We start from the raw sequence: 57,671 nt of genomic DNA on the forward strand, positions 1-57,671 counted from the left end.
GGATCGTCGCCCTGGTCGTCGTCCTCGTGCTCGCCGTCGCGGGCGGGATCGGCTACCTCTGGTCCGCCGGTCTCCTCCCCGGCTCGTCCGACGACGACGCCAAGGGCGCGACCGCCCCCAGCGCCAGCCCGGCCCCCCGCAGCCCGACCCGTACGGCCGCCAGGGCCAGGGCCAGGGCCCGCAGGGCGCGTACGGACAGCAGCAGGGTGCCCCGTACGGCCAGCAGGGGCAGCAGGGACAGCAGCAGGGCCAGCACGGCCAGCACGGACAGCAGGGCCCGCAGGGCGGCCAGTACCGGCAGAACCAGCCCCCGCAGCCCTACCCCCCGCAGCGCCCCGCGCCCCAGCAGTACCCGCCGCAGCCCCCGCCGCAGCAGTACGCGCCGCCGCCGCCCGCCCCCCAGCAGTACGCGGCGCCCCCGCAGCAGCAGTACACCCCGCCCCAGCCGCCGCCCCAGGCCCCCGCGCCCCGCGAGCCGCGCCCACCGCGTCAGCGCGGCGCCAACCCGGTGCACATCCCCGGTCTCGGCTGCCTCAAGGGCTGTCTGATCATGATCGTCCTGTTCGTGGTCGTCGGCTGGCTCGTCTGGGAGCTGACCCCGCTCCAGGACTGGGTCGCCCAGGGCAAGGGGTACTGGGAGGCCATCGGCGACGGCATCTCCTCCATCGCCGACTGGGCCTCCAAGCTCGTCGACAGCACCGGCTCCGTCACCACCAACGGCGGCTGAGACCGTCACAGTGCCGATTTATCGACTTCCGAGGGGTGATTTCCCCTCGGAAGTCGAGTCCGGCGGCCGGGGACGCGTACGTTGGGCGTGAACCGCAGCCGCTGAGGGAGCAGTCTTGGCACGGAACATCGGCAGCCGCTACACCACCCACCAGATCCTGGGCCGGGGCAGCGCCGGAACGGTGTGGCTCGGCGAGGGACCCGAAGGACCCGTCGCCGTCAAACTCCTGCGCGAGGACCTTGCCTCCGACCAGGAACTCGTCGGCCGCTTCGTCCAGGAACGCACCGCCCTGCTCGGCCTCGACCACCCCCATGTGGTCAAGGTCCGCGACCTCGTCGTCGACGGCAACGACCTGGCCCTCGTCATGGACCTGGTCCGCGGCACCGACCTGCGCACCCGCCTCGACCGGGAGCGACGGCTCGCCCCCGAGGCGGCCGTCGCCATCGTCGCCGACGTCGCCGACGCCCTCGCCGCCGCGCACGCCGCCGGGATCGTCCACCGGGACGTCAAGCCCGAGAACATCCTGCTCGACATGGAGGGACCCCTCGGCCCCGGCGGCGCCCACCCCGCCCTCCTCACCGACTTCGGCGTCGCCAAGCTGATCGACACCCCCGGCCGTACCAAGGCCACCCGGATCATCGGCACCCCCGACTACCTCGCCCCCGAGATCGTCGAGGGCCTCCCGCCGCGCGCCGCCGTCGACATCTACGCCCTCGCGACCGTCCTCTACGAGCTGCTCGCAGGCTTCACCCCGTTCGGCGGCGGCCACCCCGGCGCCGTCCTGCGCCGCCATGTCACCGAGACCGTCGTCCCGCTCCCCGGCATCCCCGAGGAGCTGTGGCAGCTGGTCGTGCAGTGCCTGGCCAAGGCCCCCGCCTCCCGGCTGCGCGCCTCGGAGCTGGCCGCCCGCCTCAAGGACGTCCTGCCGACGCTCAAGGGCATCCCGCCGCTCGACGTGGACGAGCCCGGCGCGGAACCGGCGGCGGAGCCGTACGAGGAGGACGCCTACGCCACCGCCGGGGGCGCCGAAGCCGCGCCGCGCCGCTCCGCCGTCCCGCTCGTCCCCGGCTCGTCCGCCGACTCCCACCGCGACACCCACACCTCCATGCGGGTCCCCGCCCCCGACGAGCTGTCCGGCGGCCCCCTCGGCACCGCCCGCGCGCCCCGCCCCGCCGGTGCCCGGCGCCCCGGCTCGGCCCGCCACAAGTCGGGCACCGTCCGCAAGCGCCGGATCACCTTCGCGGTGGCGACGGTCGTGGTCGTGGGCGCCCTCGGCGTCGGCGGTTACCTCGCGGTCTCCGGGGGCGGGGACACCCCGCCGCAGGACACCCGGCGGTCCTCCCTGCCGTAGGGACGCCGACAAGGGCGTCGTCGGGACGCTTCCGACCGCCCCGACGGCCAAAGGTTCGGCTCCCGGCCCGGAGCCGTTACGCTGGACGCGTGGCAGTCGTCGATGTATCCGAAGAGCTGAAGTCCCTCTCCTCGACCATGGGGTCGATCGAGGCCGTCCTGGACCTCGAGAAGCTGAGGGCCGACATCGCCGTGCTCGAAGAGCAGGCCGCGGCCCCGTCCCTGTGGGACGACCCGGAGGCGGCGCAGAAGATCACGAGCAAGCTTTCGCACCTCCAGGCCGAGGTCCGCAAGGCCGAGACGCTGCGCGGGCGCATCGACGACCTCGGGGTGCTCTTCGAGCTCGCCGAGGAGATGGACGACCCGGACACCCTCGCCGAGGCCGAGACGGAGCTGGTCTCCGTCCGCAAGGCCCTCGACGAGATGGAGGTCCGCACCCTCCTCTCCGGCGAGTACGACGAGCGCGAGGCCCTGGTCAACATCCGGGCCGAGGCCGGCGGCGTCGACGCATCCGACTTCGCCGAGCGGCTCCAGCGCATGTACCTGCGCTGGGCCGAGCGCCACGGCTACTCGACGGAGATCTACGAGACCTCGTACGCCGAAGAGGCCGGCATCAAGTCGACCACCTTCGTGGTGAAGGCGCCGTACGCCTACGGCACGCTCTCGGTCGAGCAGGGCACCCACCGGCTCGTCCGCATCTCGCCCTTCGACAACCAGGGGCGTCGCCAGACCTCCTTCGCCGGTGTCGAGATCCTGCCGGTCGTCGAGTCCTCCGACCACGTGGAGATCGAGGAGTCCGACCTGCGCGTGGACGTCTACCGCGCGTCGGGCCCCGGCGGCCAGGGCGTCAACACGACCGACTCGGCCGTGCGCATCACGCACCTTCCGACCGGCATCGTGGTCTCCTGCCAGAACGAGCGCTCGCAGATCCAGAACAAGGCCAGTGCGATGAACGTGCTCCAGGCCAAGCTTCTGGAGCGGCAGCGCCAGGAGGAGCGGGCCCGGATGGACGCCCTCAAGGACAGCGGCAGCTCCTGGGGCAACCAGATGCGTTCGTACGTCCTGCACCCGTACCAGATGGTCAAGGACCTGCGCACCGAGTTCGAGGTCGGCAACCCGCAGTCCGTCCTCGACGGCGAGATCGACGGCTTCCTCGAAGCGGGCATCCGCTGGCGCAAGCAGCAGGAGAAGTAAGCCGCACGACGGCTCGTGTCCGGCCCCGCACCCTTTCCGGTGCGGGGCCGGTTCCTTTCCCTCCCGGTGCTTCCGCACCGCCACCGATTCGCTGACGCAAGCGAAAGAGGGGGCGAGAGGGAGCTTTGTCGACAAGGTAACCGGCCCCGCGCACCCGGTAGTTCACGGTCTACGTCACAGTTGCATCCCCGTATGCGGGGCAGGTGGTGACCTATCGGGCATCGCACGCGCAACGACCTTGACGCCTTATCCGAAAGTAGGAAGGGTGGCCCATCGGCATGCGCTTTTCCGGGGCGCGTGCGCACGGGGGCCGGTCCAGCAGAGAGCCGCCCCTGACCCGTGCCCCGAGCGCTGCCCCATGACGAGATGAGCTACTGGGGGTAGCAGCCAGATGACCAAGCAGATGCGGATCCGTATCGCGCGCATCGCGGCCGGCGCGGTGATCGCGGCCGGTGCGTCGCTCACCGCGGCCGGTGCCGCACAGGCCGTGGGTGCCTTCGGCGACTCGCCGGAGCCGACGGAGACCTGCATGCCCGGCGGAGCCGGTTGCGAGACGCCGGAGCCGACGCCGACGAAGCCGACGACGGAGCCCACCACCGAGCCGACGACGGAGCCGACCAAGGAGCCGACGACCGAGCCCACGACGGAACCGACGACGGAGCCCACCAAGGAGCCGACCAAGGAGCCGACGACGGAGCCGACGACGGAGCCCACCACCGAGCCGACGACCGAGCCCACCACCGGCCCGACCACCGGCCCCACCACCGAGCCCACCAAGGAGCCGGGCACCAGCGGCACCACCGGCCCCACCACCGGTCCGGGCACCGGCCCCACCACCGAGCCCGGTCCCGGCACGACGGACTCTCCGGCCACCGACGACGGTGACGACTCCGCCGGACCCGGCACCTGCACCGTCGACCTCGACGGCGCCGAGTGCGTCGACTCCGGCAACGGCAACACCGGCACCAACGACGCCGGCTCGCAGCCCGTGCAGCAGGGTGAGGCCAAGGAGGAGCTGGCCGAGACCGGCGCCGCCGAGACCTCGTTCCTGGTCATCGGCGCCGCGACGATGATCGCCGGTGGCATCGGCTTCCGTATGCTGCCGCGCCTGGTCGGCGGCGGACGCGCCGCCGTCTGACCCGACGCGCCGGGCCCCGCACGCGTACGCGAGGCGCCCAGGGCATGAGGAAGGGCCGGGGAAGACTCTCCCCGGCCCTTCCTTCACGTCCGGCGGCTCATGGCGTCCGGGTGGGGTCCCTGAAGACCGCTCCTAGGCCGTACGGACCACGGCGAGCAGCGCGATCGCGGCCAGCAGTGCGATCGCCAGCGTCAGCAGCATCGCGGGCGACGGACCCTGCGGGGTCAGCCGCTCCCGGTTCGCGCGGCAGACGGGGCAACGGCCCTCGGCGACCGGGGCCGCGCAGTTGGCGCACACCAGTCGGTCGTAGGTCATGCGCTCTCCTCCTCCCGCACTGGACTACACACCAGGGCAACGCCCGGTGGGGTCCGGACGTTCCCCCTACCACTGTGCCAGCTCGACGGCGTTTCGGCGCGTCCCGCCCGGTCGCCCCGGTCCCGGCCGTCGGGGCGAAAAGGATAAACCGCGCAAGGCCGGTCCGCGACTGCGCGGGCCTTCCCCGTTCGCGTAAGGTCACGCACACCTACTCCCGGCCGACCGTGGTGCATTCGTGATCCGATTCGACAACGTCTCCAAGTCCTATCCGAAGCAGAACCGCCCCGCGCTCCGGGATGTATCCCTGGAGATCGAGAAGGGGGAGTTCGTCTTCCTCGTCGGTTCCTCAGGCTCCGGAAAATCGACATTCCTGCGGCTGCTCCTGCGAGAGGAGCGCGCCAGCCAGGGTCAGGTGCACGTCCTCGGCAAGGACCTGGCCCGGCTGTCCAACTGGAAGGTGCCGCACATGCGGCGTCAGCTCGGCACCGTCTTCCAGGATTTCCGCCTGCTGCCCAACAAGACCGTCGCGCAGAACGTGGCCTTCGCCCAGGAGGTCATCGGCAAGCCGCGCGGCGAGATCCGCAAGGCCGTGCCACAGGTGCTCGACCTGGTCGGTCTCGGCGGCAAGGAGGACCGCATGCCGGGCGAGCTGTCCGGCGGTGAGCAGCAGCGCGTCGCCATCGCCCGCGCCTTCGTCAACCGTCCGATGCTGCTGATCGCCGACGAGCCCACCGGCAACCTCGACCCGCAGACCTCCGTCGGCATCATGAAGCTGCTCGACCGCATCAACAGGACAGGGACCACCGTCGTCATGGCGACCCACGACCAGAACATCGTCGACCAGATGCGCAAGCGCGTCATCGAACTGGAGAAGGGCCGGCTCGTGCGCGACCAGGCCCGCGGTGTCTACGGATACCAGCACTGAGCAGGTAGGGGACAGATCACCATGCGCGCTCGGTTCGTGCTCTCCGAGATCGGCGTCGGGCTCCGGCGCAATCTCACGATGACCTTCGCCGTCATCGTCTCCGTGGCCCTCTCGCTCGCCCTGTTCGGCGGTGCCCTGCTCATGCGCGAGCAGGTCGGCACGATGAAGGACTACTGGTACGACAAGGTCAACGTCTCCATCTTCCTCTGCAACAAGGCGGACGCGGCCACGGCGGCCAAGTGCGCCAAGGGCGCGGTCACCGCGCAGCAGAAGCAGCAGATCGAGGCCGATCTGAAGAAGATGGACATCGTCGAGACCGTCCAGCACGAGACGGCCGACCAGGCGTTCAAGCACTACAAGGAGCAGTACGGCGACACCGCCATCGCCTCCGTGGTGACGCCGGACCAGATGCAGGAGTCCTTCCGGGTCAAGCTCAAGGACCCGGAGAAGTACCAGGTCGTGGCCACCGCGTTCGCGGGTCGGGACGGCGTGGAGTCGGTCCAGGACCAGCGGAGCATCCTTCAGAACCTCTTCGACCTGATGAACGGCATGAACGTCGCCGCGCTCGGCGTCATGGGTCTGATGCTGATCATCGCGTTGATGCTGATCGTCAACACGGTGCGCGTCTCGGCGTTCAGCCGCCGCCGGGAGACCGGCATCATGCGGCTCGTCGGCGCGTCCAGTTTCTACATCCAGATGCCGTTCATCATGGAGGCGGCCTTCGCGGGGCTGCTCGGCGGCGGAGTCGCCTGTGTGCTGCTGCTCATGGGCCGGTACTTCCTCATCGACCACGGCATCGCGCTCGCCGACAAGATGCAGCTGGTCAACTTCATCGGCTGGGACGCCGTCCTCGCCAAGCTGCCGCTGGTCGTCGCCATCGGCCTGCTCATGCCGGCCGTGGCCGCGTTCATAGCGCTGCGCAAGTACCTGAAGGTGTGAGAAGCCCCCGCCGGGGGTGAGGGACGCCGTGGGGGGACAACGCCCCTGCGGCGTCTTTCGTTTGTCCTAGAGTGGGCGCCGTGTCGGACGGCCGGGACCTCTTCCGTATCCGGCCCCGCGGAGTGCTCCGGGGGGCCGTTCTGACGTTGGTCTTCACCGGTGTCCTCGCCACCGCCGCCGCCACCGGGGCGCTGCCGCGGCAGCACTCCGCCGCCGGTTCGGCGGAGGCCGCCGGGCGCGCGGGGGACGGCGGGACCGTCGACAGCGCGGCGCTGAGCCGGGCCGCCGCCGCCGCGATCGCCGACGGGAAGTCGGGCAAGAAGGCGGCCGAGGAGTTCGTCAGCCGCAGCGGCGACCGCTGGGGCGCGGTGTACGACAAGAAGGAGTACGCCGAGTTCGAGCAGGCCCTCGACGGCGCCTACACGGGAGTGGGGCTCTCCGCCGGGCGGACCGAGGGCGGGCGGGTCCGGGTGACCCGGGTGCGCGCCGGAGGGCCCGCAGAGAAGGCCGGGCTGCGGGTCGGCGACCGGCTGGTCTCGGTCGACGGGCGGCCGGTGGACGGGCTCTCGGTCTCGGAGGTGGTCTCGCTGCTGCGGGGCGGGGGCGTGGCGGGTTCGCCGGTGGTCCTGGGCGTGGAGCGGGACCGGGCCGGCTGGACGCGGACGCTGCGCCGGGCCAGGGTCGCGACGGAGCCGGTCACGGTGGACCGGCTGGACGACGGCACCCTGCTGATCCGGGTCGCCGCCTTCACCAAGGGCTCGGGGACGCGGGTGCGGGACGCGGTGCGGGAGGCTCCGGCGGGCGCCGGTGTCCTGCTCGACCTGCGGGGCAACGCGGGCGGTCTGGTGTCGGAGGCGGCGGAGGCGGCCTCGGCGTTCCTCGACGGCGGTCTGGTGGCCACGTACGACGTGGAGGGCGAGCAGCGGGCGGTGTACGCGGAGGGCGGCGGCGACACCGGGCGGCCCCTGGTGGCGCTGATCGACGGGGGCACGATGAGCGCCGCCGAGCTGCTGACCGGCGCGCTCCAGGACCGGGGCCGGGCGGTCACCGTCGGGTCGCCCACCTTCGGCAAGGGGTCGGTGCAGATGCCGAGCGCGCTGCCGGACGGCTCGGTGGCCGAGCTGACCGTGGGGCACTACCGCACGCCGTCCGGGCGGGCGGTGGACGGGCAGGGCATCGTCCCGGACCTGATGGCGGAGGAGAAGGCGGAGGAGCGGGCGAGAACGGTATTGAGTGGCCTCGGAGGGGGCTCGTAGTGCGAAAATGACCGCACTATGGCCAAGGGACTCGTGAACGTGCAGGGCAAGCCTGCCAAGAAGACTCAGGACAAGGCGCCCGAGCGCAAGCTGATCGCGCAGAACAAGAAGGCGCGCCACGACTATCACATCATCACGACCTATGAGTGCGGTCTGGTGCTCATGGGCACGGAGGTGAAGTCGCTCCGGATGGGCCGTGCCTCGCTCGTCGACGGCTTCGTGCAGATCGACAACCACGAGGCGTGGCTGCACAACATCCATGTGCCCGAGTACATGCAGGGCAGCTGGACCAACCACTCGGCGAAGCGGAAGAGGAAGCTGCTGCTGCACCGGGAGGAGATCGACAAGCTGGAGGCGAAGGCGCAGGAGACGGGTCACACGATCGTGCCCCTCGCGCTGTACTTCCTGAACGGCCGGGTCAAGGTCGAGATCGCGCTCGCGAAGGGCAAGAAGGAGTTCGACAAGCGCCAGACCCTGCGGGAGAAGCAGGACACCCGGGAGACCAGCCGGGCCATCGCGGCGGCCAAGCGGAGGCAGCGGGCGGCCAAGATCGGCTAGCCGTCGGGCCGCGCTTAATGTGCTGGCGGCGGCGCCCGTCGGTCACGTACCATGGGCATCGCACCTCACAGCGGGTGCGACCTTTGAAAAATCAACATGGGGATGATCGGTTTCGACAGCGGATGTCGAGGCAGAGGAAGCGTGTCGAGGAAGCGGCAATGATCTCGTAAACCATATGTCGCAACCAATAATCGCCAACACCAAGAGCGATAACTCCCGCTTCGCCCTCGCTGCCTAATTTTAGGTAACGACAAGAAGCCTCTGTGAGGAGCGTCAGCCCGGGGATGGTCCCGACCCGGATCCTGGCGTCATCAAGGGATCTAAACCTCTTACCCCGGTCACGGGGGTAGGAGGGAAATCAAACAGTGACTGAGCCCGTCGGAGACTTGTCCGCGTGATCTCCGGGGCTGAGAAACTCGTAGCGGACTGCGCACGGAGAAGCTCTGTTTCCGCACCGTTGGACGCGGGTTCGATTCCCGCCATCTCCACCGAGAGCCCGAGGGGGCCACCCCTCGGACACCTCACCCCATGTGGGCGAAGGCCCGGCAGTCATCAGACCGCCGGGCCTTCGTCATGCCCGGACGGTCCCGACTGCCCGGACAGTCCCGGACGGCCCGGCTGCCCGGACGATCCCGGACGGCTTCGGGACGGCCCCGGCTGGCCTGACGGCCCGGGGCGGCTCCGGGCTCAGACGGGCTCCGGGCTCCGGTCGTGCCCGGTGCCCCGGCCGCCCACCCCGGTCGCCGCGCAGAGGGCGAGCGCGAGGGCCGCCGCCGCAGCGGGGACCAGGAAGCCGAAGGCGGCGAAGGGCGCGTGGTCGGCGGTCCAGCCGCCGATCGCGGAACCGGCCGCGATCCCGCCGAGCAGGGCGGTCACGGCGAGCGTCATGCCCTCGTTCAGCTGGGACGGCGGGGTCATCCGCTGGACCAGGCCCATGCCCGTCACCATCGTCGGCGCGGTCGCCATGCCCGCCACGAGCAGCCCGCCCGCGAGCGCGAGCAGGGAGCCGGTCGAAGCCGCCAGGAACGGCACCGTCATGAGCACGCTCATCGCGGCCAGACAGGTCCGCAGCCGAACGGTCCTGCGGGCCCGCCCGTAGAGCAGTCCCGCCGCACAGGATCCGGCCGCCTGGAGCGCCAGTACGGGCCCGGCGACGGGACCGTCGACGAAGGCGAGCGCCCCCACCTCCATCGACCCGAAGACCGCCCCGGTGGCCAGGAACACCACGAGCAGCGGGGCCATCCCCGGCCTCCGCAGGGGCGAGCCCGCGGCCGTGCGCGGGGCCACCGGGGGCTCCGTGGCGCGCTGCGCGGTGAAGAGCAGCATCCCGCCGAGGAAGAGGACGGCCGCGGTGAGGGTGCCCGCCTCGGGGAAGAGCGCCGAGCAGAGGAACGCGGCGATCACCGGGCCCAGCATGTAGCACAGCTCGTCCGCCGCCTGCTCGAAGGCGTTCGCGGTGTGCAGTTCGTCCGGCCGGCCCGACAGCAGATGGGCCCAGCGGGCCCGGGACATGCCCCCGGTGTTCGGGGCGGTGGCGGTGAGCGCGGTCGTCACGAACAGGGCCCACACCGGGGCCCCGCCGTGCACGCAGAGCAGCAGCACCAGATGGCCGAGGGCCGCGTAGGCGGTGGCCGGGACGGCGACCCTTGCCTGCCCGTACCGGTCGACGAGCCGGGCGATCCAGGGGGCGGTGACCGCTCCCGCCGCCATGCCGGTGGCGGTCACGGCCCCGGCGAGCGCGTACGAGTCGTACGCCGCCGCGATCATGATCACGGCGCTGACGCCGAACATGCCGACGGGAAGCCGGGCGATCAGATTCCCCGCGGTGAAGGCCTTGGCCCCGGGCCGCGCGAAGAGCCGGAGGTAGGGGTTACGGGGGAGGGGCACGGGGACGGGCCCGGCGGCGTCCGGGGGCGTCCCGTCCGGGGGTGACGTGGAGGGCGTCGCCTCGGGGTCCGGGAAGGCGGGGCCTGCGACGGGTCCCGTTCCGGGGTCCGGGAAGGTGGGGCCTGCGATGGGCTCCGTCCCGGGGGGCGGGAAGGCGGGGCTTCCGGCAGGCTTCGGCTCGGGGGGCGGAGGGGCTTCGTGGTAGCGGGGGGCGAGGGCCGGGCCCGCCGGGGTCGGGATGAGGTCCGGTTGCGGCATGGGTCAAGCCTCGGGGCGACCCGCCCGGCCGGTCCAACACCTGTTCGGTGGCCATTCACGCACCTGTGTTGTTGAATGCGCCGGTGGCCCTCCCGACCGGTTCCCCCGCCCCGCGCGACCTCGACCCCCGGCTGCTCCGCGCCTTCACCGCCGTCGCCGAGGAACTGCACTTCACCCGCGCCGCCGCCCGCCTCTACCTCGCCCAGCAGGCCCTGAGCCGGGACATCCGGCGCCTGGAGGCCGAGCTGGGCGCCGAGTTGTTCACCCGGACCACCCGGCAGGTCGCCCTCAGCCCGGACGGCGAGCGTCTCCTTCCGTACGCGCGCCGGGTGCTCGCCGCCCACGACGAGCTGACCGAGGCCTTCCGGGCGCCGCTCAGGCCCCTCCTCGTCGACCTCAACAGCCCCGGCCTCGCCCAGGAACGCGTCCTCGCCCGCGCCCGCGAACTCGCCCCGGAACAGGAGCTGATGGCCCGCTACGAGAGCGGACTCACCGGAGCCGTACGGGAGATCGCCGCCGGGCGCCTCGACGCCTCCTTCGGACGGTACGGAGGACTCGCCCCCGCCCTGCGGGCCCGGCTGGACACGCAGTTCACCCGGTACGAGCGGCTGGCCGTGATCCTGCCCCGGGACCATCCGATGGCCGGGCTGCCCCGGGTGCCGCTCGCGGCGCTCGCGGGGGAGCGGATCTACGCGGGCGCGGGCAACGACCGCACGCCCGAGTGGACCGACCTGGCCGCCCGGCTCTTCGCGGGGCGCGGGATCGAGGTCGCCCCGCCCGCGCCGCTCGCGGTCGGCAAGGAGGAGTTCCGCCGCATCATGGCCAAGCACCGCCACCCGGTGCTCGCCTCCGTCGACTTCCCCGCCATGCCCGACTGTGTGCTGCGGCCCCTGGTGGACCCCGTACCGCTGTCGCCGGTGAGTCTGGTGTGGCGCAAGGGGCTGCGGCATCCCGGGCTCGACGCGCTGCGGACCGCCGCCGCCGAGGTCGGCGCCCGGGAGGGCTGGCGGACCCGCCCGCCCGGCTCCTGGCTCCCGGCGGACGAACCGGGCCTCCCGCCCGGCTGAACGGGCCTCCCGACCGGCCTCCCGACCGGCCTCCCGACCGGGCCCGGCCCGGGGCCGTACCGGTGCCTTCCGGAGGCCGTACCCGTACCCGTACCTGCTCCGGAGGCCGTACCCGTACCCGCCCCGAAGGCCGTACTCGTACCCGTACCCGCATCAAGCCCGGATCCGTACCCGCTCCGAAGGCGCCCCTGTTTCGCTCCGGAGGCCGGTCCTGCATCCTCCCGGAGGGCTCACACGTGCTCCGCCCTCCCCGTGAGAGCAAGGTTCCGTCATCGTCATCTCGTGGAACCGGGGCGAAACGCCGCCTCCCCTAGCGTCGTGTCCCGGTGGACCGGGGCTGTGGACGCCCCAGGACCCGACACCCGCGGAGGTACGACATGGGCGGCGGCCGGTGGATCGAGCGGTGGGAGCCGGAGGACGAGACCTTCTGGCGCGAGACGGGGAAACGGACCGCCCGGCGGAACCTGCTCGTCTCGGTCTTCTCCGAACACATCGGCTTCTCCGTCTGGAGCCTCTGGTCCGTCATGGTCCTCTTCATGGGACCCGAGTACGGCGTCGATCCGGCCGGGAAGTTCTTCCTGATCGGGACCACCACCCTGGTCGGCGCCCTCGTCCGGATCCCGTACACCTTCGCCGTGGCCCGCTTCGGCGGACGGAACTGGACGGTCCTCAGCGCCCTGCTGCTCCTGCTGCCGACCGGCTTCGCGTACGCGGTCATGGAGCCGGGTACCCCGTACCCCGTCTTCGTCCTGGTGGCCGCGCTCACCGGGGTCGGCGGCGGCGGCTTCGCCTCCTCCACGGCCAACGTCAACGCCTTCTTCCCGCAAGCCGAGAAGGGCTGGGCCCTCGGGCTCAACGCGGGCGGCGGCAACATCGGCGTCCCCGTCGTCCAACTCGTCGGCCTCCTCGTCATCGGCACGGCGGGAGCGGCCCACCCGAGGATCGTGCTCGGTCTCTACCTGCCCCTGATCGTCGCCGCCGCCCTGTGCGCCGCGCTCTTCATGGACAACCTCGCCCCCGTCAGGAACGACACCGGGGCCGCCCGCGAGGCCCTGCGCGACCGGCACACCTGGCTCATGTCCTTCCTGTACGTCGGCAGCTTCGGCTCCTTCATCGGCTTCGCCTTCGCCTTCGGTCTGGTGCTCCAGTCCCAGTTCGGCCGCACCCCGCTCCAGGCCGCCTCGCTCACCTTCGCGGGACCCCTGCTCGGCTCCCTGCTCCGGCCGCTCGGCGGCCTCCTCGCCGACCGGCACGGCGGCGCCCGCGTCACCCTCGGCAGCTTCGCCGGGATGACGGTGGCGACCATGGTGGTCATCCACGCCGCCACGAACGACTCCCTCCCCCTCTTCCTCGCCGGATTCGCCGGGCTCTTCGTCCTCAGCGGCCTCGGCAACGGCTCCACGTACAAGCTGATCCCGGCGGTCTTCCTCGCCCAGGGCCGGCGCAAGGGGCTCACCGGCACGGCGGCCGAGGCCTACGGGCGACGGCTCTCCGGCGCCGCCATGGGGCTCGCAGGAGCGCTCGGCGCGCTCGGCGGACTCGGCGTCGACCTCGCCTTCCGCGAGTCCTTCGGGACCACCGGAACCGGCACGGACGCCTTCGTCGCCTTCCTCGTCTGCTACGCGCTCTGCATGGGCGTCACCTGGGCCGTATACCTTCGCCGCCCCCGCACCGCGCCCCTGGACTGCGCTTCCGTCCGGTAGCGGCCCCGGCGCGTGGCGCGGACCGTAACGGCCGGGAAATACCGGTGAACCCCGTCCGTCACGCGCACCCGGCAGGCTCGCGTCTCATGGACGAGCCAGAACCCGCCCCCCTCACCGGTTTCACGGTCGGCGTCACCGCGGCCCGCCGCGCGGACGAACTCCTCGCGCTGCTGCGCAGACGCGGCGCCGCCGTCGTCCACGGGCCCGCCCTGCGGATCGTCCCCCTCGCCGACGACACCGAACTCCTCGCCGCCACCCGGGAACTCCTCGCCCACGCCCCGGACCTCACCGTCGCCACCACGGCGATCGGCTTCCGGGGCTGGATCGAGGCGGCCGAGGGCTGGGGGATCGGAGCGGAACTCCTCGGCGTGCTGCGCGGCGCCCCCCTCCTCGCCCGGGGCCCCAAGGTCAAGGGAGCCGTACGGGCCGCCGGGCTCACCGAGGACTGGTCGCCCGCGTCGGAGTCCATGGCCGAGGTCCTCGACCGGCTCCTCGGCGAGGGCGTCACGGGCCGCCGCATCGCGCTCCAGCTGCACGGGGAACCACTGCCCGGCTTCGTCGAGGCGCTGACCGCCGCCGGAGCGCAGGTCGTCGCCGTCCCCGTCTACCGCTGGATGCCCCCCGAGGACACCGGCCCCCTCGACCGGCTCCTCGACGCGGCCCTCACCGGCGCCCTGGACGCCGTCACCTTCACCAGCGCCCCCGCCGCCGTCTCGCTGCTCGCCCGCGCCGAGGGCCGGGGCGCGAAGGACGCGCTCGTCGCCGCCCTGCGCCGGGACGTGCTCGCGGTGTGCGTCGGCCCGGCGACGGCGCTGCCCTTGCAGAGCGAGGGCATCGACACCCATCAGCCGGAACGTTTCCGCCTCGGCCCGCTCGTGCAGCTCCTCTGCCGCGAACTGCCCGCCCGCGCCCAGGTCCTGCCGGTGGCCGGGCACCGGGTGGAGGTGCGCGGCCACGCCGTCCTCGTCGACGGCGTCCCCCGCCCCGTCCCGCCCACCGGGATGGCCCTCATGGGGCTCCTCACCCGCCGCCCCGGCTGGGTGGTCTCCCGCGCCGACCTGCTGCGCGCCCTGCCCGGCGCGGGCCGCGACGAGCACGCCGTGGAGACCGCGATGGCCCGGCTCCGCACCGCCCTCGGCACCCCGAAACTCATCCAGACCGTGGTCAAACGCGGCTACCGGCTCTCCTTCGACCCGACGGCGGACAGGGCCTGCGAGGGATGAGCCCTCCCGGGGCTCCCGCCCGCCGGACCCGGGCCCCACCGGGCCCCGCGCTGTACCGTTCACGGATGATCGCCGAAGGAGTCCTCATACGGCCCGCAGTCCCCGGGGACGCGGCCGCGCTCGCCGCCGCGCTGCTGCGCAACCGGGCCCACATGAAGAGCCGTGAGCCCTACCGCCCCGAGTCGTACTACACGCCCGAGGCGCAGGCGGAGCGGATCGCGGACGGCGGGGCGCGCTGGTTCGCCGTCGTGGGCGAGCGGGTGGTGGGCGCCGCCATCCTCTCCGGGATCGTCCTCGGCCCGCTCCGCAGCGCCTCCCTCGGCTACTGGGTCGACGAGGAACACACCGGGCGCGGTCTCGCCACCGCGCTCACCGAGGAAGTCTGCCGCGCCGCCCGCGAGGAACTGGGCCTGCACCGCGTCGAGGCGGGCACCCTCCTGGACAACCACGCCTCCCAACGGGTCCTCGCCAAGTGCGGGTTCGAACGCATCGGCACCGCGCCCCGCTGCCTGCACATCGACGGAGCCTGGCGCGACCACCACCTCTTCCAGCGCATCCTGCACGACGACCCGCCGCCCGGCATTCCCGCCGCCACGACCCCTTCCGGGGATCTCGCCTGACACGGCGCCTTTCCGTGGCGTACGCTCGACGGCTGCCCAGTGCACATCAGAAGGGGGCCTTAGGTGGCCGCGCAGGAAGCCGTGGACACGGTCAGGGACCGTGAGATCGGTGTCGAACAGGAACATCTGGATCACGTCTACCGCCGACTGGAGGAGAAGATCCACGAGGCGGAGTTCCTGATGAACGACGCCGCCCAGAAGGGCCACGTCGGCACGCCAGGCGCCCTCGCCGAGCGGGACGCGCAGGTCTTCCGGGCCGGCATCCACCTCAACCGGCTCAACAACGAGTTCGAGGACTTCCTCTTCGGCCGGATCGACCTGCTCCACGGCAAGGACGGAAAGAAGGGCCCCGACGGCGCCTTCACCTCCGTGGAGCCCGCCGAGGACGCCGTACGCGCCGACAACACGGCCGAGATCGGCGAAACCCTCCACATCGGCCGCATCGGCGTCCTCGACTCCGACTACGCGCCGCTGGTCATCGACTGGCGCGCGCCCGCCGCCGCGCCCTTCTACCGCTCCACCCCGGTCGACCCCGGCCGGGTCGTGCGCCGCCGGGTCATCCGCTCCAAGGGCCGCCGGGTCCTCGGCGTCGAGGACGACCTGATGCGCCCCGAGCTGCGGGCCACCCTCGACGGGCGGGAACTGCCGGTCATCGGCGACGGCGCCCTGATGGCCGCCCTCGGCCAGGCCCGCAGCCACACCATGCGGGACATCGTCTCCTCCATCCAGGCGGAGCAGGACCTCGTCATCCGCGCGCCCGCCGCCTCCGTCACCTACGTGGAGGGCGGCCCCGGCACCGGCAAGACCGCCGTGGCCCTGCACCGGGCCGCCTACCTCCTCTACCAGGACCGGCGGCGGTACGCGGGCGGCATCCTGATCGTCTCCCCGACCCCGCTCCTCGTCTCGTACACCGAGGGCGTCCTGCCCTCCCTCGGCGAGGAGGGGCAGGTCGCCATCCGTGCCGTCGGCTCCCTCGTCGACGGCGTCGAGGCCACCGCCTACGACGAGCCCGCCGTCGCCCGGATCAAGGGCTCCTCGCGGATGCTCGCCGTGCTGCGCAAGGCCGCGAGGGGCGCCCTGGAGACCCCCGCGCCCCGGGCCCAGCGGGAACTCGGCGAGGACGAGCAGGCCCCGGCGGGCACCCCCACCCGGCTGCGGGTGGTCGCCTTCGGCCGCCGTCTGGAACTCGAAGCCGACGAGCTGCGGCGCATCCGCCACAACGTCCTCGGCGGCACCGCCCCCGTCAACCTGCTCCGCCCGCGCGCCCGCCGTCTCCTCCTCGACGCGCTGTACGCCAAGTCGGGGGCGGTCGGCCGGCACAGCGACCCGGAACTCGCCGCCGAGCTGCGCTCCTCCTTCGACGAGGACGTCACCACCGAGGACTCCTTCCTCGGCTTCCTCGACGCCTGGTGGCCCGAGCTGACCCCGCGGGCGGTCCTCGACGCGATGGCCGACGAGCGGCGGCTGAGCCGCTGGGCCCGCCGGATCCTCAACCCTGGCGAGGTGCGGCGGCTCGCCCGCTCGCTGCGCCGCCGGGAGCCGTCCGTCCACGACGTGGCCCTCCTGGACGAGCTGGGCACCCTCCTGGGCGCCCCGGTGCGGCCCAGGAAGCGCAGGGAGTACGACCCGCTCGACCAGCTCACCGGCCTGGAGGAGCTGATGCCGGTCCGCGAGGAGACCCAGCGGGAGCGGGCCGAGCGGCTCGCGGCCGAGCGCACCGAGTACGCGCACGTCATCGTCGACGAGGCGCAGGACCTCACGCCCATGCAGTGGCGGATGGTCGGCAGGCGCGGCCGGCACGCCACCTGGACGGTGGTCGGCGACCCCGCGCAGTCCTCCTGGTCGGACCCGGACGAGGCGGCGGCGGCACGGGACGAGGCGCTCGGCTCCCGGCCGCGCCGCCGCTTCGAGCTGACCGTGAACTACCGCAACCCGGCGGAGATCGCGGACCTGGCAGCCAAGGTCCTCGCCCTGGCCATGCCGGGCAAGGAGTCGCCGCGCGCGGTCCGCTCGACGGGCGTCGAGCCCCGCTTCGTCGCGGTGCCGGAGAAGCCCCGCGAGTCCGGGACGCCCGGGACGCCCGATCAGGCCGCCACGGGCGGTCTGGCCGAGATCGTACGGTCCGAGGCGCGGCTGCTCCTGGAGCGGGTCGAGGGCACCGTCGGCGTGGTCGTCGCCATGCGGCGGCGCGAGGAGGCGGCCCGCTGGCTCGCGGCGCTGGGCGACCGGGTGGTGGCGCTGGGCTCCCTTGAGGCGAAGGGCCTGGAGTACGACGCCACGGTGGTCGTCTCGCCCGCCGAGATCGCGGACGAGTCCCCGGCCGGACTGCGGGTGCTCTACGTGGCCCTGACCCGGGCGACGCAGCAGCTCACGGTGGTCGCGGCGGCGGCGGACATGCCGGACGCCGACGGGGTCCCCGACCTGCTCAGGGAGTAGCGCCGGGCCGGTGGCGAGGGCCCCGGGGAAGAGGCCCCGGGACCATGGCGCGGGTCCGGGGCGAACGGTCCCGGGCCCCCGGCGCAGGTCCGGGGGAGTGGCCTCGGGACTGATTTCCGGTCAACCTGTGGCGCTGGAATCACTGGGCAGGGTGGTTTGTTAGCCTTGTCGTGGCACCGGCTCGATCCAAGCCCCCGGGCCCAACCTTCGTCCCTCAGAGGGACCACTTGCCGCGAGGCGAGCATGGCGGGTCGGTGCCACTCAGCGTCATCTTCACGCACGGGCGTGAAAGTCGAGGTCCTCGTCACCCAAGGTGGCGGGGACCTCTTCTGTTTGCCCCGGATCTCTCGTATGGTGGAAAATACTTTCCGAAAACTAAATGACCGCATTACCTGCTACCGGCGGGTAGGTGCGACCATCGGAGGGCGCAGCCAGGCAACCAGCCGGGGCGGCGTAGCAATGAAGCTCAGGGAAAGCAGAGGAACTCGGCCATGGCAACGGCGCCCAGCGTCTCGTACTCGATGACGGTCCGGCTGGAGGTTCCCGCGAGCGGAACCGCGGTCTCCCAGCTCACCACGGCGGTGGAGTCCCACGGCGGCTCGGTCACCGGCCTCGACGTGACCGCCTCAGGCCACGAGAAGCTCCGCATCGACGTCACCATCGCCGCGACCTCCACCGCGCACGCGGACGAGATCGTCGCGCAGCTGCGGACCATCGAGGGCGTCGTCCTCGGCAAGGTCTCCGACCGTACGTTCCTGATGCACCTCGGCGGCAAGATCGAGATGGCGTCCAAGCACCCCATCCGCAACCGTGACGACCTCTCCATGATCTACACCCCGGGTGTCGCCCGGGTGTGCATGGCGATCGCCGAGAACCCCGAGGACGCCCGCCGCCTCACCATCAAGCGCAACTCCGTCGCGGTGGTCACCGACGGCTCCGCCGTCCTCGGCCTGGGCAACATCGGCCCGATGGCCTCCCTGCCCGTCATGGAGGGCAAGGCGGCCCTCTTCAAGCGCTTCGCGGGCATCGACGCCTGGCCGATCTGCCTGGACACCCAGGACACCGACGAGATCGTGGCGATCGTCAAGGCCATCGCCCCCGGCTTCGCGGGCATCAACCTGGAGGACATCTCCGCGCCCCGCTGCTTCGAGATCGAGGCCCGGCTCCGCGAGGCCCTCGACATCCCCGTCTTCCACGACGACCAGCACGGCACGGCCATCGTCGTCCTCGCCGCCCTCACCAACGCGCTCCGCGTGGTGAACAAGGACGTCGGCGACGTACGGGTCGTCATGTCCGGTGCGGGCGCCGCCGGTACGGCCATTCTCAAGCTGCTCCTCGCCGCCGGGGTGAAGCACGCGGTGGTCGCCGACATCCACGGTGTCGTGCACGCCGGGCGCGAGGACCTGGTGGACGCCCCGGCCGACTCGCCGCTGCGCTGGATCGCCGACAACACCAACCCCGAGGGCGTCACCGGCACCCTCAAGCAGGCCGTCGTCGGCGCGGACGTCTTCATCGGCGTCTCGGCCCCGAACCTGCTCGGCGCCGAGGACGTCGCCGCCATGGCGGAGGGCTCGATCGTGTTCGCGCTCGCGAACCCGGACCCGGAGGTCGACCCGGCCGCCGCACGTCAGACGGCCGCCGTCGTCGCCACCGGCCGTTCCGACTTCCCGAACCAGATCAACAACGTGCTGGTCTTCCCCGGCGTCTTCCGCGGTCTGCTCGACGCGCAGTCCCGCACGGTCAACACGGAGATGATGCTGGCCGCCGCCGCGGCCCTCGCCGGCGTCGTCACCGAGGACGAGCTGAACCCGAACTACATCATCCCGTCCGTCTTCAACGACAAGGTCGCGGGTGCGGTCGCCGGAGCGGTCCGCACGGCGGCGAAGGCCGGGGCGACGGCTCCGGCGGCCGGAGAGCGCTGACGGCGCGTCGCGATTCGCGGAGTCGTAAACCCGCCTTTAGGGTTGCTTTTCGGCTCCGCGTCGTGTGCGCGGGGTCGACAGTACGTCACCACCACGGGGCAAGGGCGCTTTTCGTGTGACCCCCGGGGGTGCCGGATTGGCGTTCCCGCCGCTGGTGGGGGCAGGATGCGTGTTTGGGCGCGAGGGTCTGGCATTCAGACCCGGGTCCGGGGACTGTCCGAAGGCCCTGGCAGCATCGGCTTCGCTGTACCCATTCACGCGGCTTCCGCCGCGTGGCACGCCTCACAGGCAAGAAGAACACGGGAGTAACAACATGAACCGCAGTGAGCTGGTGGCCGCCCTGGCCGACCGCGCCGAGGTGACCCGCAAGGACGCCGACGCCGTGCTGGCCGCTCTCGCCGAGACCGTCGGCGAGGTCGTCGCCAAGGGCGACGAGAAGGTCACCATCCCCGGCTTCCTGACCTTCGAGCGCACCCACCGTGCCGCTCGCACCGCTCGTAACCCGCAGACCGGCGACCCGATCAACATCCCGGCCGGCTACAGCGTGAAGGTCTCCGCGGGCTCGAAGCTCAAGGAAGCCGCCAAGGGCAAGTAAGGCAGCCCAGAGGCGACGAAAGGGCGGCCACCCTGTCAGGGGGTGGCCGCCCTTTCGCCTGCCCGCCCAGCGGCCCCGTACGCGCTCCTCGACGGCTGCGCGCGGGGCCTTGTGGCCGGTCAGGGGGTTGTACGGGGGTTGTACGGGCCCTTGGGCGGGCCGTGTACGGGGTCCCGGGCGGGGTCCCGGACCCCGCCCGGGACCCGCGTACGGAAGGCGGGGCTCAGACCCGCGTGCCGCCCGGCAGCTCGACCTTGGCGCCGAGGCTGACGAGCTTGTCCATGAAGTTCTCGTAGCCCCGGTTGATCAGGTCGATGCCGTGCACCCGGGAGGTGCCCTGCGCCGCGAGCGCCGCGATCAGGTACGAGAAGCCGCCGCGCAGGTCGGGGATGACCAGATCGGCGCCCTGGAGCCTGGTCGGGCCGGACACGACCGCCGAGTGCAGGAAGTTGCGCTGCCCGAAACGGCAGTCGGAGCCGCCCAGGCACTCGCGGTAGAGCTGGATGTGCGCGCCCATCTGGTTGAGCGCCGAGGTGAAGCCGAGCCGGGACTCGTAGACCGTCTCGTGGATGATGGAGAGGCCGGACGCCTGCGTCAGGGCCACCACCAGCGGCTGCTGCCAGTCGGTCTGGAAGCCGGGGTGGACGTCCGTCTCCAGGGCGATCGCGTTCAGCGAGCCGCCCGGGTGCCAGAAGCGGATGCCCTCGTCGTCGATCTCGAAGGCGCCGCCGACCTTCCGGTAGGTGTTGAGGAAGGTCATCATCGAGCGCTGCTGGGCGCCGCGCACATAGATGTCGCCCTCGGTGGCGAGCGCCGCCGACGCCCAGGAAGCCGCCTCAAGGCGGTCCGGGAGCGCCCGGTGGTTGTAGCCGTCGAGCCGGTCGACACCGGTGATCCGGATGGTCCGGTCGGTGTCCATGGAGATGATCGCGCCCATTTTTTGCAGGACGCAGATGAGGTCCTCGATCTCGGGCTCCACGGCGGCGTTCGACAGCTCGGTGACGCCCTCGGCGAGCACCGCCGTGAGCAGCACCTGCTCGGTCGAGCCGACCGAGGGGTAGGGCAGCCGGATCTTGCATCCGCGAAGGCGCTGCGGGGCCTCCAGGTACTGGCCGTCGGCCCGCTTCTCGATGGTGGCGCCGAACCGGCGCAGCACGTCGAAGTGGAAGTCGATGGGCCGGCCGCCGATGTCACAGCCGCCCAGACCCGGGATGAAGGCGTGGCCGAGCCGGTGGAGCAGCGGGCCGCAGAAGAGGATCGGGATGCGGGACGAACCGGCGTGGGCGTCGATGTCGGCGACGTTCGCGGACTCGACGTGCGTCGGGTCGAGGACGAGCTCGCCGGGCTCCTCGCCCGGACGGACCGTCACTCCGTGCAGCTGGAGCAGTCCGCGCACGACGCGGACGTCGCGGATGTCGGGCACGTTGCGCAGGCGGCTGGGACCGCTGCCGAGCAGTGCGGCGACCATCGCCTTGGGCACGAGGTTCTTCGCGCCGCGGACGCGGATCTCGCCCTCCAGCGGGGTTCCGCCGTGGACGAGCAGTACGTCTTGGCTGTCTGTGCCGGTCATGAATCTCGCGTTCCGGAGTGGTGTCGGTCGGGTGGCCAGTGAAAAGGGTAAGGGGCGGGGGGACCCCGTTCGGGTGCCTCGGGGGGCCTGTCAGATGTAATGAATTAGGTACAGCACCCTGTGTCCACGCGATCTTGCGGAGCGTCACCGTCCGCTTGGTCCGGGCGGGAGCCGGGGGCGGTCCGCCCGTCCCCTCTGATCTGCGACGGTCCCCGCCGCCCGGATCCGGAGCCGGTCCGGCGCGTCCGAGAGGGCCCGCGAACGCCGAAGATGCGGGATCATGTGTCGCATGACCGAGGTGTCCTCGCTCACAGGCCGGCTGCTCGTCGCCACCCCCGCCCTCGCGGACCCGAATTTCGACCGCGCGGTGGTGCTGTTGCTCGACCACGACGACGAGGGCTCGCTCGGCGTGGTCCTCAACCGGCCCACCCCGGTGACCGTCGGCGACATCCTCGCCCCCTGGGCCGCCCTCGCCGGGGAGCCCGGCGTCGTCTTCCAGGGCGGGCCCGTCTCCCTCGACGCCGCCCTCGGCGTCGCCGTGATCCCCGGCGACGAGGGACCCCTCGGCTGGCGCCGGGTGCACGGGGCGATCGGGCTCGTCGACCTGGAGACCCCGCCCGAGCTGCTCGGACCCGCCCTCGGCTCGCTGCGGATCTTCGCCGGGTACGCGGGCTGGGGCCCCGGGCAGCTGGAGACCGAGCTGGGCGACGGCGCCTGGTACGTGGTCGAGTCGGAGCCTGGGGACGTCTCCTCGCCCCGCCCGGAGGCGCTCTGGCGGCAGGTGCTGCGCCGCCAGCGGGGGAAACTCGCGATGATCGCCACGTACCCCGACGACCCGTCCCTCAACTGAGCCCCGGCTTTCAGTACCCTTGGCGATTATGAGCACTCTTGAGCCCGAGCGCGGGGCAGGTACGGGGACCCTCGTCGAGCCGACGCCGCAGGTGTCCCACGGTGACGGCGACCACGAGCGCTACGCCCATTACGTCCAGAAGGACAAGATCATGGCGAGCGCCCTCGACGGCACGCCCGTCGTGGCGCTGTGCGGGAAGGTCTGGGTGCCGGGGCGCGACCCCAAGAAGTACCCGGTCTGCCCCATGTGCAAGGAGATCTACGACTCCATGGGCGCGGGCGGCGGCGACAAGGACAAGGGCGGCAAGGACAAGTAACGGCGGTCCTCGCCCGGCACGGCGGTCCTCGCCCGGCACCTCGGGACGGCCCCCGGATTGTCGGGACGGCCCCCGGCGCGCGTACTCCGGTACGTGCGGCGGGGGCCGTTTCGCGTTCCCGGGGGCGGGCGGAGGGGGCTTCGGGGGCGCGTGGACCCGGACTCCGGGCGCGTGTGGAGGAGGCTCCGAGGGTGGCGTGGAGGAGGCCCCGAGGGCGCGCGGGCGGGGCTTCTCCACCGTTCCCCGGGAGCTTTTCCCGACCCCCGGGGCCGTTGCGCAGGGTGCTTTCACCGGTTACGGAGTGGTTGAGGTGGTCGATACCTCTTGTCGGGCCCCCGGGAGCGCGCCTAACCTCACGCGTGTTGTGCAGAACGAAACGCACGTTGCGCATGATGCAACACGCGCATCTGGAGGGGATCCGCCATGAAGCTTCCTGCCCGTCTCACCGCCCCGGCCGCCGCGCTCCTGCTGGCCGGCCTCACCGCCACCGCCTGCGCGCCCCAGACCACCGACGGCACGGCCAAGACGGACGAGAAGAGCGGCACCCTGCGCGTCTGGCTCTTCCAGGAGGTGAGCAACAAGCCCAAGGAACAGGCCGTCCAGGAGGCCGTCACCGCCTTCGAGAAGCAGCACCAGGGCGCCAAGGTCGAGGTCGAGTACATCCCTGTCGAGACCCGCGCCCAGCGCGTCAAGGCCGCCTTCAACGACCCCAAGTCCGCACCCGACCTCATCGAGTACGGCAACACCGACACCGCCGGATACGTCAAGGACGGCGGCCTCGCCGACATCACCGCCGAGTTCGGCGCCTGGGACGAGGCCAAGGACACCGACCCCACCGCCAAGCAGTCGGTCACGGTCGACGGCAAGATCTACGGCTCCCCGCTCTTCGTCGGCGTCCGCGCCCTCTACTACCGCACCGACGTCTTCAAGGAGCTGGGCCTGGCCGCCCCGAAGACGCAGGAAGAACTCGTCTCCACCGCCAAGAAGATCCACAAGGCGAAGCCCGACCTGTACGGGATCGCCGTCGGCGGCGCGTACACCTACGGCGCCATGCCCTTCGTCTGGGCGGCGGGCGGCGAACTCGCCACCGAGAACGGCGGCGCCTACAAGGCCGCGATCAACAGCGAGGCCGCCCTCAAGGGCATCACCACCTACACCTCCCTCTTCGGCGACGACAACTGCCCCGCCGCCAAGTGCGCCCAGATGGGCGGCAACGCCACCGTCACCGCCTTCGCCTCCGGAAAGGCCGCCATGGCCATCGGCGGCGACTTCAGCCACGCCGCCGTCGAGGAAGGCGTCGTCAAGGGCAAGTACGCCGTCGTCCCGCTGCCCGGCACCACCCCCGGCTCCATAGCCCCCGCCTTCGCGGGCGGCAACAACATCGGCGTCCTGAAGAGCACCGCCCACCGCAGCCTCTCCGTCGACCTGCTCAAGGCGCTCACCGGCAAGCACACCCAGACCCGGCTCTTCGACGCCATGGGCTTCCTGCCCACCTTCACCGACATCCGGGCCACCGCCGCGGAGCGTCAGCCCTTCGTGAAGCCCTTCATCGACACCCTCGGCGCCGGCACCAAGTTCGTCCCCGCCTCGCCCGGCTGGGGCCAGGTCGACGCCTCCCTCGTCCTGCCCACGATGTTCCAGGAGGTCGTGAGCGGCCGTAAGGACGTCAAGGCGGCCGCCGACGACGCGGCGAAGAAGATGGACGCCGCCTTCGCTCCGGCGGGCTGACCGGCATGACGACCACGCTCACCGGGAAACCGGCCGGGAGCACCGGCCCGCGCACCGCCCCCCGGGGCGGCGCGCGGGCCCCCCGCGGCCCCCGTCGTACCAGCGCCTGGACCCCCTGGCTCTATCTGCTGCCCGCCCTCGTCGTCCTCGGCGGGCTCCTCGTCTACCCCGTCTACCAGCTCGGCCTGATCTCCTTCCTGGAGTACACCCAGGCCCAGGTCAGCGGCGGCGCGCCCACCACCTTCAAGGGTTTCGGCAACTACACCACCCTCTTCTCCGACCCCCAGTTCTGGCAGGTCCTCCTCGCCACCGTCGTCTTCGCCGCCGCCTGCGTCCTCACGACGCTCGGTGTCGGCTGCGCCCTCGCCGTCCTCCTCACCCGCGTCCGGGCGCTGCCCCGGTTCGTCCTGATGATGGCCGCGCTCGGCGCCTGGGCGACCCCCGCGATCACCGGCTCCACCGTCTGGGTCTTCCTCTTCGACCCCGACTTCGGCCCCGTCAACAGGCTCCTCGGGCTCGGCGACCACTCCTGGACCTACGGGCGGTACAGCGCCTTCGCGCTCGTCCTGATGGAAGTCGTCTGGTGCTCGTTCCCGTTCGTGATGGTCACCGTCTACGCGGGCATCAAGGCCATCCCGACCGAGGTCCTTGAGGCCGCCGCCCTCGACGGCGCCTCGCAGTGGCGGATCTGGCGCACGATCATGGCGCCGATGCTCCGGCCCATCCTGGTCGTCGTCACCATCCAGTCGATCATCTGGGACTTCAAGGTCTTCACCCAGATCTACGTGATGACGAACGGCGGCGGCATCGCCGGGCAGAACCTCGTCCTCAACGTCTACGCCTACCAGAAGGCCTTCGCCTCGTCCCAGTACAGCCTGGGCTCGGCGATCGGCGTCGTCATGCTGCTCATCCTGCTGGCCGTGACGCTCGTCTACCTGCGCCTGCTGCGCCGTCAGGGAGAAGAACTGTGAGCGTCCTCCGCGTCCGCCGCCCCGGCCGTCTCGCCGCCGAGGCCGTCACCCTCCTCGTCGCCGTCGCCGTCGCCTTCCCGCTCTACTGGATGGTCCTCTCCGCCTTCAAACCGGCAGGCGAGATCCAGTCCACCGAGCCCCGTCCCTGGACGTTCTCCCCGTCCCTCGACTCCTTCCGGCGCGTCTTCGAGCAACAGGAATTCGGCCGTTACTTCCTCAACTCGCTGATCGTCGCCGGAACCGTCGTCCTGGTCTCCGCGGCGATCGCCTTCCTCGCGGCGACCGCCGTCACCCGCTTCCGGTTCCGCTTCAGGACCACCCTCCTGATCATGTTCCTGGTCGCCCAGATGGTCCCGGTCGAAGCCCTCACCATCCCGCTGTTCTTCCTCATGCGGGACGCCGGGCAGCTCAACACCCTCGGCTCGCTGATCCTGCCGCACATCGCCTTCTCGCTGCCGTTCGCGATCTGGATGCTGCGCGGCTTCGTCAAGGCCGTCCCCGAGGCCCTGGAGGAACAGGCCCAGATCGACGGCGCGAGCCGCACCCGCTTCCTCTGGCAGATCCTCTTCCCGCTGGTCTTCCCCGGCCTCGTCGCCACCAGCGTGTTCTCGTTCATCTCCACCTGGAACGACTTCCTCTTCGCGAAGTCGTTCATCATCAGCGACACCTCCCAGTCGACCCTCCCCATGGCCCTGCTCGTCTTCTTCAAACCGGACGAGAACGACTGGGGAGGCATCATGGCCGGATCGACCGTGATGACCGTCCCGGTGCTCGTCTTCTTCGTACTCGTACAGCGCCGTCTGGTCTCCGGACTCGGCGGCGCGGTGAAGGACTGACGCGATGACTGACACGGACCTGATCCCCGCCCCCCTCTCCGCCGAAGCCCCGGCCGGCACCCGGCACGTCCCCTTCGACGAGCGGACCGTCCTCGACGCCGGACCCGGCACCGAGGACACCGCCCGCTGGCTGCGCGCCACCCTCGGCCCCACCACCGGACTCTCCCTCTCCGACGGCACCGGACCCACCGCCGTACGCCTGCGGATCAGCGAGGACGTGCACCGCACCCACGGCCCCGAGGGCTACCGGCTCACCACCGGCGGCCCCGACGCCACCGCCCTCGTCGAGGGCGGCGGCCCCGCCGGAGTCTTCTGGGGCGCCCAGACCCTCCGTCAGCTGCTCGGCCCCGACGCCTTCCGCGCCGCACCGATGCCCGGCCGGAACTGGACCCTGCCCGCCCTCTCCGTCGCCGACCGCCCCCGCTTCGGCTGGCGCGGCCTCATGCTCGACACCGCCCGGCACTTCACCCCCAAGGAAGGCGTCCTGCGCCTCCTCGACCTCCTCGCCGCCCACAAGCTCAACGTCTTCCACTTCCACCTCACCGACGACCAGGGCTGGCGCGTCGAGATCAAGCGCCACCCCCGGCTCACCGAGGTCGGCGCCTGGCGCCCCCGCACCAAGTGGGGCCACCGCGCCTCGCCGCTCTGGACCGACACCCCCTACGGCGGCCACTACACCCAGGACGACATCCGCGAGATCGTCGCCTACGCCGCCGCCCGCCACATCACCGTCGTCCCCGAGATCGACCTCCCCGGCCACTCCCAGGCGGCCATCGCCGCCTACCCCGAACTCGGCAACAGCGACGTCGTCGACACCGCCGCCCTCGGCGTCTGGGACACCTGGGGCGTCAACCCGAACGTCCTCGCTCCCACCGAAGCGGTACTCCGCTTCTACGAGGGCGTCTTCGAGGAGATCCTCGACCTCTTCCCCGCCGCCACCTCCCCCTTCGTGCACGTCGGCGGCGACGAGTGCCCCAAGGACCAGTGGAAGGCCTCCCCGACCGCCCAGGCGCGCATCAAGGAACTGGGCGTGGGCGACGAGGACGGCCTCCAGTCCTGGTTCATCCGCCACTTCGACCGCTGGCTCGCCGACCGGGGCCGCCGTCTCATCGGCTGGGACGAGATCCTGGAAGGCGGCATCGCCGAGGGAGCGGCCGTCTCCTCCTGGCGCGGCTACGCGGGCGGGATCGCCGCCGCCGAAGCCGGCCACGACGTGGTCATGTGCCCCGAGCAGCACGTCTACCTGGACCACCGGCAGGCCCCCGGCGAGGAGGAGCCCGTCCCCCTCGGCTACGTCCGCACCCTGGAGGACGTCTACCGCTTCGAGCCGGTTCCGCCCGGTATCGCCCCCGAGGCCGCCTCCCACATCCTGGGAACCCAGGCCAACGTCTGGAGCGAGGTCCTGGAGACCCGCTCCCGCTTCGACTACCAGGTCTTCCCCCGCCTCGCCGCCTTCGCCGAGGTCGCCTGGTCGGCCCTGCCCGCGTCCGAAGCCCGCGACTACCCCGATTTCGAACGCCGCATGACCACCCACTACCGGCGCCTCGACGCCCTCGGCGTCGACTACCGGCCCCCGACCGGACCCCTGCCCCGGCAGCAGCGCCCCGGCATCATCGGCCGCCCCCTCGAAGGGACGCCCCCGAACGTGTGAGAGACCCGGCGGACCCCTTCACCCATGAGCGGCCGACCGGAAACCGCCGTCCCCCCCGGAACGTCCGGGACGGAGCGGTCCTTCGCGGACCCTCGCGCCGGACCGCCCCGAAGATGTGCCAGAGTTGCCACGTCCGGCATGTGAGCACGTACGGTACGCCCACACGCAGGCGCGACGGCCGGGCGCATTGGGGACCACCGGGACACCGGGAAGGGGCAGCGGGTTGACCACGCACGCACCACAGACGGCGCAGTCCGTGACGCTGCCCGCCTCGCTCGACGAGGCCGTGGCAGCGCTCACGGCCATGCCGGCCGCCGTCCCCGTCGCGGGCGGCACCGACCTCATGGCCGCCGTCAACAAGGGGCAGCTCCGCCCCGCAGGACTCGTCGGACTCAGCCGCATCACCGAGATCCGCGGCTGGCAGTACCAGGACGGCCACGCCCTCCTCGGCGCCGGACTCACCCACGCCCGCATGGGCCGCCCCGACTTCGCCGCCCTCATCCCGGCCCTCGCCGCCGCCGCCCGCGCGGCCGGACCGCCCCAGATCCGCAACGCGGGCACCCTCGGCGGCAACGTCGTCACCGCCTCGCCCACCGGCGACTCGCTGCCCGTCCTCGCCGCCCTCGAAGCCGAACTCGTCGTCCTCGGACCGCTCGGCAGCCGCGAGATCCCCGTCTCCCACCTGCTCGCGGGCCGCGACCTGCTCGCCCCCGGCGAACTCGTCGGCTTCGTCCGCGTCCCACTGCTCCACGCCCCCCAGGTCTTCCTCAAGGCCACCGGCCGCACCGGCCCGGCCCGCGCCACCGCCTCCGTCGCCGTCGTCCTCGACCCGGCCCGGCGCGGAGTGCGCTGCGCGGTCGGCGCCGTCGCGCCGATGCCGCTGCGCCCGCTGGAGGCCGAGCGCTGGATCGCCTCGCTCGTGGACTGGGACAACGACCGGGGCCTCGCACCCGAGGCGCTCGCGGCGTTCGGCGAGTACGTCGCCGCCGCCTGCATCCCCGACCCGCCGGGCGACGAGGCGTTGCCCCCGGCCGTACTGCACCTGCGGCGCACGGTCGCCGCTCTCGCCCGACGGGCACTGGGGAGGGCACTGTCGTGAGCACCAACGAACAGCACGAGGACCAGGGCGGGGCCCCCCGCGGCTGGGAGCCGATCCCGCAGAGCGAGGGGTACGACGGCGACGCCACGGCGTTCGTCCAGCTGCCCCCCGACTTCATGCTGGACGGCGTCCCCCTGGAAGCCCCCGGCCACGGCTACGTACCGCCGATGATCACCCCGCTCCAGCCGCTGTCCCCGCAGCAGGACCCGACGGGCACCGGCTCCTGGTCGGTCCACATCCCGGCGCAGGCGGAAGCGACGCAGTACTTCGACGGCACCTCCTACGGCGAGGGGGAGTACGTCGAGTACCCGGAGCAGCAGGTCTCCTACGGGCCGACGCCCGGTCAGGAGGACCAGCGGTCCACGGCCGAGTGGCACTACCCGGGGACGGCCGCGCCGGAGCCCGCGTCCTGGCCCGCCCCGGCCGCGCCGGAGCCCGGCCATGAGCCCCCCGGCGGCTTCACCGCCTCCGCCGTCCGCCCGTACGCCGAAGCCCCGGGCACCCTCCCGGGCGGCGCACAGGCGCCGTGGGCGGTACAGGAACAGGAACAGGCGTACGCGTACGGGCCCGAGCACGGGCAGGTCCCGGAGTACGGGCAGCCGCCGGTCATGGAGCACGGGCGGCGGCCGGTCGCGGAGGAGCGGCCGGAGGAGCACCACCCGGCCGCCGAACCGGACCCGGCCGCGACGGCTCCCGCGCCCGAGCGGACGACCGCCCCCGAAGCCCCGCGTCCAGCCGACCCCGCACCCGCTTCCGTCTCCGAACAGACACCCGATCAGGGGACGGGGTACGAGACCGAGTACGGGGCCGAGAGGGCACCCGAGTACGCGCCGGGGCTCCCGCCCGGCCAGGCCACCGGGTACGCACCCGGGCAGGCGTCCGGATACGTGCCGGAGCAGGCCGCGGAGTACGGGGCCGGGCACGCGCCCGAGTACCCCGCCGGGCACGCGCCCGAGCAGGCTTCCGCGTATGTGCCGGAGACGCCCGAGCAGGCTTCCGCGTACGCGTCCGGCCACCCGTCGGAGCAGGCGTCCGAGCACGCACCCGACCACCCCGGCGAGCACCCGGCCGAGCCCGCGCCCGAAACCTCCTCCGTCCCCCTGCCGGGACCGGAGCGGGAGACCGGACAAGGAGCGACGGGAGGACCGGAACAAGGTCCGGCGGGAGGACGGGAACAAGGACCGGCGCGAGGACCCGGGCAGGGCGTCGAGCAGGACCCGGCGGAGCGGACGGCCGAGACCGACGAGGGCTCCCGCCCCGCCCCGGAGCCCGGCACGGACCCCGCGTCCGCCGCGCCCGCCGCGCCGGGGAACGACACCGGTCGGGAGACCGCGCCCGAGCCCGTACCCGTCGCCGTACCGGAGCACGAGCAGGAACACGGGCAGCCGCACGGGCACGCCCCGGCGCCCGAGCATCCGCACGAGCCCGCACCGGTGTCCGAGGCCGCCCCGGTGTCCGAGCCCGCCCCGGTGTCCGAGGCCGAGCAGGTGTCCGAGGCCGAGCCCGCCCCGGCGCTCGTCCCCTTCTCGTCGACCGACAGCGACGAGCATCCTCACACCTCGTACATCCTTCGGGTCAACGGCACCGACCGGCCCGTCACCGGCTCCTGGATCGGCGAGTCGCTGCTCTACGTGCTGCGCGAGCGGCTCGGGCTCGCGGGGGCCAAGGACGGCTGCTCGCAGGGCGAGTGCGGCGCGTGCAACGTGCAGGTCGACGGGCGTCTCGTCGCCTCCTGCCTGGTCCCCGCGGCGACCGCGGCGGGGAGCGAGGTACGGACGGTCGAGGGCCTCGCGGTCGACGGCGAGCCCTCCGACGTGCAGCGGGCGATGGCGAAGTGCGGCGCCGTCCAATGCGGCTTCTGCATCCCCGGGATGTGCATGACCGTGCACGACCTGCTCGAAGGCAACCACGCCCCCACCGACCTCGAAGCCCGTCAGGCCCTCGCGGGCAACCTGTGCCGCTGCTCCGGCTACCAGAGCGCGCTCACGGCCGTCCGCGAGGTCATCGCCGAACGCGAGGCGAGCGCCGCGGCCGCGCACGAGGCCGCCGACGACGGCCGTGTCCCGCACCAGATTCCCCACGCGCACGACGGAGGCATGGCGTGAGCAGCGACGCGACCACCGCCATTCCCACGCTCCCCGACTTCTCGGGCACCCCGGACCGGGAACCGCCCGAGTACGGCATCGGCACCTCGCTCGCGCAGGCCGAGGCCCGCTCGAAGGCCGAGGGCACCTATCCGTACGCCTCCGACCTGTGGGCCGAAGGGCTGCTCTGGGCCGCGATCCTGCGCTCCCCGCACCCGCACGCGCGCGTGCTCTCGGTCGACACATCCGCCGCCGCCGCGATGCCGGGCGTCCGGGCCGTGGTGACGGCCGCCGACGTGCCCGGCGTCGCCACCTACGGCCGACGGGTCGCCGACCGCCCGGTCTTCGCCTCCGACCTGGTCCGGCACCACGGCGAGGCGATCGCCGCCGTGGCCGCCGACCACCCCGACACGGCCCGGCTCGCCGCCGCCGCGATCAGCGTCGAGTACGAGGTCCTCGACCCGGTGACCGACCCGGAGAAGGCCTTCGCCGCCGGACCGCTGCACCCCGACGGCAATCTGATCCGGCATATCCCGCTGAGCTTCGGCGACCCGGCGGCCACCGGCGAGGTCATCGTCGAGGGCCTCTACCGGATCGGACGCCAGGACCCGGCGCCCATCGGCGCGGAGGCCGGTCTCGCGGTGCCCCGGCCCGGCGGGGGCGTCGAGCTGTACACGGCCTCCACCGACCCGCACACCGACCGGGATCTGGCCGCCGCCTGCTTCGGGCTGCCGCCGGAGCAGGTCCGGCTGGTCGTGACCGGCGTCCCCGGCGCCACCGGCGACCGCGAGGACCCCGGCTTCCAGATCCCGCTGGGCCTGCTCGCCCTGCGCACCGGCTGCCCGGTGAAGCTCACCGCCACCCGCGAGGAGTCCTTCCTCGGCCACGCCCACCGCCACCCCACCCTGCTGCGCTACCGGCACCACGCGGACGCCGACGGGCGCCTGGTGAAGGTCGAGGCGCAGATCCTGCTGGACGCGGGCGCGTACGCGGACTCCTCGTCCGAGTCCCTCGCGGCGGCCGTCGCCTTCGCCTGCGGCCCGTACGCCGTCCCGCACGCCTTCGTCGAGGGCTGGGCGGTCCGTACGAACAACCCGCCGTCCGGCCATGTGCGGGGCGAGGGCGCGATGCAGGTCTGCGCGGCGTACGAGGCGCAGATGGACAAGCTGGCGCTCAAGCTGGGCCTGGACGCGGCGGAACTGCGCATGCGCAACGTCATGGCGACCGGCGACCTCCTGCCCACGGGCCAGACGGTGACCTGCCCGGCTCCCGTCGCCGAACTCCTCGAAGCGGTACAGGACTTCCCGCTGCCGCCGCTGCCCAAGGACACCCCCGAGGGCGACTGGCTGCTGCCCGGCGGCCCGGAGGGCGCGGGCGAACCCGGCGCGGTCCGGCGGGGCGTGGGGTACGCGCTCGGCATGGTGCACATGCTGGGCGCCGAGGGCACCGACGAGGTGTCGACGGCGACCGTGCGGGTCCAGGACGGAGTGGCCACGGTCATCTGCGCGGCGGTGGACACCGGTTCGGGCTTCGCGACGCTCGCCCGGCAGATCGTGCAGGACACGCTCGGTATCGAGGAGGTCCACGTGGCCCCCGTCGACACCGACCAGCCACCGGCCGGTCCCTCGGCGCACGGACGCCACACCTGGGTGTCGGGCGGCGCGGTCGAACGGGCCGCGAAGATGGTCCGCACCCAGCTGCTCCAGCCGCTGGCCCACCAGTTCGGCATGTCGACGGAGCTGCTCCAGATCAGCGACGGCAAGATCACCTCGTACGACGGGGTGCTCTCGACGACGGTCACCGAGGCGCTGAACGGCAAGGAACTCTGGGCCACCGCCCAGTGCCGGCCCCACCCGACCGAACCGCTCGACGGGGCGGGACAGGGCGACGCGTTCGTGGGCCTCGCGTTCTGCGCGATCCGCGCGGTGGTGGACGTGGACATCGAACTCGGCGCGGTACGGGTCGTGGAGATGGCCGTGGCGCAGGACGTCGGCCGGGTCCTCAACCCGGCCCAGTTGGCGGCCCGGATCGAGGCGGGCGTCACCCAGGGCGTCGGCGCGGCCCTCACGGAGAACCTGCGCACGGCCCGGGGCCTGATCCGCCACCCGGACTTCACGGGCTACGCACTCCCGACATCCCTGGACGCCCCGGACATTCGCATCGTGAAACTCGTCGAGGAGAGGGACGTCGTCGCCCCCTTCGGCGCGAAGGCCGCGAGCGCGATCCCGGTCGTCACCTCACCCGCCGCCGTGGCCTCGGCAGTACGCGCGGCGACGGGCCGCCCGGTCAACCGCCTCCCGATCAGGCCCCAGGCGGCCGTCGCCGTCCCCACTTCGTAACCAGCCAGGGCCGGTTGCTTGTGCAACCGGGAGGTGCGGACTGTCGTCGTTCCTGACTACAGTGAACTCGCAGACCCGACGGGCGTGTCCTGATATCGGACACCCCGTCACAGCGGTTCATGGCGGTTCACGGGGGAGGAACGCGGGATGAGGCCCGAACTGGGTGGTATGAGCACGGAGGCCGTGCGTTACAACTCGGAGTCCATGACCGAGTTCAAGACGAGCATCGACGGCCTCATCGAGATGCTCACCTCCTCCGAGGCCGACAAGGGCAAGATGAAGGCCGACCCGGTGGTGCGCGCCCAGTTCGGCGGCGGTGGCGCCGCCTGGTCCGAGGCGACCGGCGTGTACGACGCGTACCACCATGTGCTGAGTCAACTGACGGATCTGTCAGGTCTGTTGCAGGACTGTCTGGAAGGCCTCGGCATCGCGGTCGTCGCGTCCAAGGACGGCTTCGAGCAGCTGGACGAGGACACCAGGCGCAAGATGCTCGCGATCCACCAGCGGACCGAGGTAGCCAAGCGACAGGCGGACGAGGCGGCCGGCCGCGCGCCCGTGAGCAAGGGCAGCGTGACGAGCGAGGGCGACACCCTCACGTAGCGGTCGGTGACGGGATCACGCGGAATCAGAGGGACACGGGGAAGAGGCGAGGAATGAGCGCTGAATCGGGTGGCGGGGGCGGGGGCACCGACTTCCGTTCGATGACCCACCAGCAGATGCTGGAGTGGCTGGACGAGGCCAGCACGTTCTCCGTGGGGAACGCGGCGGAGCGGCTGAGGGCGGCGTCCGCGGAGATGCACCGCATCGCCACCCAGCTCAAGAACCGGACCGGCCGGGTGGACTGGAAGGGCGAGGCGGAGAAGTCGTTCACCGATTGGGCCGAGAGCGTCGTCAGCGCGACCCACTCGCTGGGCGAGTACAGCACCGACGCGGCCAAGTGGATGGACCACGCAGCCCACGGCATCGCCACCGCGCAGAGCGCCACCCCCCGCTACACCTCGCACGCCTCGGCCAAGGCGAACCTCGAAGCGGCGATGAAGTACCGCAACGACCCCGATTCCGCGACCGTCGCCCGCAACGCGAAGAACGCGATGGCCGCGAGCGAGGACCTCAAGGCGATCGAGGCCAAGGAGAAGGAGAACAAGGAGGCCGCAGCCGCCGAGATGAAGCGGCTCTCCGAGGCGTACACCTGGGCGACCCAGAACATGAAGGGCCTCGCGGCACCATCGTTCCCGCCGCCACCGGGGGACTTCGTACCGGCGGACTTGGGCAGCCGCCGCGAGTACGGCCAGCCCGAGGGCTACACGTCGCAGGGTGAGCGGAGCCGGGGGACGACAGGGACCACCACGGGTACGTACACGGTCGCGCAGCACCAGCCGGACGGGAACCGCACCACCTCCGACCCCCTCGCCGTCCCGCCGTCGCACGACACGACCGGCCCGACCCCGGTGATCAGGCCCGAGGTCCGGCCCGACGTGCCCGTGGACCTGGGCATCGACAGCGTGGGGACCCTGCCGAACCCGACCACCACCGGACCCGGCCCCGCGCAGCCCGGCCAGCCTCCGCTCACCAAGCCGGACGGCGGCGCGCCTCCGCTGATCACCACCGGAGTGCCCCCGTTCACCGGGAAGGGCGGCCCGGGACCGGCGGGCCCGCCCGCGCCGGTCACCGGCGGCGGACCCCGGGGCCCGGTCACGGGCGGCGGTCCGCGCGGACTCGGCCCGCTCGGCGGCATCCCCCGCGAAGGCGTCCACGGGGTCCCCCGCGAGGGCATCAGCGGCGGCCGTCCCGTCCCCCAGGGCAACGGCCGTCCCGGCACCGGCATCCCGCGCGGCACCGTCATCGGCACCGAACCCGGCGCACGCGGCGGCGCGGGCATGGGCCGCAGCCCCATGGGCGGCCACGGCATGGGCGGCCCGATGGGCGGCGCGGGCTCCGGCCAGAGCGGCATCAGCGGCGGACGCAGGCTCGCGGGCGAGACCGGCGGGGTCGTCGGCGGCCGGGCGCAGCGCGCCGGGGCGGCCGGTGGCGCCGGGCGTCCCTTCACGCCGGGCGGCTCCGGTCTGGTGCGCGGAGGCCAGGCCAAGCCGGGCGAGCGCGAGGAGCAGAGCGGAGAGCGTCCCGACTATCTGGTCGAGGACGAGGAGACCTGGCAGCAGGGCCGCCGTGTGGCGCCGCCCGTCATCGACTGATCAGCGCGAGGAAGCGGAAGCAGATGCGTACCAGGAGTGTTCGTCGCAGCCGTGCCCGGGTCACCGCCGGGGCCGCCTTGGGGATGCTCCTGGTGGGCATCGCCTCCGTGCCCGCCCACTCGGCGGGCGTCCGGGACCGGCAGTGGCATCTGGACGCCATGGGCGCCGAGGAGATCTGGCGGCTCAGCACGGGCAAGGGCGTGACCGTCGCCGTCATCGACTCCGGCGTGGAGCGGCAGAGCCCGGACCTCGCGGGCCAGGTGCTCAAGGGCAAGGACTTCGCGAGGGACGAACCCGGCGACGAGTTCACCGACTACGCCGGTCACGGGACCGGCATGGCCGCTCTCATCGCGGGCACGGGCGAGGCCGCCGGAGGGGAGGGGGCGTTCGGGCTCGCCCCCGGGGCAAAGATCCTTCCCGTGCGTGTGCCGGGAGCCAAGGCCGGCAAGAAGTCCCAAGCGGACGCCGATCGCGAGTTCAACGAGGTCATGCCCAAGGCGATCCGCTTCGCCGTCGACTCGGGTGCCAAGGTCGTCAACATCTCGCAGGCCGCGACCAGCGGCTCCCAGCAGCTCACGGACGCCGTGAAGTACGCCCTGGACAAGGGTGCCCTGATCTTCGCCGCCGTCGGCAACACCGGGGACAAGTCCAACAGGGTCGAGTACCCGGGCGCCACCCCGGGTGTCGTCGGAGTCGGGGCCATCGACAAGAAGCTGACGCACCTGCCGTTTTCCCAGCACGGACCTCAGGTCGACCTGGTGGCGCCCGGCAAGGACATCGTCGCCGCCTGCTCCGGAGGCCGGATCTGCACCTCCTCCGGCACCAGTGACGCCACCGCCCTCGCCTCCGCCGCCGCCGCGCTGCTCTGGTCCAAGCACCCCGAGTGGACCAACAACCAGGTCCTGAGGGTCATGCTGAACACCATCGCCAAGCCCACCGAGGGCGGGAAGCGCAGCGACTTCATCGGGTACGGGGCCATCCGGCCGCTGCGGACGCTGAAGACGCCCGGCGACCCCGGTCCGGCCGGAGTCCGGCCCATCGACGATCTCGCCGAGACCGTGAACCCGACGCCGTCCGATCCGGCCTCCTCGGCTCCCTCGCCGTCCGAACCCGCCGCCTCGGGTTCCTCCTCCGCGCCCGCTCCCGCTCCGCAGGCCGCTGCTTCCGGCCAGGACGGCGGCAACGGGCTGTGGATCGGGCTCGGCATCGGCGCCGCCGTGCTGATCGCCGGAGCCGTCGCCGTGCCCGTCCTCCGCTCGCGCCGGAGCTGACGGGACCTTGAGCGGGACCGGCCCGGCGTACGGAGTCCGAGCCCGGCCCCGGGGCGGGCCCGCTCAGACCCCGTACACCGGCATGGCCGCGATCCGCCCGCCGCGCGCGACGAACACCCGGTGGGCGGCGCTCACCAGCCGATAGGGCCCCTCGCGTTCCATCCGCACGGTGAACAGGCGCGCGTGCGTGGTCTTGTGGACCACCCGGACGACACTGTCGTCGCTCTCCGGGAGCCAGACCGTCGCGCCTTCCACGACGGGCGCGGTGATGCCCTCGCCCCAGGTGTCCATGGCCTCGGTCCACTCCCAGGACGGTCCGGAGGCGAGGTCGGACCGGGTGCGGAAGCGGAACGCCCGGCGGCCGTCGACGGCGACGACGAAGTCGCCGTCCACCGTCGGACTGCCCCAGCCCTGTTCCTTGTCGATGTGGCCGACGGCCCCCTCCTTCCACAGGAATTCGCCGCCGTCGAGCCATCAGCTGCGGGCCGCCCAGGTACAGGACGCCGCCGGAGACGACGGGCCGCTGGCCCTGGGTGCCCTGGCCCTTGATCTTCCACACGGTCTCCCCGGTGCCGGTGCCGGTGCCGGTGTCGAGGACCGAGACCTGGCCGTCCCTCCCGTGGACCGCCAGCCGCTTCCCGCCGACCGCCGCCCGCGCGGGGCCGTGCGTGGAGCGAGGCGAGGGCATCAGGCGCGTCCAGACGGTGGCGAGCGTCCATGCGTCGACCGCGCGCAATTCGTCGTCCCGCGTCACCAGATAGATCCGTGCGGCGTCGGCCGCGAGGACCCCCGCCGCTCCCTCGCCGCCCTGCCGGACGGGAGCCCCGGTCGCGGCCACGTACGTGCGGAGGGGTGCCGTCCTTCCCCACGCCGACGACCATCCGGTCGGCGACCGAGACGAATCCGGCCCCGGCGTCGGTGTCCTCGGCCCGCCACCGCTCCCTGCCGTCCGTGACGGCGAGGGCGAGCAGCCCACCCGCCTTCGCCGGGACGACCAGCACGTCTCTTACGGGCAGGGGGAGTTCGTCCCCGGGTGCCATCACGTCGAGCGGCCCCCACAGCGTATTGGGCACCTCGTCCTGCCCGGTGTCGACCGCCGAGAGGAACGCCGCCTCCGGGGCCGCCACGGCGGGCGGTACGTCGTCGGGGGGTACGTCGTCAGCGGGGGAGGCATCCTCGCCCCGCCTCAGCCACCAGGCCCCCGCCCCGCCGCCCACGCCCAGGACGCCCATGCCCACGGCCGCCCCGGTGAGGAAGCGGCGCCGGGAGGGGCGCGCGGACGGCACGGCGGTGTCCGGTGGCGCCGTCAGCCGCTTCACCGCGGCCTCGCGCCGCCGGATGTTCTCGGCGAGCGGGCCCTTGCGCCAGATGAGGCGGCCTCGTCCAGAGTCCCGGCTCCGTCCAGGGTCCCGGCCTTGTCCGGCGCGGCGGCCCCGTCCAGAGCCCTGGCCCCATCCGGCGCCCCGGCCGCTTCCGTCGCCTCCCGTCGAACCGCGTACTCCCCCTCCACGCGCGCCCGTTCCGTCATCCCAGCACCCCCGTCTTCCGTGCGCCCCGTGGCGACGGGGGCGGGCCGAGCCTATCGAGCAGCGGTTCGGTGGCCGTGCCGGGAGGGTGTCGCGTACGACGGTGCGGCCGAGACGGAGGCGTGGTCTTCGTCGCGTACGGCGGCTCGGGTCCGGGAAAAGTCCGGGCTGTCCGGGTTGCGAAGGTGAAGTGGATGCGCGTACCCGGTGAAGATCCCCGAAGTGGGGCGGATTCCGTACCCGCAATGCTCGAACGGGCTTTTCTGGGGCTACGATCGCGGTGCCTCCCCGGGAGACGAACTTGCGGGGGCGAAGCCCGTACGGGCTGCGAGGGCAGTGGTGTCAGCGGGGGTGGAGCATGTCGTTCGAAGAGGAGTGGGCGTCCGTTCGGACCGCCTCCACGGCCAGTGTGAGCATGCGGCTCAACCAGGTCGCCCCGGAGCCGGGCGGTGGTGGCGGGAACGCCGACCTCAGCGTCGACCAGGACAAGCTGGGCGCCATCGGCAGCGCCGCCTACGCGCTGCACGGCCGGTTGGCCAAGGACGGCAATCACGCGCGGACGAACACCACAGAGGCGGCGGGAGGCATGTCCAGCCACGGTTTCCGTACCGGTTCGGCGATGGCCACCGTCCAGGAGACGTGGAGTTCGCAGCTGAACACGCTGCTCGACGCCTGCGCCAACATCTCCAACCACCTCGACTACAGCGCGGCCTCGCACGCGAAGGAAGAGGCGGACATCAAGGCGGCCCTCGCGGCCTCCAAGATCAACGAGTACTTCAAGTAGGCCGGGGGCTGCTGTGCTGACCTTTGACAACGTGTACCAGGCGCCGCTGGACAAGATGAAGTCCGCCGCCGACGACTGGTCGACGATGAAGGGCAGCCTCGACAAGCTCGCCGAGGACGCCCGTACGACCATGGCGGCGAAGGCCAAGGACGACTACTGGCGCGGGGTGAACGCCGAGGTCACCAAGCCGTTCGTGGATAAGACGGCGAAGGAGTTCGGCGACGCGGCGAAGGCCGCCGACGGCATCCACAAGGTCCTGCTCGACGGGTACAACGCCTTCAAGAAGGCGAAGGACGACCTCAAGAAGATCGTCGACACGGAGGCGCCCGCCGCCGGTTTCAAGGTGAGTTCGGCCGGAGTGGTGTCGGCCGTCGAGCCGCTGGCGGAGACCAGGGACCAGGGGACGCGGCACGACCCCGACTTCCCCGAATTGGTCCGCAAGGAACGGGAGGCCGTCGCGGTGATGCAGCGGCGGATCGACGCGATCGTCGAGGTCTGCGACGAGGCCGACGTGTCCTGTTCGAACGCGCTCAAGGCCAACATCACCACCGACCAGCACAATTTCAGCGCGCCCACGTACGGCAGCCTCGACGCCGAGGAGGCGCGCCGCGCGTCCGACCTGGCGAAGAAGGGCCGGGACCTCACGCACGAGGAGCTGGCGGAACTCAACGAACTGCTGAAGGACAACAGCGGTTCGAGGGAGTTCTCCCGCACCTTCTACGACAACCTCGGCCCCAAGGGCTCCCTGGAGTTCTTCGGTCAGCTGTCCACGGACACGTATGACTACTCGAAGGTCGACAAGCAGCGCCTCGCCGACGTCCAGGAACTCCAGAAGAACCTGGGCCTCAACCTGGCGAACGCCACTCAGGGCGGCGACGCGTGGACCGAGTCGTGGTCCAAGGACATGCGCAAACTGGGCACCGAGCGGATCCCGCTGGTCAAGTACGACAACAACCCTGCGTACGGCTACCAGTTGCTCGGCGGCATCATGCGCTACGGCAACTACGACCCGAAGTTCCTGGTCCCGATCGCCGAGCACGTCACGCAGCTGCACGCGAAGGACCCGTACCTCTTCGCCGACAGCAAGCCGCTGGGCGGCGGCTGGCTGAAGAACCAGTACAACCCGTCCGGTGTGAACGGCTCCGGCTTCGACCCGATGGTCCCGATGCTGGAGGCCCTGGGACACAGTCCGGAGGCGGCGAAGGACTTCTTCTCGCAGGACCCGACGTCGTACAACAGGGACGGCAGCCCCGGCGGCGAGCTGAACCTGGGCAAGGACAAGGACGGCAAGGAGATCAAGAACTACCTCGACTTCTTCGGGAACGAGAAGTACGAGTTCTTCCCCGACATCGACGGCCACGACCTGGACGCGGCCAAGAAGTCCGCCGACTACATGCCCGACGCGCTCGGCCACGCCCTGGAGGCGGCGACGCTCGGCCACGGCTGGGACGACCCGACGCCGGAGCTGAAGCGGGACGAGGCCACGGCCAAGATCATGACCGACGTCGTCGCCAAGTACGGTGGTGACGCCGAGCTGTTGAAGAAGTGGCAGTCACCGCTGGCGGACAGTCTCGGGAACATGGGCGCCGGGTACATCGACGACCTCAACTGGGCCCTCGGCAAGAACGACCCCAACAGCGTCTACGCCCCGGCGCAGGACCCCTCGGCCCACCCGAAGTTCGACCGCGAGCCCGCGGTGAGGTTCCTCAGCGCCCTGGGCCAGCACCCGGACGCGTACGCCTCTCTGTCCACCGCCGAACGGCTCTACACCACCAGCGTCCTGGAGGCGCAGGTCGGCCCCGACGGCACGATCGACGAGGGCAAGGCCCGGTCCGCCGTGTACACGGGCGCCACGTTCCAGGGTCTCCTCGACGAGTCGCGTGCCAACCAGGTCGAGGCCGAGGGCATGAAGAAGCACGAGGAGTACGAGAAGGCGCAGGCGGCCAAGGCCGGGTGGGTGGAGCTGGGGGCCACCGTGGGCATCGCCGCCGGTGTCGCCTTCCTGCCCGCGACCGCCGCCGTCGGCGCGGCCGCCATCCTCGTCCCGCTCGCCGTCGACACCGGATCCGGCGTCATGGAGCAGCTTGCCGGGCAGGTCATCGGCGACTGGTCGGACAAGTCGGTGGAGGACCACAAGGACGCGACCGAGGACAAGATCCATGAGGACAAGGCCGCCCTGTACACGGCGGGCCGGTACAGCGCCGAGTCCCCGATGGAGCGCTTCCTCGGGATGCACAGCGACAAGGTGAGCAGCAACTTCAAGCAGGACATGATCGAGTCCGTGGCCGGCGGCTACGGTCTGGGCAACGATCACGCGAAGCAGACCGGCAACGCGCCCGAGACCGGTTGATCCACCGACTGCCTTCCGAGGAACGCCATGCGCAGAACGTTCACGTCCGTCACCGTGGGTCTCGCCCTCTGTCTCCTTCTCACCGCCTGTGGCGGCGGAGAGGGGGACGAGCCGCGGGTCACCGCAGAGGGCCAGTGTGACGACACGCTTTCGCCGCAGGCGGCGAAAGCACTCGCCTCGGTGCTGGGAACGGAGAGGTTCCAGTCCCTGAAGGCGAGCGGGGTGGAGCAGACCGCGAAGGGGCTGATCGGCGACCAGGAGAAGTCGGACAAGTGGGCGTCACACCCGCCGCTGTGCGAGATCGCACCGGCCGACGCGAAGACCGAGCTGTCGATCAACTTCTGGCTGTACCACGACGAAGGCGACTTCTACGGCGACGTCAAACTCCCCGAGCGGCACTTCTACCCCATGGGCCGGGAGGCCAGCTCCGACAACAAGGCGGCCTATCTGTTCCTGGAATGCTCCAGCCCCCGGATGAAGGATTCCGACACGGTGCCCGCCCGTATCCAGGGCACGCTCACCGCGGGCACACGCGGAACGCTACCGCCGAACACCCCCGCCACCCGCGAGGCGTACCTCACGGTCCTGCACTCCGTCAGCCTCGCGCTGGTGAGGAACCTGGGCTGCGAGAACGACGCGGGACTGCCCGCCAAGCCGGTGCTCACCGAGCGGAAATGACCCGGGGCCTCGCGCTGGGCGCGGCCCGCGAAGCCCCGGTCCCCCACTCCCGAGGAACCCCGATGAGAAGACTGTCCGTGTCCGTCTCGACCGCGCTGGCCCTGGGGCTGCTCCTCACCTCCTGTGGGAGCGGGGACCCTCCGAAGGCGGCGCAGAAGTGTGACAACACGCTGTCGCCCGAGGCGGAGACGGCGGCCGGAACGCTCTTGGGTACAAAGACGTTCGAGTCGAGTGGCAGCACGCTGGACCGGGCTGCCGATCGGGTGGTCGCGGACTGGGAGACGTGGCAGACCGGCAGGCCGCTCGGCCATCCCTCCATGTGCGAGCTGGCAGCCAAGGCTCCCCTGAAGACCGGGATCGACATCGACGTGCGCCTCTACGAGAAGGACGACCTGTTCAACAACGGCTCCACATGGTGGGCACAGGGGCGGTCCCTGTACACCATGGGCCGGGAGACAAGCGCGAGCAACAAGACGGCTCACCTCTACGTGGGATGTTCCAGCCCCCGCCTCAAGGGCTCGGAGAAGGCTCCGGCCCCCCTCCAGGTCTACGCCACTTTCGACAGGCCGCTGAAGGGCACCTACCCGCAGAGCACCCCCGCCGTCCGCGAGGCGTACGTCACCGTCGTCCACTCCGTGGCCCTGGAGATCGTGCGGAAGCTGGGCTGCGAGAACGACGCGGGGCTCCCCGCGAAGCCCGTCTTCACCACGAAGAAGTGGCGCGGGGAGCCGTAGCGACGGCCGGAGACCGAGACGGAGACCGAGACGGAGACCGAGACGCACGACGGACGGGTGGCACCCCCTGCGGGGCGCCACCCGTCCGTCTCGCCCCGTTCAGGCGGTGGAGACCGTGATCGGAATCGAACCGACGTAACTCGCTTTGCAGGCGAGCCCCTCAACCACTCGGGCACACGGTCATGTGGTGATGGACACGACCGTAGGGCGGGGGCGGGAGGGACTCAAGGGGGAGGCGGGGGCTGCCACAGGACCGCAATACCGCTGCCATACTCCGTTCACGGACCTACGACCGGCGACCGAGGGCGAACGGGACTCCTGACAGGGGTCATAGCGGGGGACACCTCTTACTCTGGGGGAATGAGCGCCCTCGAACCCCGCGACGCCGCGGCGGACCCCGACATAGCCGTCGGGCTTCCCCCGGACCCCGGAGCCCGTATCCCCGCACACGACGACACCAAGGGGTCCGTCCTCGACGCGGCCCACCGGGCGCTCAGCATCGGGATCGTCTCCGTCGTCCTGCTCATCGCCTTCGAGGCGACCGCCGTCGGCACCGCCATGCCGGTCGCCGCCCGGGAGCTGGACGGCGTGTCCGTGTACGCCTTCGCCTTCTCCGCGTACTTCACCACCAGCCTCTTCGCGATGGTCCTCGCCGGACAGTGGTCCGACCGCACCGGGCCGCTCGCGCCCCTCACCACCGGCATCAGCGCCTTCGCGGCGGGACTGCTGCTCTCCGGCACCGCCGGCACCATGTGGCTGTTCATCCTGGGCCGGGCCGTGCAGGGTCTCGGCGGCGGTCTGGTGATCGTCGCGCTGTACGTGGTCGTCGGCCGGGCCTACGAGGAACACCTCAGGCCCGCGATCATGGCCGCGTTCGCCGCCAGCTGGGTCGTGCCCTCGGTCGTCGGGCCGCTCGCCTCCGGGACGGTCACCGAGCACCTCGGCTGGCGCTGGGTCTTCCTCGGCATCCCCGTCCTCGTCGTCTTCCCGCTGGCCCTCGCGCTCCCGGCGATCCGCCGCACCGCCTCGGGCCCGGCCGATCCGAGCGTGACCCTCGCGCCCTGGGACCGGCGCCGGATCCGGCTCGCGCTCGGCATCTCGGCGGGCGTGGCGCTCCTCCAGTACGCGGGGCAGGAACTGCGCTGGCTCTCGCTCCTGCCCGCCCTCGCGGGCGCGGCGCTCCTCGTGCCCGCCGTACGGGGGCTGCTGCCGAAGGGCACCTACCGGGCCGCCCGGGGGCTGCCCTCCGTCGTCCTGCTGCGGGGACTGGCCGCCGGCGCGTTCATCGCGGCGGAGTCGTTCGTGCCGCTGATGCTGGTCACCCAGCGGGGGCTGAGCCCGACCCTGGCCGGTCTCTCCCTTGCCATGGGCGGTCTGACCTGGGCGCTCGGCTCCTGGATCCAGTCCCGGCCGTGGACGGAGCCGTACCGGGAACGGCTCGTGGTCCTCGGCATGGTCCTGGTCGCGATCGCCATCGCGGCGGCGCCCAGCGTGCTGATCACGGCCGTGCCCGTCTGGGTCCTCGCGCTCGCCTGGGCCCTGGGCTGTCTCGGCATGGGCGCGGTGATCGCCTCGACGAGCGTGCTCCTGATGAAGCTGTCCGCGCCGGAGGAGGTGGGCGCGAACTCGGCCGCGCTCCAGATCTCCGACGGCCTCTCCAACGTCCTGCTGCTCGCGGCGGGCGGCGCGGCCTTCGCGGCCCTCGGCGGCGGCGCGGTGGGCCACACGGTCGCCGCCACCACCGCCACCGGCTCCCACCCGGGAGCCTTCGCGGCGGTGTTCCTGCCGATGGCGGGAGTGGCGGCGGTGGGCGCGTGGGTGGCGACGAGGCTGCGGGGGGCGGAGGCGCACCGCCTCTGACACCGTGTGGTACCACGCGGTACCATGCTGCTATGGCCGGTCTCAACGTGAGGTTCACCGAGGAAGAGCTGGACGCCCTGCGCGAGCGCGCCGAGGCGGAGGGCCGCAGCATGCAGTCCTTCGCGCACGACGCGGTGATGAGGGCGGTGGACGAACACTCCCGCCTGTTCGAAGAGGCGGCCGAGCAGGTACTGAAGGCCAGTGCGGAGCTGAACCGGCGGCTGGCGTGACGTACTTCCTCACGCTGCCGCAGCTCCTGAACCTCGCGGAGCGTCTCGGCGCGAGCGAGGTGCGTGACTACGGTCTGCTGGACTCCGCCCTGGCTCGTCCGCAGTCGAGCGTGTTCGGCCAGGACGCCTACCCCGGGATCTGGGAGAAGGCGGCCGCGCTCATGGAGTCGCTCGCCCGCAACCGCGGTCTCGTCGACGGCAACAAGCGCATCGCCTGGTACGCGACCTGGGTCTTCCTCCAGGTCAACGGGCATCCGCTCGACCCCGCGTTCGACGTCGACGAGGCCGAGACCTTCGTCCTGGACGTCTGCCAGGGGGCCCTCGACGTCCCCAAGATCGCCGTGCAGCTCCCGCGGTTCGCCCGCTGACCCGGGCACGGGCGGGTCGGGTCGGGCGGGTCGGGTCGGGCGGACCGGGCGACCCGGGCCCGACCCGGCCGAGCCTCGCCCCCGTGTGCCCCGCCCCCGGTGTGACCCACGCCCCCCATGTGAGACGCGCCGCACCCCCCGAGGTCACGGCCTCGTCCGGGCCGCCCCGTGACGGCTGCCCCGGTAAGGTGGCCCGGTTGTCATATCTGGACGAGCGTCGAACCCGGAGATCGTGACTACTTCCACCACTTCCTCCTCCCATCACCTCTCTCCCGCCTTCCCCGGACGGGCCCCGTGGGGTACCGCCAACAAGCTGCGTGCCTGGCAGCAGGGGGCGATGGAGAAGTACCTCCAGGAGCAGCCCCGTGACTTCCTCGCCGTCGCCACCCCCGGCGCCGGCAAGACCACCTTCGCGCTGACCCTCGCCTCGTGGCTGCTGCACCACCACGTCGTGCAGCAGGTCACCGTCATCGCGCCCACCGAACACCTGAAGAAGCAGTGGGCCGCCGCCGCCGCGCGGATAGGCATCAAGCTGGACCCGGAGTACAGCGCCGGGCCGCTCAGCAAGGAGTACGACGGCGTCGCCCTCACCTACGCGGGTGTCGGCGTCCGCCCCATGCTCCACCGCAACCGCTGCGAACAGCGCAAGACCCTCGTCATCCTCGACGAGATCCACCACGCCGGAGACTCCAAGTCCTGGGGCGAGGCCTGTCTGGAGGCCTTCGAGCCCGCCACCCGGCGGCTCGCCCTCACCGGCACCCCGTTCCGCTCCGACACCAACCCGATCCCCTTCGTCACCTACGAGGAGGGCAACGACGGCATCCGCCGCTCGTCGGCGGACTACACCTACGGCTACGGCAACGCCCTCGGCGACGGCGTCGTCCGCCCGGTCATCTTCCTCTCCTACAGCGGCAACATGCGCTGGCGCACCAAGGCGGGCGACGAGATCGCCGCCCGGCTCGGCGAGCCGATGACCAAGGACGCCGTCTCCCAGGCGTGGCGCACCGCGCTCGACGCCAAGGGCGACTGGATGCCGAACGTGCTCCGCGCCGCCGACCAGCGCCTCACCGAGGTCCGCAAGTCGATCCCCGACGCGGGCGGCCTCGTCATCGCCTCCGACCAGGACTCGGCCCGCTCCTACGCCAAGCTGATCCGCGAGATCACCGGCACCAAGGCCACCGTCGTCCTCTCCGACGACACCGGCGCCTCGAACCGCATCGACGAGTTCAGCGAGGACGGCTCCCGCTGGATGGTCGCGGTCCGCATGGTGTCCGAGGGCGTCGACGTGCCCCGCCTCGCGGTCGGCGTGTACGCGACGACGATCTCGACCCCGCTCTTCTTCGCGCAGGCCATCGGCCGTTTCGTGCGTTCCCGCAGGCGCGGCGAGACCGCCTCCGTCTTCCTCCCGACGATCCCGAGCCTCCTCGGCTTCGCCAACGAGATGGAGGTGGAGCGCGACCACGTCCTCGACAAGCCGAAGAAGGCGGGCGAGGACGAGGACCCGTACGCCGAGTCCGAGAAGGAGATGGCGGAGGCCGAGCGCCAGCAGGACGAGGACACCGGCGAGCAGGACATGCTGCCCTTCGAGGCGCTGGAGTCCGACGCCGTCTTCGACCGCGTCCTCTACAACAGCGCCGAGTTCGGCATGCAGGCCCACCCCGGCAGCGAGGAGGAGCAGGACTACCTCGGCATCCCCGGTCTCCTCGAACCCGACCAGGTGCAGCTGCTGCTCCAGAAGCGGCAGGCCCGGCAGATCGCGCACAGCCGCAAGAAGCCGGACACCGAGGCGGACCTCCTGGAGCTTCCGGCGGAGCGGCGGCCGGTCGTCTCCCACAAGGAACTGCTCGAACTGCGCAAACAGCTCAACACGATGGTCGGCGCGTACGTCCACCAGACCGGCAAGCCGCACGGTGTGATCCACACCGAGCTGCGCCGGGTCTGCGGCGGACCGCCGAGCGCCGAGGCGACCGCGGGCCAGATCCGGGAACGGATCAAGAAGGTCCAGGAGTGGGCCACCCGGATGCGGTGACGCCCCCGCCGGGAAGTCCCCACGGGGAAGTCCCGGTGGGAAGTCCCGGCGGGAAATCCTGAGGGGAAGTCCCGGCGGGAAGGACTGAGGCCCGTACGACGGCGTTCGTACGGGCCTCACCCGTCCCCCGCGGAAGAACCGGGCGGGACACGCGACGGAGACCGGCCCCCACGGTCGGCCTCCGGGCCCCTCCACGCTACGGGCACGGACAAGCCGGTCTTGTCCACCAAAGTCCCGCGTGCGACCGACGAAAGTCCCGAACCGTCTTCATCCGGTCGTCGGCGCCCGGATTCTGGACGAGGTCTTCCGCTGAGCGGAGCGGGTCGCTACTGTCCCGGCTCAAAGCATTCGCCCCGTGGCAGCGCCGCCGCGGAGCGCAGCCGGTGTACCCCTTCCTGCCGGCGGCCTCTCCGCGTGTCGCCGACGGGACCGGCGACCGGATCCCGTGAGAGCACCGCCGCCACTCACTCCTAAGGAGAGGGCGTCGTGACCGCGGAGACCTCCCAGACGCTCGACCGGGGACTCAGAGTCCTCAAACTGCTCGCCGACACCGACCACGGCCTGACCGTCACCGAGTTGTCCAACCGACTCGGAGTCAACCGGACCGTGGTCTATCGATTGCTCGCCACCCTCGAACAGCACGCCCTCGTCCGCCGCGACCTCGGCGGGCGCGCCCGCGTCGGCCTCGGCGTGCTGCGGCTCGGCCGCCAGGTCCACCCGCTGGTGCGGGAGGCGGCGCTGCCCGCGCTGCGCTCGCTCGCCGAGGACATAGGCGCGACCGCGCACCTCACCCTCGTCGACGGGGCGGAGGCGCTCGCGGTCGCGGTCGTCGAACCGACCTGGACCGACTACCACGTGGCCTACCGGGCCGGTTTCCGCCACCCCCTGGACCGGGGCGCGGCCGGCCGGGCGATCCTCGCCGCCCGCCAGGGCAGCCTGATCGAGCCGGGCTACACCCTCACCCACGGCGAACTGGAGGCGGGCGCGAGCGGCGCGGCCGCCCCGCTGGTGGGAGTGACGGGCGTGGAGGGCAGCGTGGGCGTGGTCATGCTCGCCGACGCCGTCCCGGAGCGGGTAGGCCCCCGCGTGGTCGACGCGGCCCGAGAGGTGGCGGACGCCCTGCGCTGACCCCACCACCGAACCACCGCCGAAGCCGCCCCCGGCCCACCGGGGGCGCCCCCTCCCGCACGGGCCCGGCAGACTCCGGTGCGCGGGGCGGAGGCGGTGGGGCCCCTTGTACGGGGGCATGCCCGGCGCGCCGCAGGGGGACGATGGGAGCCTGTACGCGGGTATGTCCCTGGCGCCCCCGTAGGGACGGACTGCGCGCGAGCCAGTACGCAGGTACGCCCCTGGCGCCGCAGGGACAGGCGGCATGCGTGTCTGTACGGGGCACGGCCCCGGCGCCGCAGGTACGGACGACGCGGCTTGCACGGGGGCCACGGCCCCGGCGCCGCAAGGGCCGGCAGTACGAGCCTGTACGGCGGCGGTGCGGCCCCCGTCCCCGTGGGAACGGACCCGGCCCCGTACGCCCCCGGCCCCGTACGCGCCCCGGTCCCAGTAGATTGGGGGCGTGCTCTCCGGTCTCTCCCGTCCCCGTGCCCTCGCCCTCTGCGCCCTGCCCGTCGTCGGGCTCTTCGCCGTCGTCGGGCTCGCGCCGCTTCCGTACGCGATCGCGCAGCCCGGCACGACCGCCGACGTCCTCGGCGAGGACAAGGGGCAGGAGGTCATCACGATCACCGGCGCCCCGGTCCGGGAGACGCGGGGGCAGTTGCGGATGACGACGATCGTCGCCACCGGCCCCTCCTCGGACATCCGGTTCACGGACGTGGCCGACGCCTGGTTCCGTACCGACCGGGCCGTCCTGCCGCACGACTCCGTCTACCCGGCGGGGAAGTCGGACGCCGAGGTCGAGAAGCACAACCTGGGGCAGATGAAGGAGTCGCAGGACGCGGCCACCCTCGCCGCCCTCGGTTTCCTGAAGAAGGACCCCGAGAAGGTGAAGGTGCGGCTGCACCTCGCCGACATCGGCGGGCCCAGCGCCGGACTGCTGTTCTCCCTCGGCATCGTCGACAAGCTCGACGGCGACGGGGACGGCGGCGACCTCACCGGCGGCCGGATCGTCGCCGGTACGGGCACCATCGAGCCCGACGGCACGGTCGGCGCCGTCGGCGGGGTCTCCCTCAAGACGCAGGCCGCCGCCCGCGACGGGGCCACCGTCTTCCTCGTACCGAAGGCCGAGTGCTCCGACGCCCGCGCGGAGCTGCCGAAGGGCCTGCGGCTCGTCCCCGTCACCGCGCTCGGCGACGCGGTCGCCTCCCTCAGGGCCCTGGAGCAGGGGCAGGAGTCGAAGGTCCCGTCCTGCTGACCGGTCCCGACCCACGAGGCCGGTGAACTCCCGGCGGGGGAGAGGGAATTCCCCGCGCCGTCCGCTCCGGGTCGCTTACGCGGCCAACGGCCTGGACCGGTCGACGGGGGTGGCGAGGCGCAGGCCCAACTCGACCAGCACCCAGCCGAGTCGGACCCGGAGGGCGGTGCTCGCGGCCGGGCGGGGGGCGGCGTGGGCGTGGTCCGCGGCGCTCTCGCGGTGCAGTTCGGCGGCGGTCAGGGCGTGCAGCTGGAGATGGATATCGGAGTGCATGGCTCCGTGGGTCCTTCCGTCGTTGCTGGTGAGGGGGGTGCGGGCATACCGGTGCCGCGTACGGGAGGGGGCTCGCGCCGCCGTCACTCCCCGTGCTGCGGGAACGAGTGCAGATGCAGCCGGACCCGGGCGGCGTCCGGCGCCTCGGTGTCGGAGGTGGCGTGGTAGTGGGCTATCAACTTGTGCAGCTCGGCGCTGAGTTCACGCAGCCGGTCGGGCGGCAGGTGCAGCGTGAAGTCGCTCATGTCGGCGGCGCCGGACCAGGACTCGTCCCAGGTGTGACGGGTCGCGAACCAGGTGGACAGCTCCTGGGTGTGCATGGTGGCGGTCTCGTGCATGAAGATGTCGAGCGCGCCCTGCACCTCGGGGTCCGGGTTCTTGACCAGCTCCTCGTCGAAGCTGAGCCCCTGGTGCACCGACTTCCACCAGCGCTCCCTGCCCTTGCCCAGGGTCGGATCGTCCTCGACGAAGCCATGGGCGGCCAGCTGGCGCAGGTGGTAGCTGGTGGCGCCGCTGGACTCGCCGAGCCGCTCGGCCAGTTGGGAGGCGGTCGCGGGCCCGTGGCGGCGAAGGGCGCGCAGCAGCCGGATGCGCAGGGGGTGGGCGATCCCGCGCAGCGAGCGGGGGTCGAGTGAGCGGCTGACGAATTCCTCGGGGTTGGGCATGCCCTCAGCTTAGAGTTGCAAAGAAGTGGCTGCAAGGTATTTTTGCAGCCACTTCTTTGCAGCCACTTCTCTGCAAGTTGCTCCCGGGGTCCCGAGGTGCCGAGGTGCCGAGGTCCCGAGGCGCCAGGCGCCCGTTCCTACTCCTGCGCCGCCTGCTCCACCAGCGGGATGATCCGCAGCGGCACCGGGTTCTCCATCACGATCGCCGTCGACGCCCGGACGATCCCCTCGAACGCCACCACCTTGTCGATCACCCGCTGAAGGTCCGCGTTGGAGCGGGCGACCAGCCGGCAGAGCATGTCGCCGTGGCCCGTGGTCGTGTGCAGTTCGAGCACCTCCGGCACGGTCGCCAGATGCTCCCGTACGTCCGCGCCCTGCCCCTGCTTGATCTCCAGGGTCGCGAACGCCGTCACCGGATAGCCGAGCGCCGCCGGATCCACCTCCGGCCCGAAGCCCCGGATCACCCCGCTCGCCTGGAGCCGGTCGAGCCGCGCCTGCACCGTGCCCCGGGCCACGCCGAGCCGCCGGGACGCCTCCAGGACGCCGATGCGCGGTTCGCGGGCGAGCAGCCCGATCAGGCGCCCGTCCAAATGATCGATCGTCATAGCGGTCTCCCCGTGGTCAGGATGTACAAGTCGTCCGTACATACTCATCGTGCACTGTGCAAGTTGACCAGTAAAACAGCAAACTCTTGCGCACCTTGCCGGACGGCGCGACGCTGAGCCCATGACTGAGACCCTCGATCACACCCCCTCCACGGCGCGGCAGGCCGACCCCTTCCCCGTGAAGGGAATGGACGCGGTCGTCTTCGCCGTCGGCAACGCCAAGCAGGCCGCCCACTACTACTCCACGGCGTTCGGCATGAAGCTCGTCGCCTACTCCGGACCGGAGAACGGCAGCCGCGAGACCGCGAGTTACGTCCTCACCAACGGCGCCGCCCGTTTCGTGTTCACCTCCGTCATCAAGGCCTCCACCGACCGGGGCCGGTTCCTCGCCGAGCACGTCGCCGAGCACGGTGACGGTGTCGTCGACCTGGCCATCGAGGTGCCGGACGCGCGCGCCGCATACGCCTACGCCGTCGAGCACGGCGCCACCGGCATCGACGAGCCCTACGAGGTGAAGGACGAGAACGGCACCGTCGTCCTCGCCGCCATCGCCACCTACGGCAAGACCCGCCACACCCTCGTCGAGCGCTCCGGCTACAACGGCCCGTACCTCCCGGGTTACGTCTCCGCCGCCCCGATCGTCGAGCCGCCGGCCAAGCGCACCTTCCAGGCCATCGACCACTGCGTCGGCAACGTCGAACTCGGCAAGATGAACGAGTGGGTCGGCTTCTACAACAAGGTCATGGGCTTCACGAACATGAAGGAGTTCGTGGGCGACGACATCGCTACCGAGTACTCGGCCCTGATGTCCAAGGTCGTCGCGGACGGCACCCTCAAGGTGAAGTTCCCGATCAACGAGCCCGCGATCGCGAAGAAGAAGTCGCAGATCGACGAGTACCTGGAGTTCTACGGCGGCGCAGGCGTCCAGCACATCGCCCTCGCCACCAACGACATCGTCGCCTCCGTGCGCGCGATGCGGGCGGCGGGCGTCGCCTTCCTCGACACCCCCGACTCGTACTACGACACCCTCGGCGAGTGGGCCGGCGAGACCCGGGTGCCCGTCGAGATCCTGCGCGAGCTGAAGATCCTCGTCGACCGCGACGAGGACGGCTACCTGCTCCAGATCTTCACCAAGCCGGTCCAGGACCGCCCGACCGTCTTCTTCGAGATGATCGAGCGCCACGGCTCCATGGGCTTCGGCAAGGGCAACTTCAAGGCCCTGTTCGAGGCGATCGAGCGCGAGCAGGAGAAGCGCGGCAACCTCTAGTCGCTATCGGTGCCGCAGGCCCCCCCCCGGCCCCGCGCCGCACCTCCACGACCGGCCGGTCCGGGGCGCCCGCACGCCACGGACCGGCCTTCGCCGTCCCGGCAGGACACGGGGCCCGTCGCGACACCCCGGCCCGGAGCCCCGCACAGGCCCCGGGCCGGACCCACGCGCGCGTAGGCCCGGTTTACCGCCGTAGACCGGGCCCCTCTTCGAGCGGAAGACCGCTCCACGCGCGCGTACCCCCGCCGGTCCGTCCGGCGGCAACTCGGGGTTGTCGCCCGCCCGCTCCACGCGCGTGTACCCCCCGCCCCGGTGGACCAAGCCTGCTCCACGCGCGCGTACCCCGTCCCACAAGTCCCGGCGGGTGAACCGGGCGCCGTCTCAAGCCCGCCCTACGCGCGCGTACCCCCGCCCCGTCCTCCGCCGTCCCTCTTCCCGGGCCGTTTCTCCGTCGGTGCGCCGCCCGGCTTGGCCGGTCGTTCCTGGCGGGGTCTCGGCCGCAGTTCCGGGGGGAGTTCGTCCGAGGGCTCGCCCAGGGACGACAGGGACTCCGTCGCCGCCGGGGCCAGCAGGGGCGAGAAGACCGGGTTGATCCGCAGGGCCTCCGCCAGATGGCGCCGGGCCGGACCCTCCTGTTCGAGCGCGCGCTCGATCTCGCCCCGGTGGTACGTGAACAGGGCGCTCCGCAACCCCTCGTCCGTGGCCCGTTTCGCGTACCCCAGTGCCTCCCCGGCCCGGCCCGCCCGCAGCAGCGCCCACCCCAGCGCGTCCGCCACCCGCACCGAGCGGTGCCCGCGCGCCCACTCCGCCCGCATCCGGGCCACCGCCGCGTCCGGGTCGCCGTGATCCGCGTCGAGCAGCGCGCGCGGCACCCCGGCCGTAGGCCAGTCACCCGACCGCAGCCGCTCGTACAGGGCCTCCGCGGCCCCGTCCAGACCGGCCGCCTCGTGCAGCTCGCCCGCGTCGAGGACGTCCTGCGGCGCCGGGCGCCGGGCCAGCACCGCCCGCCACTCCCGCAGCGCCTCCTCCGTACGCCCGAGACCGGCGAGCGCCCGCGCCCGGCCCGCGAGCGCGGGACCGTGCCCCGGGACGAGCCGCAGCGCCGCCCCGTACCGCGTCAGGGCCTCCTCCGGCTCGCCCCGCTCCCACGCCAGATCACCGAGCCGGACGAGCGCCGGGGTCCGCTCCGCGTCCGTCCCCGCGAGCGCCGCCGCGTCAAGGGCCGCCGCGTCGGCGTCCTCCCGCCAGCCCCGGTCCCGATAGCTCCCCGCGAGCGCCGCCCGCACCAGCGCGCCCGAGCGCAGCCCCTCCAGGCTCTCCACGGCCTTCCGGGCGGCCCCGTACTCCCCGAGACCGTTGTACGCGTCGATCAGGACCGGATAGACGGGCCAGCGCTTCGGATCCGCCTTCCGGACCCGCTCGCCCCACTCCTTCGCCGCCCGCCAGTCGCCCCGCGCCCCCGCCAGCGCCCCGAGCCCCAGCTGTGCGTCCAGATTGCCGCGCGCGGCCGGACGCCCGGCGAGGGAGCGGCGCAGCGCCCGCTCGGCCCGGGGATAGTCCCGTACGTCCCCCAGCCGCGTCCCCCGCTCCGTGTACGCGGCGCCGAGCCGGGCCCAGGAGGCGTCGTCGTCCGGGTGGGCGCGCAGCCACTCCTCGCGGTCGGCGATCAGCGCGGCCAGGTCGGGCAGTGCGGCGGGGGCGCCCGCGTGGGCCGCGAGCACCGCCCGCTCCACCGGTCCCGGCGGGGGCGGCGGACCCCGGCCGACGAGCCCCGGGACGTACAGCAGCGCCGTCGCCGCGAACACCGCGCCCGCTCCGCCGAGGAGCACCGCCCGCGACACGTTCTGGGTCTTCATGGCGCTCACTGTGCGCCCGCCCGCTCCTGTGTGAAGAGCACACGATGGGCCCGCTCCGGCGGGTTCACACCGATGGCCCCGGGTGCCACGCTGGACTCATGGACGATCTTCAGCAGGACGACCTCCGCCCGCTGCTCCACGAGCGACTGCGCGCCGGGCTGCCCGAGGCGGCGGTGCTCACCGATCCGGACGTGACGGCCTCCTACTCCCGTGACATGGCGAGCTTCTGCGCGGCGGGCGCCCCCGCCGTGGTGGTGCTCCCGCGCACCGTCGACGAGGTGCGGCACGTCATGCGCACCGCCACCGAACTGCGCGTGCCCGTCGTCCCCCAGGGGGCCAGGACGGGTCTGTCCGGCGGTGCCAACGCCACCGAAGGCTGCATCGTGCTCTCCCTGGTCAAGATGGACCGCATCCTGGAGATCGACCCGGTCGACCGGATCGCCGTCGTCGAGCCGGGCGTGGTCAACGCGGTGCTCTCACGGGCCGTGGCCGAGCACGGTCTGTCCTACCCGCCCGACCCCTCCAGCTGGGAGAGCTGCACCATCGGCGGGAACATCGGCACGGCCTCCGGCGGCCTGTGCTGTGTGAAGTACGGGGTGACGGCCGAGTACGTCCTCGGCCTCGACGTGGTGCTCGCCGACGGGCGGCTCCTGACCACGGGGCGGCGCACCGCCAAGGGGGTCGCCGGCTACGACCTGACCCGGCTCTTCGTCGGCTCGGAAGGCAGTCTCGGCATCGTCGTGGGGGCGGTGCTCGCGCTCAAGCCGCAGCCCCCGGCGCAGCTCGCGCTCGCCGCCGAGTTCCCCTCGGCCGCCGCCGCGTGCGAGGCCGTCTGCGCGATCATGGAGCGCGGCCACACCCCGTCGCTGCTCGAACTCATGGACGGCACCACCGTCCGGGCCGTCAACAAGATGGCGCGCATGGGGCTGCCCGACACCACCGAGGCGCTTCTCCTGTGTGCCTTCGACACCCCCGATCCGGCCGCCGATCTGGCCGCCGTGGCGGAGCTGTGCACGGCGGCGGGCGCGACCGAGGTCGTCCCGGCGGCGGACTCCGCCGAGTCCGAACTCCTGCTCCAGGCGCGCCGGCTCTCCCTCCCGGCGCTGGAGACGATCAAGCCCGCGACCATGATCGACGATGTGTGCGTGCCCAGGACCCGGCTCGCCGAGATGCTCGACGGCACGGCGGCGATCGCGGCGAAGTACGGCCTGACCATCGGCGTCTGCGCGCACGCGGGCGACGGCAACACCCATCCCGTCGTCTGCTTCGACCACGCCGACGAGGACGAGTCCCGGCGGGCCCGCGAATCCTTCGACGAGATCATGGCGCTCGGGCTCGCGCTCGGCGGCACGATCACCGGCGAGCACGGCGTGGGCGTCCTCAAGAAGGAGTGGCTGGCACGCGAGTTGGGTCCGGTCGGCCTTGAGCTCCAGCGGGGCATCAAGGCGACCTTCGACCCGCTGGGGCTGCTCAACCCCGGAAAGCTCTTCTGACGTCCCCTCCACGGGGTGAGGAGGGGGAGGTACGGAAGGAGGCTGCGCGGGAGGGGTCACAGCTCGCCGTCCTGGGCCTCGTCCGAGGGCCACGGGTCGCGCATCCACAGGTCGTCGGCGATCACGGTGGTGGCGAGCAGCTCGGCGAGCCCCTCGTCGAGACCGAGGCGCTCCGACTCGGTGCCCGGCGGCACCGCGCGCAGGGTCCGCTCAAGCCAGGCGGACACCTGCGCGGCGGGAGCCTCCAGGAGCGCGTCGCCGTCGGGGGAGGAGAGCGCGATCAGGACGACGCCCCGCCCGTCGACCTTCGTGGGCCAGACGCGGACGTCGCCGTGCCCGCACGCCCGGAAGACGCCCTCCACGAGCAGCTCGCGGGCGAAGGTCCAGTTGACGGGGTGCTCGGTGCCGACGTGGAAGGTGATGTGGATGGCGTACGGGTCGTCGGTGCGGTAGGCGAGCCGGGCGGGGACCGGGACGGCCCGCTCGGGGGAGAGGACGAGCTTCAGTTCCAGTTCGCGCTCGACGGTGGTGGGGTGGGTGTTCTGCATGGTCGTGCTCCTTCTCGCGGACCGGCCCCGGGTGGGCTTTCACCAGGGGAGAGCGGGGCGGCCACGATTCATTACGCGACTTCTGTAGGTTTTTTTCGAAAAGTTTCTCAGGCTCCCATCCCTCGGCCCAAACGTCACGCTGAGTGAGCGTTTTTGGGGCCCTTCCCCCCGAAGGCGGCCTTTCTCGCTGGCTCTTTGTTCCCCGGGGGACGTTCTTCGTTACTGTCCTCCTTGGGCGCGGCACGTCCGGCACGCGGCCGCGCGGTTCAAAAGCGTTGTGACTGAACGGAGTCGGGGCAGTGGCTACTCCTCCTGGAGGCGGCGGCGAGGTACCGCAGGCGGGGTACTACCCGGACCCGTCCATTCCCGGATACATCCGGTACTGGAACGGCGGCGCCTGGGTCCCCGGCACGAGCAGGCCCGCGCCGAAGGACGGCGAGGGCGCGCCGCACCCGCCCGCCCCCGCCGCCCCGGCGGGCCCGATCCTGGCCCCGGGGCCCGCGCCCCTCCCGGTCGTCCCCGCCGTGCCCGATTCCGGTACGCGGGACCGGTCCCCGGCACGGTTCCCCGGCCAGACCTCCGCCCCGGGCCCCGCCCGGCAGCAGGCGCCCACGCCGCACCGGCAGCCCGACCCGCACCCGCAGCAGCGGCCCGACCGGATGATCCCGGCCCCGGCGCCCGTGCCCGCCCTGGAGGAGACCGGGCCCGTCTTCTTCGACGAGGACCCCGAGCCCGCCTCGGCCTGGCAGGCGAACGCCTCCCGGCAGACCGGGTTCGGCGGCGAACTCGACCGGAAGGTCTCCTGGGGCGCCCCTCCGGCCCCCGAGGAGTGGCCGGTGGCGGGCGGCGACGAGCCCGCCCACCCGACGGACCCGAGGGGCGCGGGAAGCGCCGCCCGCCTCGGCGGAATGCCCGTCACCCCGATGCCGGGTGCCGCCACTCCGGTGCCGGGGAGCGCCGGTCCGGTGCCGGGCGCCGTGACTCCGAGCCCGGGACCCGCCGCCCCGATGCCGGGGCCGA

General features: G+C 72.3%; 48 protein-coding genes, 1 tRNA gene, 1 other RNA gene and 1 pseudogene (1 of these 51 running past the window's edge). 41 read left to right on the forward strand and 10 right to left on the reverse strand.

Translation table 11 applies throughout. The features are described from left to right. The 4 genes and pseudogenes from BU197_RS30280 to BU197_RS06675 all read left to right on the forward strand — a co-directional run. Window positions 1-727 (forward strand): annotated as a pseudogene (locus BU197_RS30280) (serine/threonine protein kinase); the annotation flags it as partial. A gap of 115 nt (window positions 728-842) precedes the next feature. After that, complete coding sequence (locus BU197_RS06665) at window positions 843-2,078, forward strand: serine/threonine-protein kinase (protein WP_188267280.1); 1,236 nt, start codon at window positions 843-845, stop codon at window positions 2,076-2,078. An 89-nt stretch (window positions 2,079-2,167) separates the two neighbouring features. Further along, window positions 2,168-3,271: a peptide chain release factor 2 gene (prfB, locus tag BU197_RS06670; protein WP_188267281.1), complete on the forward strand. Its 1,104-nt coding sequence runs from the start codon at window positions 2,168-2,170 to the stop codon at window positions 3,269-3,271. A 391-nt stretch (window positions 3,272-3,662) separates the two neighbouring features. Then, entirely contained in the window at window positions 3,663-4,409 is a 747-nt protein-coding gene (locus tag BU197_RS06675; RefSeq protein ID WP_188267282.1) for an LPXTG cell wall anchor domain-containing protein, read from the forward strand. 132 nt (window positions 4,410-4,541) lie between these two features. On the opposite strand, the gene BU197_RS06680 is transcribed toward BU197_RS06675, so the two are convergent. Then, on the reverse strand, window positions 4,542-4,724 hold the full coding sequence (locus tag BU197_RS06680) for a hypothetical protein (protein WP_188267283.1): 183 nt from the start codon (window positions 4,722-4,724) through the stop codon (window positions 4,542-4,544). 235 nt (window positions 4,725-4,959) lie between these two features. On the opposite strand from BU197_RS06680, the gene ftsE reads away from it, so the two are divergent. From ftsE to ssrA, 5 genes are all read left to right on the forward strand, one after another. After that, window positions 4,960-5,649: a cell division ATP-binding protein FtsE gene (gene ftsE / locus BU197_RS06685; RefSeq protein ID WP_053648390.1), complete on the forward strand. Its 690-nt coding sequence runs from the start codon at window positions 4,960-4,962 to the stop codon at window positions 5,647-5,649. A gap of 21 nt (window positions 5,650-5,670) precedes the next feature. Further along, on the forward strand, window positions 5,671-6,588 hold the full coding sequence (ftsX, locus tag BU197_RS06690; protein WP_188267284.1) for a permease-like cell division protein FtsX: 918 nt from the start codon (window positions 5,671-5,673) through the stop codon (window positions 6,586-6,588). A gap of 80 nt (window positions 6,589-6,668) precedes the next feature. Then, complete coding sequence (locus BU197_RS06695) at window positions 6,669-7,844, forward strand: S41 family peptidase (protein WP_188267285.1); 1,176 nt, start codon at window positions 6,669-6,671, stop codon at window positions 7,842-7,844. Window positions 7,845-7,862: 18 nt separating this feature from the next. Then, window positions 7,863-8,402 (forward strand): SsrA-binding protein SmpB, encoded by a 540-nt coding sequence (smpB, locus tag BU197_RS06700; RefSeq protein WP_223183055.1) that lies wholly within the window; start codon window positions 7,863-7,865, stop codon window positions 8,400-8,402. Window positions 8,403-8,500: 98 nt separating this feature from the next. Then, window positions 8,501-8,893, forward strand: a transfer-messenger RNA (tmRNA) gene (gene ssrA, locus BU197_RS06705). Window positions 8,894-9,089: 196 nt separating this feature from the next. Here the strand turns inward: ssrA and BU197_RS06710 are convergent. Next, complete coding sequence (locus tag BU197_RS06710) at window positions 9,090-10,547, reverse strand: MFS transporter (RefSeq protein WP_223183056.1); 1,458 nt, start codon at window positions 10,545-10,547, stop codon at window positions 9,090-9,092. An 83-nt stretch (window positions 10,548-10,630) separates the two neighbouring features. On the opposite strand from BU197_RS06710, the gene BU197_RS06715 reads away from it, so the two are divergent. The 7 genes from BU197_RS06715 (at window position 10,631) to BU197_RS06745 (ending at window position 20,113) form a co-directional block, all read left to right on the forward strand. Beyond that, the gene (locus BU197_RS06715) at window positions 10,631-11,614 is read left to right on the forward strand and encodes a LysR family transcriptional regulator (protein WP_317452139.1); all 984 of its coding nucleotides are present in this window, start codon (window positions 10,631-10,633) and stop codon (window positions 11,612-11,614) included. Between the two features lie 377 nt (window positions 11,615-11,991). Further along, window positions 11,992-13,317, forward strand: a complete 1,326-nt coding sequence (locus tag BU197_RS06720) for a nitrate/nitrite transporter (RefSeq protein ID WP_188267287.1) — start codon at window positions 11,992-11,994, stop codon at window positions 13,315-13,317. 86 nt (window positions 13,318-13,403) lie between these two features. Then, on the forward strand, window positions 13,404-14,540 hold the full coding sequence (locus BU197_RS06725; protein WP_188267288.1) for a uroporphyrinogen-III synthase: 1,137 nt from the start codon (window positions 13,404-13,406) through the stop codon (window positions 14,538-14,540). 65 nt (window positions 14,541-14,605) lie between these two features. Next, the gene (locus tag BU197_RS06730; RefSeq protein ID WP_188267289.1) at window positions 14,606-15,160 is read left to right on the forward strand and encodes a GNAT family N-acetyltransferase; all 555 of its coding nucleotides are present in this window, start codon (window positions 14,606-14,608) and stop codon (window positions 15,158-15,160) included. A gap of 63 nt (window positions 15,161-15,223) precedes the next feature. Beyond that, window positions 15,224-17,596, forward strand: a complete 2,373-nt coding sequence (locus tag BU197_RS06735) for a HelD family protein (RefSeq protein ID WP_188267290.1) — start codon at window positions 15,224-15,226, stop codon at window positions 17,594-17,596. A gap of 491 nt (window positions 17,597-18,087) precedes the next feature. Further along, the gene (locus tag BU197_RS06740) at window positions 18,088-19,518 is read left to right on the forward strand and encodes an NAD-dependent malic enzyme (protein ID WP_188267291.1); all 1,431 of its coding nucleotides are present in this window, start codon (window positions 18,088-18,090) and stop codon (window positions 19,516-19,518) included. 313 nt (window positions 19,519-19,831) lie between these two features. Next, entirely contained in the window at window positions 19,832-20,113 is a 282-nt protein-coding gene (locus BU197_RS06745; protein ID WP_017237029.1) for an HU family DNA-binding protein, read from the forward strand. Between the two features lie 223 nt (window positions 20,114-20,336). Here BU197_RS06745 and murA read toward each other — a convergent pair whose 3' ends face one another. Beyond that, window positions 20,337-21,683, reverse strand: coding sequence for a UDP-N-acetylglucosamine 1-carboxyvinyltransferase (murA, locus tag BU197_RS06750; RefSeq protein ID WP_188267292.1), 1,347 nt, complete (start codon window positions 21,681-21,683; stop codon window positions 20,337-20,339). A 289-nt stretch (window positions 21,684-21,972) separates the two neighbouring features. On the opposite strand from murA, the gene BU197_RS06755 reads away from it, so the two are divergent. The 12 genes from BU197_RS06755 to mycP all read left to right on the forward strand — a co-directional run bounded on the left by BU197_RS06755 (window position 21,973) and on the right by mycP (window position 37,020). Beyond that, window positions 21,973-22,533, forward strand: coding sequence for a YqgE/AlgH family protein (locus BU197_RS06755; RefSeq protein ID WP_188267293.1), 561 nt, complete (start codon window positions 21,973-21,975; stop codon window positions 22,531-22,533). A 28-nt stretch (window positions 22,534-22,561) separates the two neighbouring features. After that, on the forward strand, window positions 22,562-22,849 hold the full coding sequence (locus BU197_RS06760) for a DUF3039 domain-containing protein (RefSeq protein ID WP_015033918.1): 288 nt from the start codon (window positions 22,562-22,564) through the stop codon (window positions 22,847-22,849). Window positions 22,850-23,272: 423 nt separating this feature from the next. Then, a complete protein-coding gene (locus BU197_RS06765; RefSeq protein ID WP_188267294.1) occupies window positions 23,273-24,577 on the forward strand; it encodes an extracellular solute-binding protein in 1,305 nt (434 codons plus the stop codon). Between the two features lie 5 nt (window positions 24,578-24,582). Next, on the forward strand, window positions 24,583-25,548 hold the full coding sequence (locus BU197_RS06770; protein ID WP_411158452.1) for a carbohydrate ABC transporter permease: 966 nt from the start codon (window positions 24,583-24,585) through the stop codon (window positions 25,546-25,548). After that, window positions 25,545-26,384: a carbohydrate ABC transporter permease gene (locus BU197_RS06775; protein ID WP_188267295.1), complete on the forward strand. Its 840-nt coding sequence runs from the start codon at window positions 25,545-25,547 to the stop codon at window positions 26,382-26,384. Before BU197_RS06770 ends, BU197_RS06775 begins: the two co-directional genes overlap by 4 nt. 4 nt (window positions 26,385-26,388) lie before the next feature. Then, the gene (locus BU197_RS06780) at window positions 26,389-28,035 is read left to right on the forward strand and encodes a beta-N-acetylhexosaminidase (RefSeq protein ID WP_188267296.1); all 1,647 of its coding nucleotides are present in this window, start codon (window positions 26,389-26,391) and stop codon (window positions 28,033-28,035) included. Between the two features lie 223 nt (window positions 28,036-28,258). Further along, window positions 28,259-29,134 carry an FAD binding domain-containing protein gene (locus BU197_RS06785; RefSeq protein ID WP_188267297.1) on the forward strand — a complete coding sequence of 292 codons (876 nt, stop codon included), beginning with the start codon at window positions 28,259-28,261 and terminating at the stop codon, window positions 29,132-29,134. Beyond that, window positions 29,131-31,239 carry a 2Fe-2S iron-sulfur cluster-binding protein gene (locus BU197_RS06790; protein WP_188267298.1) on the forward strand — a complete coding sequence of 703 codons (2,109 nt, stop codon included), beginning with the start codon at window positions 29,131-29,133 and terminating at the stop codon, window positions 31,237-31,239. Before BU197_RS06785 ends, BU197_RS06790 begins: the two co-directional genes overlap by 4 nt. Further along, window positions 31,236-33,557 carry a xanthine dehydrogenase family protein molybdopterin-binding subunit gene (locus tag BU197_RS06795; RefSeq protein ID WP_188267299.1) on the forward strand — a complete coding sequence of 774 codons (2,322 nt, stop codon included), beginning with the start codon at window positions 31,236-31,238 and terminating at the stop codon, window positions 33,555-33,557. The genes BU197_RS06790 and BU197_RS06795 overlap by 4 nt, the downstream gene beginning before the upstream one ends. Window positions 33,558-33,704: 147 nt before the next feature. After that, window positions 33,705-34,157 (forward strand): hypothetical protein, encoded by a 453-nt coding sequence (locus BU197_RS06800; RefSeq protein ID WP_188267300.1) that lies wholly within the window; start codon window positions 33,705-33,707, stop codon window positions 34,155-34,157. Window positions 34,158-34,210: 53 nt separating this feature from the next. Beyond that, window positions 34,211-35,749: a WXG100 family type VII secretion target gene (locus BU197_RS06805; protein WP_188267301.1), complete on the forward strand. Its 1,539-nt coding sequence runs from the start codon at window positions 34,211-34,213 to the stop codon at window positions 35,747-35,749. 23 nt (window positions 35,750-35,772) lie between these two features. Continuing rightward, a complete protein-coding gene (gene mycP / locus BU197_RS06810; RefSeq protein WP_188267302.1) occupies window positions 35,773-37,020 on the forward strand; it encodes a type VII secretion-associated serine protease mycosin in 1,248 nt (415 codons plus the stop codon). Window positions 37,021-37,083: 63 nt separating this feature from the next. On the opposite strand, the gene BU197_RS30285 is transcribed toward mycP, so the two are convergent. Continuing rightward, complete coding sequence (locus BU197_RS30285) at window positions 37,084-37,413, reverse strand: hypothetical protein (RefSeq protein ID WP_223183318.1); 330 nt, start codon at window positions 37,411-37,413, stop codon at window positions 37,084-37,086. Between the two features lie 1,491 nt (window positions 37,414-38,904). Between BU197_RS30285 and BU197_RS06820 the strand changes: the two genes are divergently transcribed. From BU197_RS06820 to BU197_RS06835, 4 genes are all read left to right on the forward strand, one after another. Further along, window positions 38,905-39,330: a hypothetical protein gene (locus BU197_RS06820; RefSeq protein ID WP_188267303.1), complete on the forward strand. Its 426-nt coding sequence runs from the start codon at window positions 38,905-38,907 to the stop codon at window positions 39,328-39,330. Window positions 39,331-39,343: 13 nt separating this feature from the next. After that, the gene (locus BU197_RS06825) at window positions 39,344-41,680 is read left to right on the forward strand and encodes a hypothetical protein (protein ID WP_188267304.1); all 2,337 of its coding nucleotides are present in this window, start codon (window positions 39,344-39,346) and stop codon (window positions 41,678-41,680) included. 27 nt (window positions 41,681-41,707) lie between these two features. After that, the gene (locus BU197_RS06830) at window positions 41,708-42,358 is read left to right on the forward strand and encodes a hypothetical protein (protein ID WP_188267305.1); all 651 of its coding nucleotides are present in this window, start codon (window positions 41,708-41,710) and stop codon (window positions 42,356-42,358) included. Between the two features lie 62 nt (window positions 42,359-42,420). Further along, window positions 42,421-43,092, forward strand: a complete 672-nt coding sequence (locus BU197_RS06835; RefSeq protein WP_188267306.1) for a hypothetical protein — start codon at window positions 42,421-42,423, stop codon at window positions 43,090-43,092. Window positions 43,093-43,199: 107 nt separating this feature from the next. On the opposite strand, the gene BU197_RS06840 is transcribed toward BU197_RS06835, so the two are convergent. Beyond that, window positions 43,200-43,274: transfer RNA gene (locus BU197_RS06840), tRNA-Cys, on the reverse strand. Window positions 43,275-43,452: 178 nt separating this feature from the next. On the opposite strand from BU197_RS06840, the gene BU197_RS06845 reads away from it, so the two are divergent. From BU197_RS06845 to BU197_RS06870, 6 genes are all read left to right on the forward strand, one after another. Further along, the gene (locus tag BU197_RS06845) at window positions 43,453-44,952 is read left to right on the forward strand and encodes an MFS transporter (protein WP_188267307.1); all 1,500 of its coding nucleotides are present in this window, start codon (window positions 43,453-43,455) and stop codon (window positions 44,950-44,952) included. Window positions 44,953-44,984: 32 nt separating this feature from the next. After that, on the forward strand, window positions 44,985-45,182 hold the full coding sequence (locus tag BU197_RS06850) for an Arc family DNA-binding protein (RefSeq protein ID WP_188267308.1): 198 nt from the start codon (window positions 44,985-44,987) through the stop codon (window positions 45,180-45,182). Continuing rightward, window positions 45,179-45,550, forward strand: coding sequence for a type II toxin-antitoxin system death-on-curing family toxin (locus BU197_RS06855; RefSeq protein WP_188267309.1), 372 nt, complete (start codon window positions 45,179-45,181; stop codon window positions 45,548-45,550). The genes BU197_RS06850 and BU197_RS06855 overlap by 4 nt, the downstream gene beginning before the upstream one ends. 232 nt (window positions 45,551-45,782) lie before the next feature. Beyond that, window positions 45,783-47,579 carry a DEAD/DEAH box helicase gene (locus tag BU197_RS06860; protein WP_188267310.1) on the forward strand — a complete coding sequence of 599 codons (1,797 nt, stop codon included), beginning with the start codon at window positions 45,783-45,785 and terminating at the stop codon, window positions 47,577-47,579. A 486-nt stretch (window positions 47,580-48,065) separates the two neighbouring features. Beyond that, entirely contained in the window at window positions 48,066-48,707 is a 642-nt protein-coding gene (locus BU197_RS06865; protein ID WP_188267311.1) for an IclR family transcriptional regulator, read from the forward strand. Window positions 48,708-49,149: 442 nt separating this feature from the next. Further along, window positions 49,150-49,944, forward strand: coding sequence for a S16 family serine protease (locus BU197_RS06870; protein WP_188267312.1), 795 nt, complete (start codon window positions 49,150-49,152; stop codon window positions 49,942-49,944). 75 nt (window positions 49,945-50,019) lie between these two features. Here BU197_RS06870 and BU197_RS06875 read toward each other — a convergent pair whose 3' ends face one another. From BU197_RS06875 to BU197_RS06885, 3 genes are all read right to left on the reverse strand, one after another. Continuing rightward, complete coding sequence (locus BU197_RS06875; RefSeq protein ID WP_188267313.1) at window positions 50,020-50,217, reverse strand: hypothetical protein; 198 nt, start codon at window positions 50,215-50,217, stop codon at window positions 50,020-50,022. Window positions 50,218-50,300: 83 nt separating this feature from the next. Then, on the reverse strand, window positions 50,301-50,882 hold the full coding sequence (locus BU197_RS06880; protein WP_188267314.1) for a winged helix-turn-helix domain-containing protein: 582 nt from the start codon (window positions 50,880-50,882) through the stop codon (window positions 50,301-50,303). Window positions 50,883-51,019: 137 nt separating this feature from the next. Next, window positions 51,020-51,487 (reverse strand): Lrp/AsnC family transcriptional regulator, encoded by a 468-nt coding sequence (locus tag BU197_RS06885; protein WP_188267315.1) that lies wholly within the window; start codon window positions 51,485-51,487, stop codon window positions 51,020-51,022. Window positions 51,488-51,608: 121 nt separating this feature from the next. Between BU197_RS06885 and hppD the strand changes: the two genes are divergently transcribed. Then, a complete protein-coding gene (hppD, locus tag BU197_RS06890; RefSeq protein ID WP_188267316.1) occupies window positions 51,609-52,754 on the forward strand; it encodes a 4-hydroxyphenylpyruvate dioxygenase in 1,146 nt (381 codons plus the stop codon). A 392-nt stretch (window positions 52,755-53,146) separates the two neighbouring features. Here hppD and BU197_RS06895 read toward each other — a convergent pair whose 3' ends face one another. Then, window positions 53,147-54,610, reverse strand: coding sequence for a tetratricopeptide repeat protein (locus BU197_RS06895; RefSeq protein ID WP_223183317.1), 1,464 nt, complete (start codon window positions 54,608-54,610; stop codon window positions 53,147-53,149). A gap of 98 nt (window positions 54,611-54,708) precedes the next feature. Between BU197_RS06895 and BU197_RS06900 the strand changes: the two genes are divergently transcribed. Beyond that, a complete protein-coding gene (locus BU197_RS06900; RefSeq protein ID WP_188267318.1) occupies window positions 54,709-56,103 on the forward strand; it encodes an FAD-binding oxidoreductase in 1,395 nt (464 codons plus the stop codon). A gap of 56 nt (window positions 56,104-56,159) precedes the next feature. On the opposite strand, the gene BU197_RS06905 is transcribed toward BU197_RS06900, so the two are convergent. Continuing rightward, entirely contained in the window at window positions 56,160-56,651 is a 492-nt protein-coding gene (locus BU197_RS06905) for an SsgA family sporulation/cell division regulator (RefSeq protein WP_188267319.1), read from the reverse strand. A 299-nt stretch (window positions 56,652-56,950) separates the two neighbouring features. Between BU197_RS06905 and BU197_RS06910 the strand changes: the two genes are divergently transcribed. Then, window positions 56,951-57,671, forward strand: part of the annotated coding region (locus BU197_RS06910) for a DUF2510 domain-containing protein (protein WP_188267320.1) (this coding region is incomplete at its 3' end). 110 nt of the annotated region lie beyond the right edge of the window; 721 of its 831 annotated nt are in view.

Source organism: Streptomyces sp. CBMA291 (assembly GCF_014596525.1).
Classification (GTDB): Bacteria; Actinomycetota; Actinomycetes; order Streptomycetales; family Streptomycetaceae; genus Streptomyces.

Bases quoted from the DNA above. Each gene is read 5' to 3' on its own strand.
- BU197_RS06675 (WP_188267282.1), top strand. From the start codon at position 3,663: ATGACCAAGCAGATGCGGATCCGTATCGCGCGCATCGCGGCCGGCGCG.
- BU197_RS06680 (WP_188267283.1), bottom strand. From the start codon at position 4,724: ATGACCTACGACCGACTGGTGTGCGCCAACTGCGCGGCCCCGGTCGCC.
- ftsX (WP_188267284.1), top strand. From the start codon at position 5,671: ATGCGCGCTCGGTTCGTGCTCTCCGAGATCGGCGTCGGGCTCCGGCGC.
- smpB (WP_223183055.1), top strand. From the start codon at position 7,863: ATGGCCAAGGGACTCGTGAACGTGCAGGGCAAGCCTGCCAAGAAGACT.
- BU197_RS06710 (WP_223183056.1), bottom strand. From the start codon at position 10,547: ATGCCGCAACCGGACCTCATCCCGACCCCGGCGGGCCCGGCCCTCGCC.
- BU197_RS06720 (WP_188267287.1), top strand. From the start codon at position 11,992: ATGGGCGGCGGCCGGTGGATCGAGCGGTGGGAGCCGGAGGACGAGACC.
- BU197_RS06725 (WP_188267288.1), top strand. From the start codon at position 13,404: ATGGACGAGCCAGAACCCGCCCCCCTCACCGGTTTCACGGTCGGCGTC.
- BU197_RS06730 (WP_188267289.1), top strand. From the start codon at position 14,606: ATGATCGCCGAAGGAGTCCTCATACGGCCCGCAGTCCCCGGGGACGCG.
- BU197_RS06740 (WP_188267291.1), top strand. From the start codon at position 18,088: ATGGCAACGGCGCCCAGCGTCTCGTACTCGATGACGGTCCGGCTGGAG.
- BU197_RS06745 (WP_017237029.1), top strand. From the start codon at position 19,832: ATGAACCGCAGTGAGCTGGTGGCCGCCCTGGCCGACCGCGCCGAGGTG.
- murA (WP_188267292.1), bottom strand. From the start codon at position 21,683: ATGACCGGCACAGACAGCCAAGACGTACTGCTCGTCCACGGCGGAACC.
- BU197_RS06755 (WP_188267293.1), top strand. From the start codon at position 21,973: ATGACCGAGGTGTCCTCGCTCACAGGCCGGCTGCTCGTCGCCACCCCC.
- BU197_RS06760 (WP_015033918.1), top strand. From the start codon at position 22,562: ATGAGCACTCTTGAGCCCGAGCGCGGGGCAGGTACGGGGACCCTCGTC.
- BU197_RS06765 (WP_188267294.1), top strand. From the start codon at position 23,273: ATGAAGCTTCCTGCCCGTCTCACCGCCCCGGCCGCCGCGCTCCTGCTG.
- BU197_RS06770 (WP_411158452.1), top strand. From the start codon at position 24,583: ATGACGACCACGCTCACCGGGAAACCGGCCGGGAGCACCGGCCCGCGC.
- BU197_RS06780 (WP_188267296.1), top strand. From the start codon at position 26,389: ATGACTGACACGGACCTGATCCCCGCCCCCCTCTCCGCCGAAGCCCCG.
- BU197_RS06800 (WP_188267300.1), top strand. From the start codon at position 33,705: ATGAGGCCCGAACTGGGTGGTATGAGCACGGAGGCCGTGCGTTACAAC.
- BU197_RS06805 (WP_188267301.1), top strand. From the start codon at position 34,211: ATGAGCGCTGAATCGGGTGGCGGGGGCGGGGGCACCGACTTCCGTTCG.
- mycP (WP_188267302.1), top strand. From the start codon at position 35,773: ATGCGTACCAGGAGTGTTCGTCGCAGCCGTGCCCGGGTCACCGCCGGG.
- BU197_RS06820 (WP_188267303.1), top strand. From the start codon at position 38,905: ATGTCGTTCGAAGAGGAGTGGGCGTCCGTTCGGACCGCCTCCACGGCC.
- BU197_RS06830 (WP_188267305.1), top strand. From the start codon at position 41,708: ATGCGCAGAACGTTCACGTCCGTCACCGTGGGTCTCGCCCTCTGTCTC.
- BU197_RS06835 (WP_188267306.1), top strand. From the start codon at position 42,421: ATGAGAAGACTGTCCGTGTCCGTCTCGACCGCGCTGGCCCTGGGGCTG.
- BU197_RS06845 (WP_188267307.1), top strand. From the start codon at position 43,453: ATGAGCGCCCTCGAACCCCGCGACGCCGCGGCGGACCCCGACATAGCC.
- BU197_RS06850 (WP_188267308.1), top strand. From the start codon at position 44,985: ATGGCCGGTCTCAACGTGAGGTTCACCGAGGAAGAGCTGGACGCCCTG.
- BU197_RS06875 (WP_188267313.1), bottom strand. From the start codon at position 50,217: ATGCACTCCGATATCCATCTCCAGCTGCACGCCCTGACCGCCGCCGAA.
- BU197_RS06880 (WP_188267314.1), bottom strand. From the start codon at position 50,882: ATGCCCAACCCCGAGGAATTCGTCAGCCGCTCACTCGACCCCCGCTCG.
- BU197_RS06885 (WP_188267315.1), bottom strand. From the start codon at position 51,487: ATGACGATCGATCATTTGGACGGGCGCCTGATCGGGCTGCTCGCCCGC.
- hppD (WP_188267316.1), top strand. From the start codon at position 51,609: ATGACTGAGACCCTCGATCACACCCCCTCCACGGCGCGGCAGGCCGAC.
- BU197_RS06895 (WP_223183317.1), bottom strand. From the start codon at position 54,610: ATGAAGACCCAGAACGTGTCGCGGGCGGTGCTCCTCGGCGGAGCGGGC.
- BU197_RS06900 (WP_188267318.1), top strand. From the start codon at position 54,709: ATGGACGATCTTCAGCAGGACGACCTCCGCCCGCTGCTCCACGAGCGA.
- BU197_RS06905 (WP_188267319.1), bottom strand. From the start codon at position 56,651: ATGCAGAACACCCACCCCACCACCGTCGAGCGCGAACTGGAACTGAAG.